This window comes from Borborobacter arsenicus, assembly GCF_003934165.1.
Lineage (GTDB): Bacteria > Pseudomonadota > Alphaproteobacteria > Rhizobiales > Rhizobiaceae > Pseudaminobacter > Pseudaminobacter arsenicus.
In genome coordinates this window covers 1-56,363 of the sequence record NZ_RKST01000020.1, presented here as the reverse complement: position 1 = coordinate 56,363, position 56,363 = coordinate 1, and the positions used below count along the sequence as shown (strand labels likewise).

Genomic DNA, 56,363 nt, shown 5'->3' with positions numbered 1-56,363 from the left:
GCGTCATCATATTTCCGGGCTCCGGCATCACTGGCAATCTCGCCGACAAGGCACACCGTCTCGGCATCCCGGTCTGGCGGTTTGGAGGAGACGGCGCGTGACAGCCTGTGTCAAAAACGCCTGCGACTCTGATCTGAGGCGCAGGCATGAGGGCGCGTTCGGTTCACACCGGTCGCGCCCTTCGACTAGGATCGTGTGGCGCCAGCTATCGCCGAAATCATAGAGATAGCTGAAGGTGGCACCCTGTTCGAAGTCGCGAAGATGAACGTCTCGGAAACTGAAGACGCGAGGATCATCGTCAAAGGCATCTTCGGTCAACAACTCTATATCGCCGTAGCGCAGTCCTCCAATCCGGAACTCGTGAAGATGGTAATTCCACCAATTGAACGCCGCCTGGATGGCAAGGTGCAGTTGCTCGAGATTCCAGTTCGCCGGCAAAACCAGCCGACGCCAGACCTCCGGCTCAATCTCATCCAGCGAGGCATGAATCTGTACGGCATTGATGGCTTTGAACATTGCCGCATGTGAACAGGATGGGTAGGAAGGGGTCAAGTCACGCCACCCATTCATGGGAGACGCCATGCGGGTTTCCCCGCATGGCGTTTTCACACAACCTGGTGAGCACCGTTTTCCCATAAATCTGGAAGGTATGGATATTATGGAGATCGACAAAGGCGGATCGCCATGCGGCGGTTGCCGAAGCCGGCTGTCGGGCGTTTCTCGCGTGTGCTCAGCGACATCCATGCCGCCGGTCTGCCCGGATGAAATCCAGCCCCCGCAACGCCCGGCGTGGCTTGGGCCACTTGGGGGTTATTCGGAGGATGGCTCGCTTTCCCGCACCAATGCGCGTGTGAACAGATTTCCAACGTTGAAGGCCCTATTAGGGCGTTTCGTGCCCGATGTGGCGTGTTCCTCCCGGATCGTTGTGAGGCCATCCGCCCGCCGCAGGCGGGTCTCGATGCGGACGCCTGGTAGCCATGCAGACAACCGGAACCGTTCGCGCACGACCTGTTGATATCTGCAGCTGCAATGATGGGCAGTGACGCGGAGCGTAGCCTCGCATTCTTACAGTCCAGGCGTTTGGCGGCGATGTGTCCGATCGGGAAGCCTGATGTGTGTCGCCTTCGCTCGCTTCCGGACCAATCCCGTGTCATGTCGCCTTTGTAGAGGACCGCCTGCCTTATGCGGTCAACCCCGTTTGGGGTACACTCGACAAAAATTCAGGAAGATTCGATTTATGTTTCCAATTGCGGGTCAGACACTTTCCTTCCCGCAAGCGGGGCCCTGGAAAGTGCGGCCCGCTTGTTTCGGCAAATAGAATTTTCCAGAATTTGTGTCGAGTGACCGCAGCAGGACGGCCCTCTCCTTCGCCGACATCGGGAATGGTCCCGATGCAACCGAAGGAGAAGTATCATGGCCACCACGATCGCAAACCTTACCGCCAAGGCCGACGGCTCAATGGAAGGCGTGTTTGCCACGCTGCGGGTCAACGCTCCGATCACTCTTCTTCCGAACGCCAACAAGTCCCACGAGGACGCCCCCGACTACCGCATCGTGAACAAGCGCACCGGCTTCGAGATCGGCGCGGGCTGGTGGCGGACCTCGCAGCGCACTGGCAAGGAGACGCTCTCGGTCAAGCTCGAAGCCCCCGAGATAGGCGTGATCTTTGGTAACCTCGCTCCCGCACCTGGTGGCGAAGAGAACAGGAAGGTGATCCTCTGGAACAACCCGGATTGAACCACGATGGGCCGGCCCTGCGAGGGGTCGGCCCTCTTTCTGTCCTACACTATCGGCAGGCTTTCATGAGCTGCTATGCCATCATCGTCACAATCGCAGGCCCGCAAGACGCCACAATCGACTTCGATCCGCCGCTTCGCCCAAATTCGTACAAAACATTTCCCGACGAAAGCGGCGACGATCTTGCTTTATGGCTCTACGGTTAACGATGTGAAACGCTTGACGAACCGCATGCGACAGCCCTCGCCAAGCGTTAGGACTTCAGGTTGCTGCCCAAAAGGGTTGCTGCGCGGTTTGCCAATGACAAAGCGAAGGAGGGCAACAGCGCCGCATGACGCCCTGCTTGGCGCTGTTCTGCGATATCTGTAGTCCTGAGTAGCCGCATAATCGAGAGACCCCCACCGATCAACGATCCGGCGCACAAGGCAGATGTCGCCAAACAGGCTTGGCGTTGCCGACACGTGATTCTCGCTAAGCGGAGAGGTTAGGTCCAACGAGTTCTATGAATCGATCCGGCCCAATTGATTCAATGCGCTGATCGGTTGGTCAGAGCGGCACGCGGTTCGGCGTTGAGTGGGTCTGCTATTCAAAGCAGGAAGCTCAGGCAGGATGGCAATATTTCACCGGCTGTGACGACCCCGACCGCCCCTTGGGACGAACGCAGCGTCAGCCCCGACGCTTCTTATCTGTCTGCTTGGGCCCGTCCTCGGCGCCGCGATTCGGCGACAAACCCTCGACAAGCATAAGAAGGTTTTCTGCCGTTGACGCTGGCAAGTTCAGCATTCGCATCACCAGCTTGAACTTGACCTCGGCCTCCTGCTCGCTCTCACCGAAAAACTTCGGAGCCGCCGCATAGATTGCTTCGATCGGGGAGAAATCCAGCAGTTCGGCGAGATGGAGCAGCCGGGTCACCCTGAGCTTGGCTCCGGCTCGCTCATGCCGTGCATAAATCTCGTGATGAAGCCCGACCATCATGCCGACCTGCTCGCGATTCAGGTTCTGCGCATCGCGTCGTTCGCGCAGGTAGCGACTCAACTCTTCCTCTATGGCCAACAGGCTGCGAACGCCGTCAAAACCCGGCCTGCGATAGATCGGCTTCTCGACTTCGGAATCGTCGGTTTGGACAAGGCCGTGCTTGTCGATGTATGAGTGGATGTCCTTGATGGCCATCTGGATGACGCAGCCTGGTTTCCGTTGCCCGATTTGGTCAAAGTGACGTCGAAAATCCCACCGAGCTGGAGCCGACGCAAATATTTTGCTCCAAATCTATAGTGTTCCTAGCAGGGATTCGGCCCCAAGTTCAACTCGCTCTCGATCGCCGCGTTTGCGGTTCTCTCAATGGCCATTCGCGTCAAGATACCGCCGGATTGCCTTTTCCATGATGGCCTGCATGGACGTGTCCATGTTGAAGGAAGCCAGCTTCAGCCGCTGCTTGGTGTCGCGGTCGAGATTGACGTTCACGTAATGGCTCGCCCCTTTCATCCGCGCTCTCTTCATTTGCCGTAGTGCCTTGCCCGCGTCGCTGGATTTCCCAGCCTTTTCCTGAACGTCCGGCGTCACAGGTTCCAACACGACGCCGGTTGAGACAGTGCATTCAACCTGAACATTTGCCGGACTTTCGACCGCCTCCTTGTGCTGCTTTCGCGAGGCTAAGGCGAATTCGTCGAGCGACAGAATCTCTTTTCCACTCATTCCGCACGACCCTTCAGTGCCTTGCCGGTGAGCAGTTCATCGACTTCCTCTACCAACGCCTGCGTTTCGCGCCGCGCCTTGGTGATTGCCTCTGTCAATTCCTGCATCTGGAGCGTTCCGATCCCGTTGTGGATGTCTTTGTAGACATTTCGTTCGAACACCTCGGTGCGAAACAGATAGGTCCCGACCTTGTCCTCAACGATCGGCCGGATCTTCCGATACAACTCCGTATGCCGAACGGGGACAGTGATCCGGGTCCGTAGCACCCCATGCCGACAGTGCCGACCCAGGGCCCCGTTGACGCGTACCACATTCTCGAAACTGTCGATGGCCCCGAGCACTTCGCGTTTGGAAGGTTGGATCGGCGAGATCACAAGATCGGCCCACGCAATTACGGGATCGACGATTGAAGTGTCTTCGCCGGGCGTATCGATCAGCACGTGATCGTATGCGCGAGCGTTTTCCTCCATCCATCGTTCCAGTCCCTTTGTGGTCTTGTGGCTGTAGACCTCGATGCCTTCAGCTTCGGCGTCCTTCGCGTGGCAGTCCGTCCACCACGTCGTGAGATTGTTGCGGGCGTCCATGTCGATCATGGCGACGCTCTTGCCACGGAGGGCGTATTCGCCGGCGATGTTCATCAGCGCGGTGGTTTTGCCCGCGCCTCCCTTTCCGTTGATGGCAGCAATCACGACGGTCATCGGCTATCTCCAGGAAAATGTGCCTCTCCTCAGAGGTGAATCCATTTCCGTGTGGACATGGACTCACATCGATATAGAAACACACGAATTTAGAAAAGCACAATCATATTAACATTATTAAATACGCATAATGCGGATTAATTGCTAAAATCAAAATCATATATGTTGGCAGGATACGGAAAAATGTGATACATTTTTCCTGACGATCGAGGGAGAGGCCCTCGATCTGCGGCTCGGGCCGCAGCCACTCTGATCGAGGCAGAACCTCGATGGCTCGCAGCCATTCACAAACGTTGAAGATGAGAAACAGGGTGGTGCATATCCGCTTGTCACCTACTGAATTCGATGCCCTGAAAGAGGCTGCGAGAGCAGCCGGCATGACGGTTTCTGCTTTCGTGCGCTCGCTTTCCATGGAAGGGGCCGGCGTGCGGCCCTTCCTTGGGGAGGGAGATCGTGCCGTGCTCGGGCTGCTAGCCGACGGCATGCGCGCGATCGGCCGAAATCTTAATCAGATCGCTCGAGCCGTTAACACTGGGAAAGTACCGGCTGAGGCCCAGTTCGCGGGGAATATCAAGGATGCACATTCCGTCGCAATCACGGTGGCTTCGGAGCTGGCAGAGATGGCAAGGCGATCAGCTGCGCTGCGACGTGGGGAGGGCATCTGATGGAATTTCTACCGGGCGCGTTCGAGCGGGAGTGGGAGCGCCAGCGCGCCATGATGGCGCATGAGATGCAGATGGGCCAGCTCGAGAAGATCGACTGGGATGAGCCGCGAAGGGGAGGGGTGTCGCGACTGCCGGATCAGGGTCCCGATAGCTTTGGCCGCGTGCGCCGGTGGCATGGTGGGAGCCGCGAGTGCTGGCCGCGTTATGGGGCAGGTTTTACTGGCCGCTCGATGCGTATGCGGTTCACGGCACTGGCGCGAGGAAGTCAACCGGCCGTCGTCAAGCTTGCTTCCTATGGTGGTGGCGCGCGAGCGACAGCGATGATGAACTACACGTCGCGGGGCGGGGAACTGGCCGTCGAGAACGAGCGCGGTGAACGGGTGGTTGGCAGGAATGCACTCTCCGAGCAACGGTCGGAGTGGGAACATCTTTTCGACAATCGCACCGCCAGCCGGGATGTCGGCGTATTCCATGTCTCACTCGACACGGCCGCGATACGCAGGGGCGTCGACCGGGGTGGCCGGCTACGTGAGATCTTGCGGTCGGGACTCGGCGATCGACGGTTCGTCTACGTTGCTCGGGAGCGAGCACAGGGTGAGCTTTATGTGAGCGGTATCGTCGTTCTGCGCGATGGGGACGGAGAGCGGCTTACCGGCGACTGGAAAGCTGCGGAGATTGTTCAGCAGCGCTATGACGGTACCGACATCGGCCGGGACGTCGAGGCGCGCTTCCGATTCCATGGCTATGGAAATGGCGTGGAGTGGGCTACAGCGCGAGTCAGGGATCTGGTCGCGAGCGCCGACGGCGAGGTCTACGACGAGACCGGCAGGCCGATCCGTGGCGCCGGGGCGGCTGGCGATCTTGTCCAGAAGGAATGGCGTAAGGAACTGCACAGCCGCAAGGGCAGAGACGTCATGCACCTTATCGTCTCGGCGCGGGCCGGCACCGATGCACCGGCCTTTGAAAGAGCTGTCCGTGAATTCCTGGGCCAGCAGTTCGCGGGGCATCGCTATGTGTTTGCCGTACATGATCCGGCGCTCGATCCAAAGGAGATGGCCGAAGGTGGCAAGCGGCCGCATGTGCACGCTCATGCCATTGTCACCGTGCGCTCAGAGACGGGTGAGCGCATCGTCACCAGCCCGCGACTGTTCCGGGCATGGCGCTCCGCGATGGCAGAAAAGGCGCGCGAGCAGGGCATCGACATGGAGTTGACCGATCGTCGTGAGTTCGCCAGCGCACCGGCCTACACCCGTAGCCAGGTACGCCCCATCAGCTATCGCGGCCGGACCAAGCATGAAGGCACGAGCCATGCCGCACACAATCGATATCAGGCAAAGCGGTCGAACGAAGCGAACCTCACCATATCGGATCGCAGCAGGCAGTACACCGCGAGGGCGGCACAAGCCTGGAGCGATCTCGCCAATGAGGAGCCTGGCACGCGGGAAGGCGCGTTTGCGATGCTGCAAAGGGCACGTCTTGAAGCCGCCACGAATATCGTTCAAAAGGATCTTTTTTTAACTGAAAATAGCCAATTATCTGTCAAAAATACCATTAATATGGTAGACTTGGCAAAGTCCGTGAGCGGTGAGGATGGACAGATGCGAGAGATGACGCGTCCGGAGTTCGAGGCATATGAAAAGCGCGTGGAAGCCGTTCTTGCCTCCGTGGAGCAGACGATCAATGCATCAGAGCGGATAGAGTTCAACGAGGTCGCGGCTGTAGTGCGCGAGGTGGTGGATATTCGCAGAGGATATCTCGATTTCACCGAGCGCCGGGCGGATCTTGAAGCTGGGCAGGGGTGGCACGACCGGCAGGACGATCCGCCTCAAAATCCCAATGCCCAGTGGGATGCCGCTGTTGCTCGGTTCGGACTGCAGGCGGTTGAGACAGCGAACGAGGTGCTTGTCGAGGTCAGCCATTATCGCGAGGGCCTTGACCAAATCGAAACGGGTGAACTGCCGCAGTCCTCTGCCGCAAACTCCCGCGCCGATCTTGAACGAGAAATCAACCGGGCGGCAGAAATGGCCGTCGATGGTGACAATCAATACATGCGCGAAATCGCGAAATCGGATCATGAATTGCAGCGAGCAATAGAACAGATTGAACAGTCCCGTGCTAAGGCCCGGCCGGACAACACGGTCGGACGCATACATTGGGAGTCCGATTTGTCGGACTCTCATGCGAGCAGCCAGAATGACGGTGCTCCTGGTGGAAGAGCACAGGGGGTGCCGGAAGCAGAGCGGCATCGTGACGCGGGCTGGGCCGCCCGCTCGATGCCTAGGCAGGAGCGCGGACATCCCGATGAAAGAGCGATCAAGAGGAAGCCGGTCCTGGATGCGGAGCCTACCAGATCCGATCCACCGCAACAGCATGTGCCCCGTCTGCGGCAGATTGAACTGGAGATTAAGGCAAGTCAGAACCGTGATCACCGCGATCGGGAAAGGTGAGGAGTGGTTATGAAGGACGATTGGCGTTTCAATCCGCTTCCTCCGCCGGAAGACTCCGAAAATCGACCCGACGAGCTTTGCTCGGTAGCGATGTTGGGGTTCGTCATCATCGCCCCGCTTATTTACTTTGGTCCCCAGCTTGGGCGCTGTCGAGGCTTGGTTCGTCGATATCTATCTCACGGTTGACGGCTGGGTTTGCGCCGATCAGGAAGCTTTTCTTCGGCGCCGGCGGCGCGTAGCGCCCGAAGAGTTGGTCGGCAGAGTCGCCTCGTGTCACGCGCGCGCACTACGTTTCCAATCTGGGTCGTCAAGCGTTTGGGCACATCGGGAGTTCAACCAAGAGCCCTGCTGCACCGACGGCGATATGAACTTTTCGCAATTTTCTTATAACCCTACATGCGTGCCGAAGCAGGGCTGACGGTACCGGGGAAGTTCACGGGCGACGTGCTCGAGGTGTTGAGGGAGGCCGGAACCTTTCGCCTTCAGGTGTCCTGGCCTTAATTGTCGCCCTCCATATGCTGCGTATCGGGAGGCAGGCTGCCGGTGCCTCACTGCAAGCAGGTGTGCTGATTTCGTGCAATTCGATCTCGCCAGCCTCGAATACAGCCTTCCGCTGGCCTTAGGTAACTTGAGAGAGACCAATCCAAGCGGTGCCGCATCGTTTCGATCCCATACGCGTGACGCAGTACGAGAACGCCGCTCGTCATAAGGTCGAATTCCTGACGCCAAATCGCAGTTCCGACGTTGAGCCAGGCCCGACGTATGAGATGCATAGAGCCTCGAATTAGCCGTGGTAGCCATGAAGTCCGGCAATCGTATAAGCTGCCCCGTCGCACCGGCCAACTACCATATTCTTGTGTTGATCGCTGGAAGGTATTGCAATGCCATCATCCAGAGCAAATACCCCTCTGATTTCGTTCTCGGACCTTCAGCGGCGCGCGACATCGGGGGATCTGACGAGCCGTGAAATAAGCGACTACTTCGTACCGGACGACACCAAGACAAAGCCGTTCGCGCCTGCTTTCAAGCTCACTGATCTGGTTGAGAAGAAAGGCAAGCGGCCAACCACCAAGACCGTGACGAAGCTCTATTTCGCCGCGGAGGCAAGCACTATGCCTTCTTCCGGTAGTTTGTCCGCGTCGAGCGGCCGTGCCCGCTCAACCACCGCCGCCGCTGCGAGGATAAGAGTGCTGGCTGAAGGCGATTCATGGTTTCGTCTTCCAAACCTGTTCTCCTATCCGAACGACCTGGTCGATGTACTTCGCAAAACCTATGAAATACCTGGTGTGGCGATGTGGGGTGCTGAAATTGGCGACATGGTAACGACGCAGAAGAACAACTACCTCGTACCCCTTGGATCGGGTCTATATCACCATTTCATATTCTCGGGTGGAGGAAACGACGTCCTCGCTTCCGTCGGTGAGCATGTCAAACGACGCACTGCACCTGGCACAAATCCCGGCGATGCCAATACCTTCGTCAAGGCATCATTCAATACTGCCATCGGACAAGTTATCGGTCACTATAAAACGCTGAGCGGACATGTCCGCTCAGTTGTTAATCCGAAGGTGACATTATATGTGCACGGGTACGGCCACTCACGCCCTCGCCCGGGCGGAAGATACATCGGATCGAAACTTGAGGCGCTTGGATTCGACCCCGCGAGTCCGCTCGCGCGTAAAATCGTGGCGGCGATGGTCGACCGATTCAACGCTAGCCTCAAATCATTCGCGTCAGCGCAAAACGCGTCACACACCAGCTACAAGATCGTTTATGTCAATCTGCGGCCAGCTCTGACGGGGATGGCGGACTGGAATGATGATGAAATCCATCCAAGCGACGCTGGAGCAGAAAAGGCTGCGGCTATAATCTCCGAGAAGATTGCTGCGAATATACCGAGCGTGTGAGCGGTACTTCTTTTGAGTGCCTCATCAAGGATATACTATTGCTACGCTACACCACACTGATTGAGTAGCTTCGCACCGAACCACAAACATGTGAGATAGGCTTGGCATTTGCAAGGGCATGCCACGATGGCCACGTGCACCGTTTGTGCCGGATACGGCTGGGTCTACGGAAACTATCCGCCATGCTACTCGTGTGGAGGCAGCGGGCACGGAGGCTTTTACCAATATTCCGTGCGCTTCGTGCGGCGGATCCGGGCGTGGCTCGACCAGAGAACAGCTAGTGTGCATCGGCTGTGGCGGCAGTGGCAAAATACCTGGCTCAGAGAGCTCGACATGGACTGCAACGGGCTCGCGCAAAAGCGCGCGTACAGCGCCCGGCTCTCACTCACGGCCCGCACGACCAGCAAGACCCTGGTCTCGGAATGAAATCCTTGCCCTTGTTCCCGCAGCCGGTGTCAGCGCCTGGGGACTTCACGCCTATTTCGGTCTGACTGGTTGGTGGTTAATTGGCGCGGCGATAGTCCCGGCCGTTGTGATTGTGCGAATGTGGAAAGCGGTCATAGCGATCGCCATGGCCACAGCAGCCCTGTGGTTCTACGCTGGATAACTGGCGGATAATCGAGGTGGGGATCTACAAACACGGACTACTGCTTCCGCCGCAGCCGGCCGCCATCTGCTTGGCCGTCAATGTCTTGTGTGAGCTGATGCGCGTTATTGTATCTGCCTGAGCAGAAGGCGTATGGTGCTGTCGGCGCGGTATGAGGGCAATTTCCCTCCCACCTCCGGATTGGCCTGCGATGGCAGAACGGGTCTGATGATGACGTCATGACACGTGCTCAACAAATCGGCGTCGTCATCGGCCTGGTTGTTGTCGCTGCGCTCACTTGGCTGCGGGCCAATGATCCGGAGCCGTTGAAGATCGCCCGCGAGGCGACGTTCGACCAGTATCAGCGCTGGGCGCCGCGGGCGTTCGAGCCGATGCCGGTTCGTGTTGTCGATATCGACGAAGCCTCGCTGCGGCAGTTCGGCCAATGGCCGTGGCCCCGGGATCGTCTGGCGGCCCTTGTGGATGCGCTTGCGCAGATGGGCGCTTCCTCCATCGCCTTCGATATTCTCTTTGCCGAGCCCGATCGCCTGTCGCCGCGCAATGTCGTGCGCAACGTTGCAGGCATCGATCCTGGCCTGCTTCGCCAGCTGCCCGACAATGACGAGCTGTTTGCCGGATCGATAGTCGGAAACCCCGTCGTCTTGGGCTTCGGCCTGTCCAACCAGGGCACCCACAAGCCGCAGGTGAAGGCCGGCTTCGCCTTTACCGGCGAAAGCCCGCTTGCCGCGCCGCCCCATATGCGGGCGGCGACACCACTGCGCCCGCAGCTTGAGGCAAATGCCGCTGGTATCGGGCATATCAGCCTCAATCCGCGCAAGTCCTCGGCGGTGGTGCGTTCGGTTCCGCTATTGGTGAGCGACGGCGAACAGCTTTATCCCAGTCTCGCGCTTGAAGCGCTTCGTGTTGCGCAAGGCGCCTCCACCTATCTGGTGCTCGGGGCGCCGAATACGCCGGGCACCATCACCGCCGTCAAGATCGGCGACTTCGTGGTGCCGACAACGGCGGCGGGCGAATTGTGGCTCTATGTCAGTAGGGACAGGGCAGAAAGATATGTTTCGGCCAGCGATATACTCGCGCCGGGCGGTCCCAGCGCTGCTGTGAAGGCCGCCATCGAGGACAGCATCGTCTTTATCGGAACATCGGCCGCGGGACTTCAGGACATTCGCACAACGGCGCTGGGGCAGAATGTTCCCGGTGTTTCGCTGCATGCCCAGATTGTCGAGCAGATATTGTCGGGCCGGTTTCTCTCTCGCCCCGATTGGGCGGATGGGCTCGAGATATTGTCTGTCGCGATACTGAGCGGCCTGCTGGTGGTGCTGACGATTTTTGTCAGCCCGGCAATCGCGCTCGCAGCCGGCCTGCTGCTTACCGTCTGCGCCCTGGTCGCGTCCTGGCTGGCCTTTTCTGTCGAGGGCCTCCTGTTTGATCCGTTGGCGCCTTTGGCCGCCGGCACGGTCACGCATTTTGCGGCAACATCGTTCCGCTTTCTGGTCACCGATCGGGAACGCCGCGAAATCCGGCGGGCATTCGGTCAATATCTGTCGCCGACGCTCTTGTATCGCATCGAACATACGCGCAACGCCCTGCGCCTGGGAGGAGATGACCGCGAACTCACCGTGATGTTCGTCGACGTGCGAAACTTCACCACGATGAGCGAGCGACTGTCGCCGACGGCCTTGGTCGGTTTCCTCAACACGCTGCTCGATGCGCTCAGCCGCCATGTCATCGCTAATGAAGGCACGCTCGACAAATTCATCGGCGATTCGATCATGGCCTTCTGGAATGCTCCGCTTGATGTCCCGGATCATTGCGCCAAGGCAGTTCGTGCCGCGCTGGCGATGCGGGAAACGCTGGCCGAGCTCAATGCCAGGGATGCTTTCGGCTTTGGGCCCGAGCACAAGATTGCCATCGGCATCGGAATCCATACCGGGCTTGCCTGTGTGGGCAATATGGGCGCCGAGACCCGTTTCAACTATTCGGCTGTCGGCGATACCGTGAATGTTACTGCGCGCATCGAATCTGCCTGCAAGGAGGTAGGTTTCGACATCCTCGTTTCTGCGGATGCCGCCAAGGCGTTGACTGGCCACGCACTGCTCGACGCGGGTGCGCTCGCGCTGCGCGGCAAGAGCGATCGGACGAATGTCTGTGCGGTCATCGGCGACGGGCAGGTTGCGGCGTTCCAGGAGTTTGCCGAGTTGCAGGCCATCCATGCGCGACTTGTCGAGGCCCTGCGGTCACGCTCGGCGGCGAGCCGAAAACTGGCTTCGGCTGCAAAATTCACGGCAGCGCGGCTGCCAGTCCAATTGCACGAATTTTATGACCGGATCTGGCGCAGGTCGGGTCATTTCACCATGGATGAGGCTGGCAATGGTCAGTTGCGCCAGGCGACCGACCCGGGCGGGAGCGAGATGACTTCGTTCTGAATCGCCATCTCTTTTATTTCGAAATCATGATCTAGCGGCTACCGTGATGAGAGTCTCCACCTCCTTGAACCGAACCACCGACATGTTCGCGTCCACTGTTGCCAAAGCCACTCCCGTAGCCCCCTGCGTTACCAAAGCCGCTTCCATTTCCGGGGTTGCCATGGTGGCTCTTGTCGGGCCTGTCGGGCCTGTCGGGCCTATCGGGTCTATCCGGCCTGTCGGGCCTGTCGGGTCTATCGGGTCTATCCGCCCTGTCGGGCCTGTCGGGTCTATCGGGTCTATCCGGCCTGTCGGGTCTATCGGGTCTATCGGGCCTATCCGGCCTATCCGGTTTATCGGGCTTGCTCGGCTTATCCGGCTTGTCAGGTTTATCCGGCTTATCGGGCCTGTCAGGCCTGTCAGGCTTGTCGGGCGGACCCGGACGATCGGGATTGGTTGCCGTGGGGGGCTCAGGGGCCGGGCTGATCCTGTCTTGCCCCCTGTCCCCGACCGACGCCATGGTGAGACCGCAGCCATCGCGGCTCGACTGGAATCCGCCCGAAAGTGTCTGGTTGCCGGAAAGAAACGGCAACGCCCGCCCGCTGCCCAGGGTCCTCAGCACGCTGCGATCGACCCGGCGTGGATCGCTCACGCCGTTCGCCCGCGTCGCGATCACGCAATCGCATCGCCGCGTCAGTTGCTGGCAGCCATTGCTGCCGCAAAATTGGGCCGAACCGTTCAACAGGACAACGGCGGTCGTTCCGTTTGCCGCTATGGAAAAATCGAATGCGGTTCCGCGGACCCCGATCGTTCCGGCAGGCGTCACGATCTCATAGGCTGAGGATGCCGAATTTCCGCTGATCCAGCGGAAGGTCCCCTTGGCGGCCTTGATGGTGAGCTTCTTGACCGATCTGCTATCGTCGTAGACGAACTTGTCGATGACGACGGACGAGCCCCATCCGACCGCAAGCTTGGTTCCGTCCCGGAAGATGAACTGACCAAGCCCGCTATTGGAGGTGCGAATCCGCTCGTCGCGGTGAACCGCCGATCTGACTGCCAGCGGGCCGCTCTCGCCTGTGACAGCGGTTTTGATCAGGACCGCTTCGCCAACCTGCTCGGCTGCCTTTGGCGGCGTTGAATTGAAGAGCGCAACTGTCGCCAGTGCCGCAACTGCGGCACGGTGCAGGGACGACATTCCACCCGTCAGCATGTATGATTTCTACCACGCTGCGGGGCGTGGTGTCTTATCGGCAGCCCTTAAGCACTTTGGATGGGGCATACTCTCTTTTGGATAGGCTCTTGCGATAACGCCATGCGCCACCCTTGAGGCCCGAGCCACTTGGCACTGCTCTGCCCTGGGTCGAGCAAGGCCCCCTGACGGCCGGCATTGCCGAACCAGGCAAGGAACCCACGCAAAACCGCGCATTCCGGTGTCTGCCGAACCGGTGTTTTGCGCTTGTTGACAGTCATGCCGAACTGGTTGATCTTTGAACAGGATGATTAGCGAAGGCGCTCTGCGGCTGATCGGCCCGGTGAGGATGCCGTTCGACAAGACACCATTATTTGAGTGTCCGGCAGAGTTTGAAATACAGAATAAGAGGTGAACTATACGATAAAATAGGGAGGAAATACTATGGCTAAGAAAGCGATCTCGCGTCGCGAGCTTTTGGGTGCGTCCACGCTTGTTGGCGCAACTGCCGCAAGTGCACTTGCAGCCCCGGCCGTTCTGGCCCAGTCACCGGTCACCATAAAGATGCAAACATCATGGCCGGCATCCGACATCTGGATGGATTTCGCCCGTCAATATATCGAACGCGTCGAGAAAATGTCCGGCGGTCGTGTCAAGTTCGAGTTGCTCCCCGCCGGCGCAGTAGTCGGCGCCTTCCAGGTCCTCGATGCCGTCAATGACGGCGTGATCGATGCGGCCCACACAGTCCCCGTCTACTGGTATGGAAAGCACAAGGCAGCCTCGCTGTTCGGAACCGGCCCGGTTTTCGGCGGCAGCGCAACCACCATGCTTGCATGGTTCCACCAGGGCGGCGGCAAGGACCTCTACCGCGAGCTCACCCAAGACATCATGGGTCTCAATCTCTACGGCTTCTACGGCTTTCCGATGCCGGCGCAGCCCTTCGGCTGGTTCAAGAACCCGGTGGCCACGGTCGCCGACGTCAACGGCCTGAAATACCGCACCGTCGGCCTTGCGGCCGATCTCATGCAGAATTTGGGCCTGAGCGTCGCTCAGCTTCCCGGCGGCGAGATCGTGCCGGCAATGGAACGCGGGGTCATCGACGCCTTCGAGTTCAACAATCCCTCATCGGACATACGCTTCGGTTCACAGGACGTCGCCAAGAACTACATATTGTCGTCCTACCATCAGGCGAGCGAATCCTTCGAATTCCTGTTCAACAAGGACATATTCGACGATCTGCCGGAAGATTTGCAGGCAATCCTCGAATATGGCGTGGAGGCGGCGAGCACGGCCAACACCGCGCTTGCCATGGATAATTATTCGAGCGACCTCGCCAAGCTGCAATCCGACCATGGCGTTACCGTCCATCGGACATCGAAGGAAATCCTCGACGCCCAGCTAAAGGCCTGGGACCAGATCATTCCCACGCTGGAGGCCGATCCATTCATGAAGCGCGTCCTCGACAGTCAGCGCGAATGGGTGGAGCGCGTGGTGTTCTACGAACTAATGAATTCCGCCGACCTCGCACTTGCCTATGAACATTACTTCCCCGGAAAGCTGAAGCTTTAAGGGCTCGTTCCATCCGCGCAGGCGTTCCGGCCACCCGTACGGGCCGGAACGCCAATGAGGAAATCACCGGGATGCTCCGATACATCGCATTCGCCGACGACCTGTCAGCGTGGTTTGGCAAGGTGTTCGCATGGGGCGTGCTGATCATGACGCTCGGCGTGAGCTACGAGGTGGTTGTGCGCTATTTCTTCCGCGCACCGACCCCCTGGGCCTTCGACCTCAGCTACATGCTCTATGGCACGCTGTTCATGATGGCGGGTGCCTACACGCTCTCGCGCGACGGTCACGTGCGCGGGGACTTCATCTACCGGCTCTGGCAGCCGCGCACCCAGGCCAGGCTGGAACTGGTGCTCTACCTGGTTTTCTTCTTTCCCGGCGTGACGGCGCTCATCTTTTCGGGCTGGAAATATGCCGAACGGAGTTGGCGCTACATGGAGGTCAGCTCCAACAGCCCCGCCGGCGTGCCGATCTTCCAGTTCAAGGCGGTCATCGTCGCGGCCGGCATCCTGCTTTTCCTGCAGGGCATCGCGCAGGTGTTCCGCTGCATCATCTGCATCAGGACCGGGGAGTGGGTGAAGGCGGCCGAGGATGTCGAGGAACTCGACAAGGTGCTGCTTGAGGCCAAGAGCCTCGACGTTCTGAAGGAAGGGGCGGCCGAACTTCCACCGGGCCTGGCCCAGCCGCATGAAGAGAACAATGGGGAAACCCGATGACGGACGCATATATCGCTGTCGGGATGCTTCTCATCCTGCTGCTTGCCATCTTCCTCGGCTTTCCCGTCGCCTTCACGCTGATGGCGCTCGGCGTGGGGTTCGGATACTACGCCTATTACGACGTCGGCCGCATGTGGCGCAGCTATGACCGCGCAGTCGAGGCCGGCGCCGATACCTTCACGCAAGTTGAAACCTGGCTCGGCGGCTTCTTCAACAACCGCATCTTCGACCTGTTCGTCAACCAGACCTATTCGGTCATCCAGAATGATGTGCTGACTGCCGTCCCTCTGTTCCTGTTCATGGGCTACATCGTGGAAAGAGCGAACATCGTCGACCGGCTGTTCTCCACCCTCTATATCGCCACCAGCCGGGTCCCGGGGTCGATGGCGGTAGCTGCCCTCGTCACTTGCACGCTGTTTGCCACCGCGACCGGTATTGTCGGTGCCGTTGTGACGCTGATGGGCCTGCTTGCCCTGCCGGCAATGCTGAAGGCGAAATACGATATCCGCTACGCAACCGGCGTCATCTGTGCTGGCGGCACGCTTGGCATCCTGATCCCGCCGTCGATCCTGCTCATAGTCTATGCGGCGACGTCCGGCATCTCGGTGGTGCGCATGTATGCAGGCGCGCTATTGCCGGGATTCCTGCTGGCGGGTCTCTATCTCGTTTATGTCGTGACACGGGCTAGCCTACAGCCGCGTCTGGCTCCCCGTCCGACAAAGGAGGACATCGGCGACCATACTGTGCCGCAGGTGGCGTTGATGATGCTCACCTCCTTCGTGCCGCTGGCCGTACTCATCCTGGCCGTTCTGGGCGCCATCCTGTTCGGCTTCGCCACCCCTTCCGAGGCCGCCGCTATCGGCGCGCTCGGCGGCCTGGTCCTGGCGGCTGCCTATCGGGCGCTGACCTGGCAACGGCTGAAGGAATCGATCTACCTCACGGCACGGACGTCGGCCATGGTGTGCTGGCTCTTCGTCGGCTCGGCCACCTTCGCCTCCGTCTTCGCCTATCTCGGCGGACAGCAATTGATCAGCGATTTCGTCACCGGCCTCGATATGTCGCCTCTGATGTTCCTGATCATGGCGCAGATCATCATCTTCATCCTCGGCTGGCCGCTGGAATGGACCGAGATCATCGTCATTTTCATACCGATCTTCATCCCGCTTCTGCCGCATTTCGACATCGACCCGTTGTTCTTCGGCATTCTGGTGGCGGTCAACCTGCAGACGGCATTCCTTTCGCCGCCAATGGCAATGTCCGCCTACTACCTGAAGGGCGTCTCGCCATCCCATGTGCGATTGACGGACATTTTCCTCGGCATGCTGCCCTATATGGCCATCGTCATCCTGTGCATGGTGATCATGTATTTGTTCCCCGACAGCATCGTGTTCTGGCTGCCGAACGCGATCTACGGAGGCTAGGCGATGTTGAGAAAAAAGATTTTCGCCGCATTCGCCTTTCTCACGCTTGCGGCGTTCTGTTTCATTCTGTTGAGATTCGTGCCGCGCCTGGATCTGACGGTCGTTCTGCTGATCGGGCTTGTGCTTGCCGCCTACGACATATGGGACGAGCTTTTTCGCCCTCGCCGGCCGCCTTCGGTCGGCAGATGATAGGCGCTTGGGGTTAGCCGCAGTCGGCTGCCCGCTGGAGCAGGAAGGCTTTTTCGCGCTCGTTACGGGTGAGCCCGGCCGCACGCTCGAACTGGGCTCGCGCTTCGGCCAGGCGGCCTGCCCGGAACAGAAAATCTCCCTTGGCAGCCGGCAGCGGGGCGTAGTCGCGCAAGGTTTCAGGTTGCGCGATTCTGTCGAGGAGCTTCAAGCCGGCTTCGGGGCCAAATGCCATGCTGTAGGCCACCGAACGGTTGAGATCGATCACCGGCGACGGCGTCACGTCCATGAGATTGTCATAGAGCGCCGCGATCCGCTGCCAGTCCGTGTCCTCGGCCTTTCGGGCCCTTGCATGACATGCGGCGAGCGCGGCCTGCAGCGCGTAAGGACCGGAGGTGGCGGTCGGGGCTCCGGCGCGTTCCAGCGCTGCAAGGCCACGGCGGATCAGGAGCTGATCCCATCGTGCGCGGTTCTGCTCGGTTAACGGAACCGGTGAGCCGTCCGGCCCCTGGCGGGCGGCCAGGCGCGAGGCCTGGATCTCCATCAGCGCCAGCAGGCCGAAGACCTCCGGCTCGTCGGGCATGAGACCAGCGAGAATGCGGCCCAGCCGCTGCGCCTCCGCGCACAAAGCGGGGCGAACCAGGTCTTCGCCGGCAGTGGCCACATAACCCTCGTTGAAAATCAGGTAGATGACCTCCAGCACCGAGGCGAGACGTTCCCCCCGTTCCTTGCCACGCGGTACTTCGAAGGTCAGACCGGCATTGCCAAGCGTTTTCTTGGCGCGCACGATGCGCTGGGCAATGGTCGCCTCATTGGAGAGGAAGGCGCGCGCAATCTCCCCGGTGGTGAGCCCGCCGATGAGGCGCAGGGTCAAGGCCGCACGCGCCTCACGCGACAAGAGAGGATGGCAGGCCGTGAAAATCAGGCTCAACAGTTCATCGCCAATATCGTCGTCCATGGCCGCTCCGATGTCTTCGATACTGGCTTTGCGCTCCTCCTCCAGATCGCGGGTGATCTCGGCGTGCTTGCGCTCAAGCATCCTGTTGCGGCGCAACCCGTCGATGCCACGCCGCTTGGCCGCCGCCATCAGCCAGGCGCCGGGATTTTTCGGAATTCCACTCTCAGGCCATTTGGACAGCGCAACCACCAGCGCGTCCTGTGCCAGTTCCTCGGCCAGGCCAACGTCGCGCACCAACTGCGCCAGGCCCGCCACGAGCTTGGCCCATTCGATCCGGAAAACTGCCTCGATGGCTTGATGCGTGTCGGCGGCCGTCATGGCCGCAGATCACATCATTTCTGCCAGGACGGGGCAAGCGCCTCCAAGAAAACCGTCCCTGCCCGAAAAATACTCAATTCTTCGCAGCGAGCTTCTCGCCCACCTTACGATGGATTTCGAGTGCTTCGCTTTCGCCGAAGTCCTCCAGTTCGTAGACCGGACGGATCTCAATCTCGCTGGGGCCAGGCATCGGATTGGGGCAGCGCTTCACCCACTCGACCGCGTCGGCCATATCCTTGACCTCCCACATCCAGTAGCCAGCGACCAGTTCGCGGGTCTCGGCAAACGGCCCGTCGATAACGGTGCGGTTCGGGCCGTCGAAGGCCACGCGCTTGCCGTTCGACGAAGGCTTGAGGCCGTCGCCAGCCAGCATGACGCCGGCATTGACCAATTCCTCATTGTATTTGCCCATGGCCTCGAGGAGTTCGACCGAGGGGTTCATCCCCGCCTCGCTGTCTTCGGTAGCCTTAACCATAACCATAACGCGCATCGTATTTTCTCCTTTGATCCAAGAAAGGCCAAATCCGCCTTTCTGCCCCTACGACGAACAAGCGCCCGCAGGATCGACATCGTTCCAGATATTTTTTGCGGAAAGATGATGCGGCGATCACCCTCGTATGTGTTCAGATGGGATATTCGGCTCGCGTCCCATTTGGCGGTCATGTGTTCAGGTGCTGCGCTTCGAGCTGATGATAAAACGCGGTCTGTGTGAAGCACCACGAGATCAGAAAGGAAGCGCAGCATGGAGCATTTTGCCGGATTGGACGTTTCTGTGAAAGAGACCTCCATATGCATTGTGGACGAAACGGGTAAGATTTGCCGTGAGATGAAGGTCATCAGCCATCCTGACGATCTTGCAGAGATTCTGACCGATCCTTCCTGGAATTGCGTACGGGTCGGGCTTGAGGCAGGACCGTGTTGTTCAGTGGCCTTGCGGAAGCCGGGTTACTGGCGATCTGCATCGAACACGGCACGCGAAGAAGACGGATCGAAACGACGCTCGCGGCATAGCGCAAATGATGCGCGTCAATCTCTTTCGACCGTCTATGTCAAAGCGCTGGCAAGCCAGAAGCGGCGCGTCTTACTGACCGCGCGCAAACTGCTTCAGGAGAAGGCCATCGCTATCAAGAACGATATCCGTGGCCTGTTGCGCAACTTTTGAACATGAAAAAGCTCTCCTCACATGGAGGAGCCTTCATACTCCAGATGATCTTGACGGAAAATTTGTGACGGAACCGTCGAGGTCGGTGCCGATCAGGTTGTTCACCGGAAGGGCGGTTTTGTACTTCACCTGCTTGAGTGCAAAGCTGGAGCGGATATTGATCACACCGCGCGTGGTCGACAGCTTGCCGACGATGAAATGCTGCAGGGCTACGGTATCGGGGACAACGACCCGCAGCAGGTAGTCGGCATCTCCCGTCATCAAGTAACATTCCATGACTTCAGGAAGGCTCGCCATCGCCGCCTCGAACACCTCGAGCAGCGCTTCGGTCTGTCGTTCGAGCGTCACCTGGATGAATACACTGACATTGGCGCCAAGCCGGATCGGGTTAAGCAGCGTGACACGGCGCAGGATGACGCCCTCTTCCTCGAGCGCACGTACGCGCGCAAGACACGGGGACGGCGATAGGCCGACGCGTTCGGCCAGCTCGACATTGGACAGGCTACCGTCTTCCTGCAGCTCATTAAGGATGCGCAGGTCTATTGCATCAAGCACCACACGAGAATTTTTATGCTGCATTTTCTTCTTCATACAGCAGAGAATATTGAAATTATCCATTCAGGCAACACCTTCGGCAGGAAATGCCAACACCATCTTGGTATTGTCCGGCTATCGGAGACCTATGGAAGCGAATGATCCCATGCTTGCGACAAACCACTCATCTGCTTTGCAGAATATCGTGCCAACCGACGCGGACCCCACCGAGACCTCCGACTGGTTGGCGTCGCTTGACTCACTTTTCCGCCGCTCTGGCGGCGAGCGTGCTGAGTTCATCCTTTTGGCGCTGGATCGGATGGCGAAGGATCTTGGTATCGTTTCGGATGCTTTGCCTTTCTCGCCCTACCGCAACACCATCCCGCTCGAGAATCAGTCGCCTTTCCCGGGTGACATCGACATGGAGACGCGGATCACCGCGATCATCCGCTGGAACGCGCTGGCCATGGTCGTGCGCGCCAATAAAGCCTATGGCGAGCTGGGAGGTCATGTCGCCAGCTATGCCTCTGCAGCGGAAATCTTTGAGATTGGGTTCAACCACTTCTTCCATGCCCCTGACGGGGAGCACGGCGGCGATGTCGTGTTCTTCCAACCCCATTCGGCGCCCGGCGTTTATGCGCGCGCATTCCTCGAAGGCCGGCTCTCAGAAGAACAGCTCGCGCACTACCGGCAGGAAATCGGGGGCAACGGACTCTGCTCCTATCCGCACCCCTGGCTGATGCCCGAATTCTGGCAGGTGCCGACGGGTTCCATGGGCATCGGTCCTATCACCGCCGTCTATCAGGCGCGCTTCATGCGCTATCTGAGCCACCGTGGCCTTGCCGAAACCGACGGACTCCATGTCTGGGGTGTCTTCGGCGATGGGGAGATGGATGAGCCCGAGGCGATCGCTGGGCTGTCTCTGGCTTCCCGTGAGAAGCTTGACAATCTGACCTTCATCATCAACTGCAATCTGCAGCGCCTTGACGGGCCCGTGCGCGGCAACGGACAGATCATCCAGGAACTGGAGATGACCTTCCGCGGCGCTGGCTGGAACGTCATCAAGGTTCTGTGGGGTTCGGAGTGGGATGCGCTGTTTGCGCGCGACACCAACCACGCCTTGTTGCGCCGCTTCGCCGCGACGGTGGATGGCAAGTACCAGACACTGGGGGCCAAGGACGGGGCCTACAACCTTAAGCATTTCTTCGAGGAGGATCCGGAGGTGCGCGCGCTCGTCGCCCACATGTCGGATCACGACATCGACGCGCTCAAGCGCGGTGGCCACGACTTCCGCAAGCTTTTCGCGGCGTTTGAGGCGGCGAGGGCGACGAAGGGGCGGCCGACCGTTATCCTCGCCAAGACCAAGAAGGGCTTTGGCATGGGTGGCGCCGGCGAGTCTCGCATGACGGCGCACCAGGCTAAGAAGCTCGACATCGGTGCGCTGCTGGCCTTCCGCGATCGCTTCGCCCTGCCGCTCAACAATGAGCAGGTCGAGAACCTCGAATTCTACCGCCCGGCGGAAGGCAGCGCCGAGATGGCTTACCTGCACGCTCGGCGCTCGGCGCTGGGCGGCTACTTGCCGGCGCGCCGGCGCCACGCTCTCAAGGTCGCGATTCCCGCGATTGAGAGCTACGCCGACTTTGCGCTCAAGGCTGACGGCAAAGAGATGTCGACAACCATGGTGGTCGTTCGCCTATTCAGTAACCTGCTGAAAGACAAAGTGCTCGGCCCGCGCATCGTACCGATTGTCGCCGACGAGGCGCGGACCTTCGGCATGGCCAACCTGTTCCGCCAGGTCGGCATCTATTCGCCGGCAGGCCAGCTCTACGAGCCGGAAGATGCCGGTTCGATGCTCTACTACAAGGAGGCCAAGGACGGTCAGTTACTTGAGGAGGGCATCACCGAGGCCGGCGCAATCTCGTCCTGGGTCGCGGCGGCCACCTCCTACAGCGTGCACAATCTGGCTATGCTGCCCTTCTATATCTACTATTCGATGTTTGGCTTCCAGCGCATCGGCGACCTTATCTGGGCAGCAGCGGACCAGCGGGCGCGCGGCTTTCTGATCGGGGCGACGGCTGGACGTACCACACTCGGCGGCGAGGGCCTGCAGCATCAGGACGGGTCGAGCTTGCTGATGGCTTCCACCATTCCGAACTGCCGGGCATACGATCCGACCTACGCTTACGAAATGGCGGTCATCCTTGACCGTGGCGCGCGCTCGATGATGGAAGAGGGCAAGGATGAGTTCTACTACATCACCGCAATGAACGAGAACTACGCCCAGCCGTCCATGCCGGCTGGTGCCGAGGAAGGTATCATCAAGGGCCTCTATCGCATCGCCTCGCACAAGCCGAAGAAGGGCAGCGACCCCGTTCGCCTGCTCAGCTCCGGAGCGATCCTGCCCGAGGTTGTCGAGGCGGCGAAGATGCTGGAGAGTGAGTGGGGCATCGCTTCGGAGGTGTGGAGCGCAACCAGCTATTCCGAACTCGCCCGCGACGCTCGCGAGGTCGAGCGCCACAATCGCATGAACCCGCATGCGGAACGCGCCATCAGCCACGTCGCGTCCTGCCTGCCCGGGAAGGCCCCGATCGTGGCTGCCTCCGACTATGTCCGCGCCTATTCGCAATTGATCGCGTCATACGTAGACGCACGTTTCATTGCGCTCGGCACGGACGGTTTCGGACGCAGCGACACACGGCAGGCGCTCCGCTCCTTCTTCGAAGTCGACCGTCGCCACGTAGTTGTTGCGGCCTTGGCCGCGCTTGCTGACGAAAGCGCTGTCGCCCGTCGGAAGGTAGCCGAGGCGATCACCCGCTATGGCATCGATCGCGACGCCTCCGCGCCGTGGACCATTTGACCAGACAAGTACCGAAAGACATCCGAATGAGTGAGACAATCACCATAACGCTGCCCGACATCGGCGACTACAAGGACGTTCCGGTTGTCGAGATCCTGGTCAAGCAGGGCGACAGCGTATCTGTCGATGACCCGTTGCTGACGGTCGAGTCCGATAAGGCGACGATGGAGGTTCCTGCGCCCGCCGCCGGCGCGGTGAAGGAGATCAAGGTTGCCGTCGGCACCAAGGTATCGCAAGGCTCGCTGTTGATGCTATTGGAGGCGGCTTCGGTCGCCGCCCAGCCATCCGCCGCAGAATCAGCATCGGCGTCTGCCCTGGCCAAGGCCGTGCCGGCCGCTCCTCCACCGGTCGCGCTGCCCCGGTTCACAACCTTGGCCGGCGGCGTCGACATAGCTCCTCATGCTCACGCGACGCCTTCCGTCCGCGCCTTCGCCCGCGAACTGGGCGTCAACCTCGCCGTGGTGAAGCCTTCCGGCCCCAAAGGGCGCATCCTGCGTGAGGATGTGTCGAACCATGTCAAGGCAACGCTCGCCGGAGGCGCGTCTTGCGCTGGCCCGGGGCTTGGAAACGGTCTGCCTGCATGGCCGGCAATCGACTACGCGAAGTTCGGGCCTGTCGAGCGCCAGTCACTCTCGCGCATCCAGAAGATCTCAGGCGGCAACCTCGCCCGCAATTGGCTGACCATCCCGCACGTCACTAACTTCGACAAGGCCGACGTAACCGGTCTCGAAGAGTTCCGTGTGACGCTCAACGCGGAGAAACGCAACCCGGACGTGAAGGTCACGATGGTGGCCTTCCTCATCAAGGCGTCGGCGCTGGCGCTCAAGGCGTTTCCGCGCTTCAACACGTCGCTCGACGGCGACGAACTGGTGATGAAGAAGTATGTCCATGTGGGCTTCGCAGCTGATACGCCAGCGGGCCTGATGGTGCCGGTGATCCGGGATTGCGATCGCAAGGGCGTCCTGGAAATCGCCGCCGAGATGCGTGCACTGGCTGACAAGGCGCGCAACGGCTCGCTGGCTGCCACCGATATGCAAGGCGGATGCTTTTCCGTCTCCTCACTCGGCGGCATAGGCGGCGCGGGCTTCACGCCGATCATCAACGCGCCTGAGGTGGCGATCCTCGGAGCAGGCCGTTCCGCCCATGAGGCGGTGTGGGACGGTAAAGCCTTCCGGCCGCGTCTCATCATGCCGATCAGCCTGTCTTGGGACCATCGTGTCGTGGATGGTGTCGCAGCGGCACGGTTCCTTGGCCATATCGCCGCGCTGCTCGGCGACTTCCGCCGCGCGATGCTTTGAGGTGGGCCATGAACAGCATCGTTGAAATTCATGTCCCGGATATTGGTGACTTCGCCGATGTTGCGGTCATCGAGATCGCCGTAAAACCAGGTGATGAAGTAAACGTCGATCAGGCGCTGATTACACTGGAATCGGACAAGGCTGCGCTTGACGTGCCGTCGCCGCTCGCCGGGCACATCCTCTCGCTGACGGTGGCGATCGGCGATCGCGTCTCGAAGGGCACGCTCATAGCTATGATCGAAACGTCAGAGGCTGTCGCAACTGTACAGCCGCACGCGGTATCCACGGCCACACGGAGCCCTGCCATATCGTCTCTCAAGATGCTCGCGCCGACGGCTGGTGGCTACGATTGCGACGTCGCCGTCATTGGCGGGGGCCCCGGCGGCTACTCGGCGGCGTTCCGTGCTGCCGACCTTGGTATGCAGGTGGTCCTTATCGAGCGCTATGATGCACTGGGCGGCGTCTGTCTCAATGTTGGCTGCATACCTTCCAAGACACTGCTGCATGTTGCCGCGATCAAGGAAGAAGCCGAGCAACTGGCTGACCACGGCGTCTCCTTCGGTGCGCCACAGATTGACCTCGACAAGCTGCGGCAGTTTAAGTCCGCCGTCGTTGGCAGGCTGACGGATGGCCTGAAGGGCATGGCACGCATGCGCAAGGTGGAGGTACTGCACGGAACGGCCTCCTTCGCATCACCCCACAGCCTAACCGTAACCCAGGCCGATGGCGGTAGACACAAGGTTTCGTTTGCCAACTGCATCATCGCCGCCGGCTCCTCGCCGGTGGCCCTGCCGTTCCTGCCTGACAGCCCGCGCATTGTGAATTCCACCGGCGCGCTGGAGCTTCCTTTCACGCCAGCGCGCATGCTGATCATAGGCGGTGGCATCATAGGTCTGGAGATGGCTACCGTTTACGGCGCGCTCGGCGCCAAGATTGATATCGTCGAAATGCTCGACGGCCTGTTGCCTGGGGTTGACCGCGACGCGGTCGAGATCTGGCGCAAGCGCAATGCGGGCCGCTTCGGTGAGGTGATGCTCGGCACCAGGGTTGATAAGGCAGTCGCGGACGCAGATGGCGTGACTGTCACGACGGCCGACGGCGTGACGGGCGAGCGGCGGTACGATCTCGTCCTGCAGTCGGCAGGCCGCCGCCCCAATGGCGCCAGCCTCGGGCTCGAAGCCGCTGGCCTTGTGGCCGACGCACGCGGCTTCATCGCGGTCGACCGTCAGATGCGTACGGCGCTGCCACACATCCTCGCTATCGGCGACATCGTTGGCAATCCGATGCTGGCACATAAGGCTGTGCACGAAGGTCATGTCGCTGCCGAGGCTGCCGCCGGGATGAAAAGCTCAATGGATGCGAGGATCATCCCATCGGTCGCATACACCGATCCGGAAATCGCCTGGGTTGGGGTCACAGAGGATGGCGCCAAGGCGGAGGGGCGGGCGGTCACGGTCACCAAGTTCCCGTGGGCGGCTTCCGGCCGTGCCGTCGCCAACGGCGCCGGCTACGGCGTGACGAAGCTCGTCTTCGACCCCGCAACCCGGCGCATCATCGGCGGCGCGATCGTCGGGCCAAATGCGGGTGATATGATCGGCGAGATCTGCCTTGCCATCGAAATGGGTGCCGATGCGATCGACATCGGCAAGACTATTCATCCGCACCCCACGCTGGGCGAGACGATCGGTATGGCTGCCGAACTGTTCGAAGGCGTTTGCACTGACTTGCCGCCGGAACAGCCTGCAAGACCCGAACCGAGGTAGCAGGCACCGGACGAGATGGAAAGGCTGACAACTAAACGATCCAGCGATCGAAGGCTTTGGCCTAGAAATCCCGCTCGACAAGTTGACGACCCTGGCGCGCAGTCTCGCCACCTCGGCCTCCCTACTGGCCTGCATGTCCGATGCCTTGACGGTGAATGAGGTTGCTGAGCGTTATGGGCTGAGGCCGAATCACCTGTCTTGGTGGCACACGATTCCAAAGGTCACAGGTTTGAATCCTGTCGGGTGCGCCACTTCCGAATAAAACTGGGCACTCCAGCTGGAGTTGCCCCATTCCCCCTCACAAGCCGTTCCAGAACATCGCGCCACCCGTGGATGCAGATTTCAGTGTCAAAGTCTCCCCCTGGCTGTCAAACGCTTAAGCTTGTTTCATGCCCAATAAGACTTTAGCCGCATTTTAACGAATGAGGATCATCGTTTCGGCATTGGTGTTCTACATACAGGGGTAGTGGAATGACTGATATCGATGACGATGAAATTCCAAAATCAACTCTACTTCAGCGCTGCAAAGCAGTAGTATGTCCGATGCTACTATTTGCTTCACCTATCGTTTCGATGGGTTGCGCGGTGATGGTCGGTTACTTTACCTATCTGACTATCAACAGGCCGCCGCCGGCAGATGTGTCGACACTGGCAATCTCGATACTGCGATCCGACAACGTCTCTCCCGAAATGCAAGACTGGGCAACGGGTGCGCTCGGGTTACATCCCTATATGCCACTTCACCAACGGGTGACCAACTAACCTAGAGCAATAGGCATCCAGATGGATGCGCAATGCATGCCACCCATGACAGTAGTCGACACTGTACGGTGGGTGTGCATGCAGCCTTTGGGACGTCCGATCGTTTCCGAAGTATAAGGCATGATGCAGAGGTCTTCGCACGTGGCGGTCAAGGGACCGGGCTTTAGGTTGCGCGCCATCATGTCCTGCCACGTGGTACAACGCGGATCGTCGATAATGACACCCGACCGGACGGGGTCAGGGACGTTGTCTCTCCGTGCTAGTTATGTGGCAACGGAAAGGCCAGTTCGTCGGTCCTCTTCGTACCCTGGATGTAGGCCGGGTTCGGATCGGCAACACCCAGGCTCGCAATGGTAACACGGCCGCCGCCAAGCTCGTCGATCAAATCGATCGATGAGGCATGCTCGCAAAGGCGATCCGCGTTAGTGTGGTGCCAATGATCAAGTTGAGATTTTTCACCATGCGGGACGATGCCGATCAGCGGCCAGGTCACATCCACAGAAAAAGTGGCTAATGCTTTTGTTGGTAGTCACTAGGGTGACGTGGCTATCAACCATTTGTAATCAGTAGAAATTTTGCTCTTTGGCTCCTGCTATGGTCAGCACTCCGTCAACGATGATCACGCCGATTCATTCTGCACCGAACCATGATTGCACCGAAACACAAGTGAAGCCGGTTGACAGAACAGCAGGCAATCGTCCAGCCTAGCAACCTCACCAGGGGAGCCCCGGCAAGGGGCTGAGATACTGCTGGCTTACGCAGCGCAGTGACCCGTTGAACCTGATCCAGTTCATACTGGCGTAGGGACGGTGCGAGGCTTTCGCGGGTCGGTCCAACCGGCTTCGGCACTCGGGCAAACGCCCGAGCCAGCGCGGCGAATTGCCTCTTCCTCCTCTCGGCACGAACTGGGTCTCCGTTGCACATCGAGCAAAGGAGGCTCGCCATGAATGCTCTTACTCCGACCGTTACCGTCGGCGAACTGCCCGCCTCGCGCAAGATCCACAAATCCGGGCATATCCACGACGATATTCACGTGCCGATGCGCGAGATTTCTCTGCATCCGAGCGCCGGCGAACCGCCCGTCACGGTCTACGATTCCTCAGGCCCCTACACCGACACCAATGTCCGAATCAATATCGAGGCCGGCTTGGCGCGACTGCGCGAAAACTGGATCCTGGCTCGCGGTGACGTCGAATGGTACGAAGGCCGCAGGGTTAAGCCGGAAGATAACGGTTTTGCCGCAGGGGAGCGCTTAACGCCGCGGTTTCCGATCGGCAATCGCCCACTGCGGGCAACCGGTGGTCGCGCTGTAACCCAGCTCGCCTATGCACGCGCTGGCATTATCACGCCGGAGATGGAGTTCGTCGCCATACGCGAGAACCTCGGCCGCGAGCAGCTGCGCGACAAGGCGATCCGTGACGGCGAGAGCTTCGGCGCAGCTATCCCAGATTTCGTGACGCCGGAGTTCGTCCGCGACGAGATTGCGCGCGGTCGGGCCATCATCCCGGCTAACATCAATCATTCCGAAAGCGAGCCGATGATCATCGGTCGTAATTTCCTGGTGAAGATCAACGCCAATATCGGCAATTCCGCCGTCACCTCATCGATGGCCGAAGAGGTCGAAAAGATGGTGTGGGCAATCAGGTGGGGCGCCGACACGGTGATGGATCTCTCCACCGGCCGCAACATCCACAACATCCGCGAGTGGATCATCCGCAACGCACCGGTTCCGATCGGCACGGTGCCTATCTACCAGGCACTGGAAAAAGTGGGAGGCGTCGCTGAAGCGCTCACCTGGGAAGTCTTCCGTGACACGCTGATCGAACAGGCCGAACAGGGCGTCGATTATTTTACCATCCATGCCGGCGTGCGGCTGCCTTACATCCCCCTGACGGTCGACCGTGTCACCGGCATCGTCAGCAGGGGCGGCTCCATCATGGCCAAGTGGTGCCTGCATCACCACAAGGAAAGCTTCCTCTACGAGCATTTCGAAGAGATCTGCGATATCTGCCGGGCCTATGACGTCTCCTTCTCGCTTGGCGACGGCCTGCGCCCCGGTTCGATCGCCGACGCCAATGACCGGGCACAATTCGCCGAACTGGAAACGCTCGGCGAGTTGACGAAGATCGCCTGGGCGAAAGACTGCCAGGTAATGATCGAAGGCCCCGGCCATGTGCCGATGCACAAGATCAAGGAGAACATGGACAAGCAACTCGCCGTCTGCGGCGAGGCGCCCTTCTACACGCTCGGGCCCCTGACGACGGATATTGCGCCGGGCTACGATCACATCACGTCCGCCATCGGCGCTGCCATGATTGGCTGGTTCGGCACTGCAATGCTCTGTTACGTGACGCCGAAAGAGCATCTCGGCCTTCCCGACCGCGACGACGTCAAGACGGGCGTGATCACCTACAAGCTTGCCGCCCACGCAGCCGACCTGGCTAAGGGACACCCGGCAGCAAAGGCAAGGGACGACGCGCTGTCGCGCGCACGCTTCGAGTTCCGCTGGGAAGACCAGTTCAACCTCTCGCTCGATCCGGAGACGGCACGCTCATTCCATGACGAGACATTGCCGAAGGAGGCGCACAAGGTGGCGCATTTCTGCTCCATGTGTGGGCCGAAATTCTGCTCCATGCGCATTTCCCATGACATCCGCGACGCCGCCCGCCAGCAAGGCGAGAGCGACAAGGGAATGGCGGCCATGGCGGCACGATACCGCGAGGGCGGCGACCTCTATATGCCCGTCCAGGCCACCGGCGCGGGTTCGAACGAGACGGGTTCACGATGAACGTGCTGATCAGGGGAGCCGGCGTCGCCGGCCTGACTCTTGCCCACGAACTTGCAGGGCGTGGCATGCGCATCACGGTGACCGATCCGCGCCAGAGCGTGGCAGAAGCCGCATCCTGGTTTGCCGGCGGCATGCTGGCACCCTATTGCGAACGGGAAAGTGCCGAGCAATCCGTACAGGACCTAGGGCTCGCCGCGGCAGACTGGTGGGACAAGGCTCTACCAGGCTTGGTCGTCCGCGCCGGCACGCTTGTCGTCGCCGCCTCGCGCGATCACGGCGAACTGAACCGTTTTGCCGCGCGAACGACAGGATTTGTCAGCCTTGGCCCGGATGACATTTCAGCTCTGGAACCGGATCTTGGCGGCCGTTTTCGCCGCGCGCTTCACTTCGATCGCGAAGCCCATCTCGACCCGCGGATAGCATTGCAGCGGCTCGAACTCAAATTGACCGGCATGGGCGTTATCTTCGAAAACGGCGCCGGCGGTGAGTGCTCGGCGGCCCACGATGTCAGCGTTGATTGCACCGGGATCGCGGGGGCAGCCACCGATTCGAATCTCCGCGGCGTGCGCGGCGAAATGCTGATCCTGCGGACGCGTGACATCTCGCTGTCCCGTCCCGTGCGGCTGCTTCATCCTCGCTTTCCGCTCTATGTTGTTCCACGTGCCGACCATCAGTTCATGATCGGTGCCACCATGGTGGAGACCGATGCCAACGGGCCGATGACGGCACGCTCGATGATGGAATTGCTGAACGCTGCTTACAGCCTTCATCCGGCATTCGCAGAAGCAGAACTGGTGGAAACCGGCGTTGGCGTCCGGCCCGCATATCCGGATAACCTCCCGCGCATTGAAAGAGACGGTCCGACGATCCGTATCAACGGTCTCTATCGCCACGGATTTCTGCTGGCGCCCGCAATGGCACAGCAGGCAGCTGGTTTCATCCTCAACCCCCATCCGACCAGGCAGCTTCATCATGAAACTCACCATTAACGGCACAATACGCGACGCTTTCGCTTCCACATTGGAGGAACTCCTGTCTGAGCTTGAGTATGAAGGCGACTGGCTGGCCACCGCGCTTAACGGCGAGCTTGTGCACAGGGGGGACCGCCCACAGTGTCAACTGGCAGAAGGCGATCGCATAGAAATCCTTTCCCCGATGAAGGGAGGCTGACCGATGCTCAGTCTCTATGGCACACAACTTCCTTCGCGCCTGCTGCTGGGGACAGCGCAATATCCGTCGCTCGCGATTCTCGCAGATGCGGTGAAAGCTTCGGCTGCGTCGGTGGCAACGGTATCGCTACGCCGTGAAGCGGCAGGAGGCAGGGCAGGCGGGCAATTCTGGTCCCTCATCCGCTCGCTCGGCATCATGGTCCTGCCCAACACGGCAGGCTGTCATTCGGTAAAGGAAGCCGTCACGACAGCCCGGATGGCGCGGGAGGTCTTTGGTACGAACTGGATAAAGCTCGAAATCATTGGCAATCACGACACGTTGCAGCCGGATGTCTTCGGCCTGGTCGACGCCGCGCGCATTCTTTGCGAGGAGGGCTTCGCGGTATTTCCCTACACGACCGAGGATCTCATTGTTGCACAACGCCTGATCGAGGCGGGATGCCAGGTGCTGATGCCGTGGTGTGCCCCCATCGGTTCGGCGAAAGGGCCTCGCAATCTCGACGCGCTGCGTTCCCTGAGGGGGCACTTTCCAGAAATTCCGCTCATCGTCGACGCCGGGCTCGGCCGCCCATCCCATGCAGCGGCGGTGATGGAACTCGGCTTCGACGCCGTGCTGCTCAACACGGCAGTGGCCAAGGCGGCCGACCCTACCACAATGGCGGTTGCCTTTGCCAAGGCAGTTGAGGCCGGCCGCGAAGCCTTCCTTGCCGGGTTGCTGGAACCGCGCGACATGGCCGTGCCCTCTACACCGGTGATCGGCAAGGGGGTGTTTGCATGAAGCTCGATCCGTTCTACCTCATTGTCGACAGCGCCGCCTGGATCGAGCGGCTGGTGCCGCTTGGCGTCAAGCTCGTCCAACTCCGCATCAAGGAAAAGAACCAAGCGGCACTGCGCAGCGATATTCGTGCTGCAAAAGCCATTTGCGCGCGCTACGGCTGCGAGCTCGTTATCAATGATTATTGGCAAATAGCCATCGACGAAGGCTGTAGCTTCGTTCATCTCGGCCAGGAAGACCTTGTTGCAGCCGATCTCGCCGTGATCAGGCAAGCCGGCATCAAGCTCGGTCTCAGCACCCATGATGAAACCGAGCTCCACACGGCGCTCGCAGCCGGACCTGACTACGTGGCGCTCGGCCCCGTCTATCCGACCGTCCTGAAAACCATGAAATGGGCGCCGCAAGGGCTTTATCGCATCACCGAATGGAAAGCACGAGTTGCGCCATTGCCGCTCGTCGCCATCGGCGGTCTCAATCCGGATCGTCTTGCCGGCGTTTTCAACAAGGGCGCGGACTGCGCCGCCGTGGTGACTGACATCACGCGAAATGACGACCCCGAGGTGCGTACGCGCCAATGGATCGTGGCAACGCAACCGTGGCGGTGAATGCCGATCCGCATGTCCTTGTGGTTGCAGGCTCGGACTCGTCAGGCGGCGCAGGCATTGCCCGAGACGTGGAAACGCTAGCCGCTTTCGGCGTGCGTGCCTGTCTTGCCGTGACCGCCGTGACGGTCCAGACACATGTTGCTGTTGATCATGTCGAAATGATGCCACCCCGTCTCATCGCCGAGCAGATGCTCGCGGCGCTCACCGCCAACCACATCTCGGCAGTTAAGATCGGCATGCTCGGCAGCGAGGATGCGATCGGCGCCGTTGCCGCCGTGCTGAAACAGTATCCAAACGTGCCAACGGTGTTCGATCCCGTTATGGCTGCCTCCTCAGGTCGAGCCCTGTTGCCTGATGGCGCTATCGGAGTGATGCGGAACGATCTCATACCGCTTTGCACGCTGGTGACACCGAATTTGATCGAGTTGGCAATTCTGACCGGCGATGAACAGGCACAGGGCGAATTAACAGCCCGGCGACAGGGCACCGTGCTCCTTGATGATGCTTGCGATGCCGTGCTGGTCAAAGGCGGCCATGGGTCCAACTCACGGTCAGTCGATATTCTACTCCGTCGGGGGCAGGTGCCTATCCGCTTCGATGCGCCTCGCCTGCTGGGGACGATGCGGGGTACGGGTTGCATGTTGGCCAGTGCGGCAGCGGCCTGGCTGGCCCTTGGCGCACCGATTGAAGAGAGCGTACGAAAGGCGAAACAGCTCGTCCATCGCAGATTACGTGATGGGCATGCACCATGATAGCCGGTCTCGCGAGAGAGCAGCGGTGGCTGATCTCTCGCGACACAAGACCACAAACTGGAGGCAGACTGCTTGGATCGCCTCACCATTGTGGCCCCTACGGCCGTGCTTTCGACAATTCCTTTGAAAATGAACGTACAGGTGCATCGATAGGCAGCGTGACGATCAGAGAATCGACATTTGCGAGAGCTTGCTCAGCGCCCATCGACGAAAGAGCCGCACTTTCCGAAGTTTCACGCGCTGCGGCGCCATGACGATATGATAGCCAAGGGACGATTGCAGGCGGATAGAAAATGGCTCGACCAAGCGCCCGGCAATGAGATCGCTCTTGACAACCGCGCTGCGCCCCATCGCGATGCCCAGGCCTTCGATCGCAGCCTGGTATGAGGGATAGAGCAGATCGCAATTGATCTCGCCGGCAAAAGTGGTCCCTGCTATTCCGGCCCGTTCCAGCCACAGCGGCCAATCGTCCCGCAGGATCAGCGGTGAGGCCGTGCGGATCACGGTATGGTTGCGCAGGTCAGCAGGGTTCTGAAGCGCACCGCCTGCCAGAAGCGCCGGGCTGCAAACCGGAAAGAGTTCTTCCTCCGCGATCTTGTCGGCTTCCAGGTCGGGCCAGTCGTTTTTTACGCCATATTGGATGGCAACGTCGTAATCCTGCACGGATATTGCGTCCAGCGCATAGGGAACGATTGTGCGGATGCGCAGCCCGATATCGGGATGTTTCTTCATGAAGTCGCTGAGATTGGGAAACAGTGCCTTCAAGGCGAAGGTGCCCAGACAGGCTATGGTCAGGATGTCACCGCGCTGCCGGTCGATGGCCCTATCGGTCGCGATCTGGATTTCCGTCAGGGCTGCACGTGCGGAAGCAAGATAGTCGGTGCCTGCCTCGGTCAGGGTGATCTCGTTGTGGTCGCGGGCGAAGAGCGGCGTACCGACCAGTTCTTCCAGTTTCTTGATCTGATGGCTAATGGCACTTTGCGTCAGGTTCAATTCGGTCGCCGCGCGGGTGAAACTGAGATGTCGAGCTGTTGCTTCGAACGCTCTCAGGCTGCGCATGGAAGGCATGTGGCGAGGCATGGCTGCAGCGTCTCCTCCGATGTGCCGCGATCCGATGAATCCACAATGTCTTGATCCCCGTGGCAGGAGGCATCGTCAAGGGTCATTACGAAACGTAATGGCCCCCTGAAAATGTTTCGTTTGCTTTCACGCCCCTGTTTGACCGAGTTAGAGCTCGCGCATTGCTGGGAGGCAGTGCCCCTAAGAAAAGCCCACCAGCGCTCAAGCCATTGATTTTTCAGCCTGGCGCGACAGAAGGGACAATTGCAGGCGTCGATGGGAAGTGCACCTACCAACCAAATCTTGATGAAGGATGGAACCCCGATCAACTTTAGTATGATCGGGATGGGACCAGCTAGAATTGTGCTCTGCCACTCATTGGCGATGGACCACCGGTTCTGGCTACCAGTGGCACGGCAGCTTGGCGACGAGGCGGCCGTTCTCGTCTGGGATTGCCGCGGACATGGCGCATCGGGCAAGCCAAAAGGTCCTTACACAGTTGAGCTTTTTGCCGATGATCTCGCCGCCGTAATGGACGCCGTGGAGTGGCCAAGGGCGATCATTGGCGGCGCTTCCATGGGCGGGTGCGTGACCCTTGCCTTCGCCGGGCGGCATCGCCAGCGTGTCCAGGGGCTCGGCCTGTTCGACACGACTGCTTGGTACGGAGAGGACGCGCCTCAGGCTTGGTCGCAGCGTGCCGAAAAGGCCGTCGCCAACGGTTTGCCCGCATTGATCGATTTTCAACTCTCGCGCTGGTTCACCGACGCGTTCCGCCAGACGCAGCCGCAAATAGTCGAGGAATGTGTTTCGGTGTTTCTCGCCAATGATGTTGCCGCCTATGCCGAAAGCTGCCGCATGCTGAGCCGTGCGGACCTGCGCGACGTGCTGCCGACAATCGGCGCGCCGGTCGAGATCGTTGTGGGCGAGGAGGACTACGCCACGCCACCCAGCATGGCGCGTGCACTCGAGGCACGGATTGCAGGCGCCCGCCTGGATGTCATCGAGGGGGCTCGCCATCTGACACCGCTCGAACACCCCGATCGCATTGCCGCCCATCTACGGCGCCTCATCGAAAGACGAGCCTCATGAAATTCAGTGGTCAATTCACCGTGCCGGCCAATCGTCCGGCTGTCTTTGAACGCCTGCTCGATCCGTTGACACTTGGCAACTGCGTGGACGGCGTCCGCGACATCGAAACCATAGACGATCGCAATTACCGGGCGATCCTGGAAACGAAGCTCGCCTATATCCGCTTCCGGTTTGCCATCGATGTGGAACTGACCGAAATCGATGATCCCTCCCGCGTCGTCGTGCGTGCCGTCGGCAACCCACTCGGCGTCGTCGGTCGCATCGTCGCAGAAGCTGAAACCAGACTGGAGGAAAGGGAAGACGGGACCGTGGTTTCCTATGATCTCGACATGTCGGTTGCTGGCAAGCTCGGCAGCATCGGCCAACCAATTTTCCGGTCCAAGGCGAGGGAAATGGAAAACGCCTTCGCACGGAAGTTCAGCGAGACGTTCCGGCGAGATCAACTTCAGGAGGCCAGCGATGCGCGGTTTTGAACTGGTCCGTCCCGCTACGCTTGAGGAAGCAATCCGCCTGCTCGATACGGACGATCCGACCGTGCGGCCGCTTTCCGGCGGCACCGCCATCATGCAGATGATGAAAACCGGCATATTCAAGCCAAGCCGACTTGTCAGCCTGTCATCGCTGGCAGGTGACCATTCCGCCATCACACTCGACGACAAGGGCTTTCTTTCAATCGGTGCCATGACGACACTGGCTGCCGTCGAGCATTCGCAGGTCGTTTTGCAGCATGCTCCGCTGCTTCCCAAGGTGATGAAGCGCCTTGCCAATGTGCGGGTGCGCAATGCCGCAACCGTAGGCGGAGCCCTGGCACACGGCGACCCACATATGGATCTGCCTCCGGTTCTGGCCGCGCTCGATGCCGAAGTTATTGCCCAGGGTCCAGGCGGGCAGCGGCGAATCCCGGTGGCAGACCTTTATGCCGGATATTTCGAAACCGTCCTGCAGCGCGGCGAGATCATTGCATCAGTGTCCGTGCCCCCACGAAACGGGTGCAACAGCGTCTATCGCAAAACAACGACACGCACTGCGGATGACTGGCCGGCGCTCGGTGTCGCCACCTCGCTCGGGCGGGGGGAGGGCGTGCTGCAGCATGTGCGTCTCTTCGCATCCGCTGCAACGGAAAGGATGACAAGGCTTGGGAGTGCCGAGGCGCATCTGCGCGGCAACCGGCCCGAGGCCAAACTCTTGGAAGAGGCCGGCCGCATCGCGGCACAAGAGGTTGAAGTCATCGACGATGCCCATGGTTCGGCTGCCTATAAGGTCGCGCTCGTGGCCGTCCAGGTGCGGCGGGCATTGCACGAAGCCTTGCAGCAGGGGAGCGAGCAGTGAACATCAGACCCGAACTGACAAACCACCAGATCGGTCGCTCGGTACCGCGTCTGGAGGGCCCCGAAAAAGTCTCCGGACGGGCCTCCTATGTGCACAACCTCAAGCTGCCGGGCATGCTCTATGCCAAGATATTCCGCAGCACTGTGGCGCATGGCCGGATTTTATCGATCGACGTCTCTGCGGCGCGCATGATGGAAGGCGTTGAGCATGTCTTCACCGGTGAAGACGTCAAGACCATCGTTCCCAACCCCTATTTCGGACCGGCCTTCCATGACCAGCCCGTGCTTGCCATCGACAAGGTGCATTTCGTCGGCGAGCCGGTTGCCGTTGTGCTGGCACGCGATCCCTATGTCGCCGCCGAAGCCGCACAGCTGATCACTGCGGAATACGAGGAACTGCCCGCCGTGTTCGACGAGGTCGAGGCAATGCATTCCAAGGCGGTGGTTCACGAAGAACTGAAACCCGCCGGCACATTTCCCGATCTCAAGCATCTCGCCGGCCGTAAGGACACGAATATCGCGCTCGACTATCACCTGCGGCGCGGCGATCCCGTTGCCGGTTTTGCGCAAGCGGTGCATGTCTTCGAGCACGAATTCCGCACCCAGCAGGTCATGCATGTCCCGCTTGAGCCCATGGTCACGCTGGCCGAACCGCACCACAACACGATTATCATCCACACCGCCTCGCAGAGCCCGTCCTTCGTGCGCATCGAGATCGCCCGTCTTCTCGGCTGGCCGGAAAACCGGGTCCAGGTGAAGGTACCGCATCTCGGCGGCGGTTTCGGTGCCAAGCTTTACATCAAGTTGGAGGCGCTTGCCGCCTGCGCAGCACTGCTCGCCGGGGCTCCGGTCAAGGTCATGCTCCCGATGGAGGAGCAGTTCTACACCATCACCAAGCATGCCAGCACCTTTCGCATCAAAAGCGGGGTCGATCATGAAGGGCGGCTCCTGGCGCGGCACTGCGAGGTCTATTGGAACGGCGGCGCCTTTGCCGATATTGGACCGCGTGTTACCCAGAAATCCGGCTTCACTGCGCCTGGCCCTTACGACATCGACAATGTTTCGATCGACTCCTACGCGCTTTACACGAACCGGCCACCGGCGGGCGCGCTCCGCGGGTTCGGTATTCCGCAGCTTGTCTGGGCATATGAAAGCCACACCGACATCATCGCCCACGAACTCGGTATCGATCCGATCGAATTTCGCCGCCGCAACATCCTGAGGGACGACCGCCCGCAGGCGACGGGAACGCCGATGACGGACGCCGCGGTCGATGCGGTGCTCGAAAAGATCGCCGAGTGCATGCAGTGGGAAAGCGGCTCCAGACGCAAGAGCGATGATCCAACCAAGCGCTTCGGGCGTGGCATGGCGATCGGCTTCAAGGCATCGATCTCGCCGACAACGTCGGTAGCGGTCGTGAATGTTGCGGCCGATGGCAGCGTGGTGCTGCAGCTTTCCACCGTCGATATGGGCCAGGGCTCTGACACGGCGATGGCGCAGATCGTTGCCGAAATCCTGGAGGTCGCCGCCGAGGACGTGCGCATCGTTCATCCTGACACCGATGTCACGCCATACGATATGGCAACACTGGGCTCACGTTCGACTTTTCATATGGGACATGCCGTCAGGCTCGCCGCAGAGGACGCCAAGCGCAAGCTCGAGGAACTCGCGCACGCGATGGGCTTTACCGATCATGCGGTCTGGCAGCCGCGCGATCTTTTCCGTCGCAAATACGGCATGCAGGCGGGCAACGTCATCGGGGTGGGCACCTTCATTCCCGAATATCGCTCGCCCGATCCCGAAAACGGCCAGTCGGACAAGGTCACCCCTTTCTGGATGATCGGTGGAACCGGCGTGGAACTGGAGGTTGATGTCGAGACCGGGCATTTCCGGATACTGCGCATGATCAACGTCGCCGATCTCGGCACGCCGCTCAATCCGCGCATCGTCGAGACGCAACTTTCCGGTGCCTCGATGATGCAGCTTGGCTTCACCATGTTCGAGGAGATGCGCCTGGATGCCGGACAGGTCACCAACGCATCGCTTGCCGACTACAAGATCCCCGGCATCCAGGATGTTCCGGACGCCATTGAAAACGAGATCGTAGCCGCCCATCAGAGCAATGGCCCGTTCGGGGCGAAAGGTGTCGGTGAAACCGCGACCTTCGGTGTGTCTCCGGCGATTGCCAATGCCTTGTTCGATGCGGTCGGTGTTCGATTGACGCAACTGCCTTTGACGCCCGAGGCCGTGTTCATGGCCATGCGGGCCAAGGAGGGCGCTGCAAGTGGTGTGTAACGACATGAACGACAAGGCAGCGGTTGTGCGCCGTATCCGCTTCAGGCTGAATGGGCGACAGCGGGAGGCGCAGGTGGCCTCGCACGAGAATCTCGTCGATCTCCTGGTGCGGCTGGACCTGTTCGGCGCGCGCGAAAGCTGCGGGCAAGGCCTATGCGGCTGCTGCACGGTGCTTGTCGACGATATTGCCGTATCCGGCTGCCTTACGCTTGCCCAACTAGTCGATGGGTGCGAGGTCCATACGGTGGAGGGGCTTGCCGAAAAAGGAAAATTGGACTTCGTCCAACAGGCGTTCATTGACGAGGGTGCCTTCCAGTGCGGCTTTTGCACGCCGGGTTTCGTGATGATGACGCATGAACTGCTGAAGCGCATCCCGGAGCCGAGCGAGCCGGAAATCCGCGAGTATCTCTCGGGCAATCTTTGCCGTTGCGCAGCCTATCCCGAGATCATCCGTGCGGTTCAGACGGCCGCGCGCAACCGGCCGGACCCTGCTGGGGTGGCTGGCGAACACGCATGAAGTAACTCGATCAAGGTTCATGAAAGGGAGGACAAATCATGAAAATGAATCGCAGACAGTTTGGGTTTGGTGCCGGCGCCCTCGGGCTCAGTTCGGCGCTCGGGGGCAAACTGCTTGGTGTCGGCGCCGCCCGTGCAGCAGACGCCAAGTTTCAGGCGGCAAGCGGCATGCCGGTCAAATCCATCAGCTATGTGGCCCAGGAAGTCGCGGTTGCCAAAGGGTTCCTTGCCGAAGAACGGATGGAACTGGAAATCATCAACGCCGGCGGCGGTTCCAATCTGCGTGATCTCGTCGGGTCGGGGCAGATCGCATTCGGTGTCGCCGATTCCGCCCATCCCTTGCTGCTGACGAACCGTAACCGGCCGGCCAAGATCCTGCTTTCGCTGGATAGCCGGTCTCCGCTCGTCAGCATCGTTATCCGTCAGGAGCTTTACGACCAGGGGATCGATTCGATCCAGAAGCTGGCTGCGTGGCGGCGCAAGGACGGCAGCCAGCCGAACTTCGGCGTGACCTCGCTCGGGGGCGGCCAGCACGTCTACATCTCTTATCTGGCGGAGAAGCAGGGCGTGGCCGATCAATTCACATGGCTTGCCGGTGGCGGCGAGTCGACGATCCTCGGCGGCCTGTCGACCGGGCAGTTCGATGCGATTGCGGCGATGCCGAACCTCTCATTCATGGCGACAGAGCGCAAATGGGGGCAGGTTGTCTTCAATGTGGGCGACGACAAGCAATGGAACGCTGCTTTCGGCGGGCCGGTGCCCTCGACGGTCGCGTTCTGCCTCCAGCAAACCATCGACGCCAAGCCGGAAATGGTCCAGGCCTATGTCAATGGCCTGTACCGCGCGCTGCGGTGGCTCGATAAATCCTCAGTGGATGAAATCTACGAAGTCGTGGCGCCCCTTTATGCGGGAGACTTCGACGAAGAGACTATACGCCGCGAGATTGAATTCCTCGAGCCGATCCATAGTAAGGATGGTTCGGTAAAGGAGGACCAGTTTGCCAATCTCGCACCCGTCCTCTTCCGGGAGATGACCGCGATGAAGGAAGTGAGCTACCAGGACGCCGTAGATACGAGTTTCCTCGACAAGGCTCAGAAGGAATACGGCGAATGACATTCGCCCAACGCGATCTGGCGGTGGCGCCGGCCTCAGTGCCGGCAAACACCGGTCCGGTGCGGATTCGTGCGCGCGGTTTGTCGAAGGAATTTGAAATTGCCGGCAAACGACTGACTGCGGTCGACCGGGTCGATCTTGATATCCGCAAGGGCGAATTCGTTTCTCTCCTCGGACCATCGGGATGCGGCAAGAGCACCGTTCTCAACATGATTGCGGGGCTCATTCCTGCTTCCAGTGGCACCATCGAACTAGACGGCAAGCCTCTCGGCGCCGGTCATTTCAGCTCCAAGCTCGGCTATGTTTTCCAGCGTGACACAACCATACCCTGGCGCACGGTGAAGAAGAATGTCGGATTCGGCCTAGAACTTGCCGGTGTCGACCGTGCCTCGCGCGACAGGAGGGTGAACGAAGCGATCCAGCAGGCGCGGCTCAATGGCTTCGAGAATGCCTTCCCTGGCATGCTTTCCGGCGGCATGCGCCAGCGCGTCTCGCTGATGCGTGCACTGGTGATGGAGCCGGATATCCTGCTGATGGATGAGCCCTTCGGTGCTCTTGACGCTCACACCAAGACGGACATGCACCGCCTGCTTCTTGAGATATGGGAGCGCCAGCATCAGACCGTTATCTTCGTGACGCACGATCTCGCCGAGGCTCTTACGCTCTCCGACCGCATTATCCTTCTTTCGGCGCGTCCGGGACGGTTGAAGGAAGAGTTCGTCGTCGATTTCAAGCGCCCGCGCGATGCCGTCTCGCTGCGCGAGACACCCGAATATGCCGAATTGTTCTCGCGCGTCTGGCGTTCCCTGGGTGAAGAGATGAGCAAGGTGGGTGCATGATGGGCAGCCGAGCAACAGTTGTAGCCGCCCAGCTAGCGATCATCCTGTTGACGCTGGCTGTCTGGCAATGGGCCTTCGACCTGAAGCCGTACGCCGACTGGCTGGTGCCGGGGCTTCTCGATCCCTACTTCATTTCCAAGCCGTCCGAGATCTGGACCCAGCTTCTGCGCCTTGCCTGCCTGACAAACCCGACAGGCGACTGGCTGCTTGGGCAGGATGGGGCGGTGATGGCCTGTCTCGCGCAGAACGACAACAATCTTTGGATCGCCACGCTGGTGACCTTGACCAATACGCTCTGGGGGTTCGCGATCGGCGTCGCTTCCGGTTATATCGTGGGCCTGCTGCTTGGCCAGTCGACATTTCTGTCACGGGTTTTCGAGCCGTTCTTGGTGGCGCTCAACTCGATCCCGCGTATCGCTCTGGTGCCCATCGTCGTCATGATGTTCGGCATCGGCGATACCTCCAAGATCGTCACCGCATGGCTGCTGGTCTTCTTCCTGGTCTTCTTCAATACCTTCGAGGGCGCGCGTCAGGTCGACCAGACGCTGGTTTCGATGTCGCGGCTGCTGCAGGCGAAGGACTGGCAGGTGACATCGAAAATCATCATCCCGTCAACGCTCACCTGGGTCTTTGCCTCGCTGACGCCGGCAATCTCCTTTGCGCTGATCGGCGTGATCGTCGGCGAGTTCATCGGCGCTCGCCAAGGCCTCGGCCGCATCATGATGGAAGCGCAGGCGCGAGGTCAGTCCTCGGTGATGATGGCAACCGTCATCGTCCTGATGACCATCGGCGTGATTTTGGCTCTGGGCGTGAAAAGCATGCAGACCTATCTGCTGCGCTGGCAAAACACCGGGCACTGATAGCAGCAGCGATCGCAATCGTTCGGAAGGCGCGGCATCTGTGCAGTGCCTCGGCTTCTGCCGATAGTGCTCTCGTCGGTCAGCCCATGCCGGTAACGATTTTACAGCGGACAGTGCCTGCTATCGCAGCGCAGGCCATGCGAACGCCTTGCGCTGAGCCGCTTCATGCGCGCACATAGGCCGAATGGCATTCACGATCCGGCAGCTTCAATATTTCATCGCCGTCGCCGAGCAGGGCACTGTCTCTGGCGCGGCGCAGGCGCTATCTATTTCCCAGTCGGCCATCACCGAGGCAGTCAAGGAACTGGAGGCGGACCTTGGCGTCGCGCTGTTCGACCGCCATCCGCGCGGGCTGAGCATCACCCACAAGGGACACCAGTTTCTGCGCCACGCCACCAAGATCCTCGCGGACGTCACCGACGCACGCCGCGCCTTTTCGCATGAGACCGACGGCCCGCCGCAACGACTGCAGCTTGGCGTAACCTCACTGGTTGCCGGCTACGTCCTTTCCGATCTACTTGCCCGCTATCGTCGCGCCTTTCCGGAAGTCGAGGTCAGCGCCGTAGAGGACAATGGCGACTACCTCGAGCACCTGTTAATCGGTGGTGAACTCGATGTCGCGGTCATGGTGACATCTAATCTGCGCGACCGCATGGCACTTCAGGCCGAAATCATCGAACTCTCCGCCTACCGCCTGTGGCTGCCAATGGGACATCGCTTGGCGAGTGAGGAGATCATTGCGCTTGAAGATCTCCAGCCAGAGCCAATGATCATGCTGACCATAGACGAGATAGAGGAAAACACTGGCAAAATCCTGACTGTGCTCGGCAAGCGTCCGTATGTCGCCTTCCGCACCCGCTCGGTCGAGGCGGTGCGCAGCCTGGTTGCCACCGGCGCAGGCGTGGCACTGCTGCCAGACCTTGTTTACCGACCCTGGTCACTGGAAGGCGATCGTATCGAATCGCGTGACATTTCGGGTAGCCTGCCGGTAGTCCAGGTCGGCATGGTCTGGCGGCGCGGCTCCAGCCTCCCGCAGGCGGCGCGCGACTTCATTGGCATCGCCCAGTCGCAACGCACCGTGCGCCAGCGAGCCTAACCTTACGATATCGGAAAAGTCGATATCGGCTTTCTGATAAATGAATTTGTGAAACCGGCAATTTTCACGACACTTTCCCGCAGGGTTCGATGCCGCTGGAGGAGAAGGCGGCCCCAAGACGGGAGGAGATGATGAAGTCGTTCCTGAAATCGTGCACGGCGCTGACGGTGGCGTTGGCTTTCGCAGGTCAGGCCGCTGCCCAGGAGCCGTTGAAGGAGATCGGCCAGGGCGAAGGGGCGCTGTCGATTGTCGCCTGGCCGGGCTATGTCGAGCGCGGCGAGACCGACAAGGCCTATGACTGGGTGAGCGCTTTCGAGAAGGAAACCGGCTGCAAGGTTGCGGTCAAGACCGCCGCCACCTCTGACGAGATGGTGGCGTTGATGAACGAGGGCGGCTTCGACCTTGTCACCGCCTCTGGCGATGCTTCGCTGCGCCTGGTCGCGGGAAAGCGCGTGCAGCCGGTCAATATCGATCTCATACCGAGCTGGAAGACGGTGGACGAGCGTCTGCTGAACGCGCCCTGGTACACCGTCGATGGCGTGCACTACGGCGTCCCCTACCAGTGGGGACCGAACGTCCTGATGTACAACACCGACGTCTTCAAGGAAGCACCCAAGAGCTGGAGCGTTGTGTTCGAAGAACAGACATTGCCCGACGGCAAGTCGAACAAAGGCCGGGTGCAGGCCTACGACGGACCGATCTACATCGCCGACGCCGCCAACTATCTGATGGCGCACAAGCCGGAACTGGGCATCAAGGATCCCTATGAACTGAACGAGGACCAGTACAAGGCAGCCCTTGAACTGCTGCGCACCCAGCGCACGCTGGTCGGCCGCTACTGGCACGACGCCGCCATTCAGGTCGACGACTTCCAGAACGAGGGCGTCGTCGCTTCTAGCTCGTGGCCGTACCAGGTCAACACGCTGGTCGCCGCCAAGCAGCCGATCTCCTCGACCGTTCCGGAGGAAGGGGCCACCGGCTGGGCCGACACCACCATGCTGCATGTCGACGCCGAGCATCCCAACTGCGCCTATATGTGGATGGAGCATTCGCTGCAGCCGAAGGTGCAGGGCGACCTCGCCGCCTGGTTCGGGTCGGTGCCGGTCGTGCCGGCCGCCTGCAAGAACAATGAGTTGCTTACCGAAGATGGCTGCGCCATCAACGGCTTCGACAATTTCGAGAAGATCAAGTTCTGGAAGACGCCGGTGTCCAAGTGCGCCACCCAGAATGACCAGTGTGTGCCCTACTACCGCTGGGTGTCCGACTATATCGGCGTCATCGGCGGACGGTGAGGTTCTGTTGAGCAAGCGGTGTCGGCACGATATTGCCGGCGCCGCCCTTTGACCAGCACCCCTTATCCGATCCCGGATCGAGTCCGGGTCGGCCACCTTCTCCCAAGGGGAGAAGGAAAATTTGCACTAGCCTCGCCGTTAATTGCAAACGCACGAGGTGGGCCATGACAGCAACGCCACCCCTCCTTTCTGCCCCTGTGGGAGAAGGTGGCCGCGCACAGCGAGGTCCGTTGAGGGGTGCTGAAAAAGACGTGGTATCGCGATCATGAATCGAGACCTGACCCATGACCCCAGCCGTCTCTTTCCAGAAAGTCTCGCGCCATTTCGGCGCCGTGAAGGCCGTTGATACTGTCGATCTTGACATCGCGCCGGGTGAATTCTTCGCCATGCTGGGACCTTCCGGCTCTGGCAAGACGACCTGCCTGCGGTTGATCGCCGGCTTCGAGCAGCCGACGGCAGGCTTGATCGCAATCTTCGGGGAGCGCGCCGAAGGAGTGCCGCCCTATCGGCGCAACGTCAACACGGTGTTCCAGGATTATGCGCTGTTTCCGCACCTAAACATTCTGGACAACGTCGCTTACGGCCTGATGGTCAAGGGCATCGGCAAGGCCGAGCGCCATAAGGCGGCCGAAGAGGCGCTCTCGCTGGTACGCCTTCCCGGCTATGGCGAACGGCGTCCCAGCCAGCTTTCGGGCGGCCAGCGGCAACGGGTGGCACTGGCGCGCGCGCTAGTCAACCGGCCGAAGGTACTCCTGCTCGACGAGCCGCTCGGCGCGCTCGACCTCAAGCTGCGCGAAAACATGCAGGACGAATTGAAGTCGTTGCAGAAGGTTCTCGGCATCACCTTCGTCTTCGTCACGCACGACCAGGGCGAGGCGCTGTCGATGGCCGACCACGTCGCCGTATTCAACGATGGCAGGATCATGCAGGTCGGTACGCCGCGGGACATCTACGAGCGGCCCCGCACCCGTTTCGTCGCAGATTTCGTCGGCTCTTCCAACGTGCTGCCGCCGGATTTCGTCCAGCGCTATTCCGGCCAGCGCCGCTGGGGCAGCCTGCGGCCGGAGGCGATCCGCGTTGTCAAGTCGACCCGCGACGACGGCCTATCCGCGCGCCTGGTTTCGGCCAACTATCTCGGTGCGACGACACGGCTGGCGCTCGATGCCGACGGCCTGAGGCTGCACGCCGTGGTGCCCGCCGGCACCAGTCTGCCGGAAGAAGGCGAAGCGCTGGTTTTGACCTTCAACCGCGACCAACTTCATCTGATGGACGAGCCCGCATGAGTGTGTCGACCGTCAGCCAGTACAGCGCCGCGCCGGCCATCCTCCCGGCTGCGAGCGGCATGCGCGGCGTGCTGTCGGACGCCTTCTGGCGCCGGCCGAAGCTGCTGCTCCTGCTCATGCTCCTGCCGCCGGTGCTGTGGCTGGGTATCATCTATATCGGTTCGCTATTCGCGCTGCTTTTGCAGAGCTTCTTTTCGATCGACGAGTTCTCCGGCCTGATTAACCGCGAATTCACGCTGAAAACCTATGGCGACCTGTTCCAGGCCGCCAACCTCGACATCATCTTGCGCACCGTCACCATGGCGGCGACGGTGACACTGGCTTCCGCCGTCATTGCCTTTCCCATCGCCTACTATGCCGCCCGCTATGCGCGCGGCCGCTGGAAGGCCCTGTTCTATCTTGCCGTGATGCTGCCCTTGTGGTCGAGCTACCTGGTCAAAATCTATGCCTGGAAGCTGATCCTTGCCAAGGAAGGCATCCTGACCTGGCTGTTCGCCAAACTGAACCTTCTGTGGCTGCTCGATGCTTGGCTTTCGCTGCCGGTCGTGGGCGGCAATTCACTATCGGTGTCTTTCACCGGCACCTTCATCGTCTTTGTCTATGTCTGGCTGCCCTTCATGATCCTGCCCATGCAGGCCGCGCTCGAACGCGTGCCCGGCAATCTGATCGAAGCCTCTGCCGACCTCGGCGCCTCGCCCGGCCAGACCTTCCGCAACGTGCTTTTGCCGCTGGCGCTTCCTGGCATCGTTGCCGGCTCGATCTTCACTTTCTCGCTGACGCTCGGCGACTACATCATCCCGCAGGTCATTGGCACCTCGCGGCTGTTCATCGGCCAGGCCGTCTATACACAACAGGGCACCGCCGGCAACATCCCGCTTGCCGCGGCCTTTGCCGTCGTGCCAATCGTCATAATGGGCCTCTATCTGTGGATGGCCAAGCGCATGGGGGCTTTCGATGCGCTCTGATCACGGCCAGATCGCACCCCTCGGCTTGAAGATCGCCGCCAGTTTCGGCCTCCTGTTCCTGCATGCGCCGATCCTGCTCATCTTCGTCTATGCGTTCACCACCGAGGAGAAGAGCTACCAGTGGCCGCCGCCGGGACTAACCGCGCAGTGGTTCGCCGTGACCTGGAACCGGCCGGACGTGTGGGAGGCGCTGTCGCTGTCGGTGCGGGTTGCGGCCATCTCCACCGCCGTCGCGCTGGTGCTGGGCACGCTGTGCGCGGCGGCTGTGTCGCGCTCGAAGTTCTTCGGCCGTGAGACGATCTCGCTACTGGTTATCCTGCCGATCGCACTGCCCGGCATCATCACCGGCATCGCACTGCGCTCCGCCTTCGCATTGACCGATATCCCGTTCTCGTTCTGGACGATCGTGCTCGGCCACGCCACCTTCTGCGTCGTGGTGGTCTACAACAACGCGGTTGCCCGTTTCCGCCGCACTTCCGGCTCGATGATCGAGGCGTCGATGGATCTCGGCGCCGACGGTGTCCAGACCTTCCGCTATGTCGTGCTGCCCAACATCGCCACGGCACTGCTTGCCGGCGGCATGCTGGCCTTCGCGCTGTCGTTCGACGAGGTCATCGTCACCACCTTTACCGCCGGCCAGCAGCAGACGCTGCCGATCTGGATGCTGGAGGAACTGATCCGCCCGCGCCAGCGCCCGGTCACCAATGTGGTGGCCATGGTGGTGGTGCTGGTGACGCTGCTGCCCATCCTCTTTGCCTACTACCTCACCCGCGACGGCGACCAGATCGCCGGATCGGGTAAATGATCAAAGGAGAGTTCCATGCACACCGAGATGCTGATCGGCGCGAAATTCCAGAAAGGCACCGAAGCCGAGGAGCCGATTCTGAACCCGAGGACCGGCGAAACAATTTTCAACCTTCCTGAAGCCAGCGCCGCACAGATCGACGCGGCCGTCGCGGCCGCCGAAAATGCATTTGCCTTCTGGTCGCGCACCACACCGGGCCAGCGCGCCGGATACCTCTTGCAGATCGCCGACCGCATCGAAGCTGAAGCCGAGGCGTTTGCGAAACTTGAGGCATTGAACTGCGGCAAGCCTATCAATGCCGTCCTCAACGACGAGATCCCCGCAATCGTCGACTGCTACCGGTTCTTTGCCGGCGCGGTGCGCACCATGCCCGGCCAAGTGGCCGGCGAATACCTGCCCGGCCATACCTCAATGGTCCGGCGCGACCCCATCGGCATCGTTGCTTCCATCGCACCGTGGAACTATCCCCTGATGATGATGGCCTGGAAGCTAGCGCCGGCCATCGCCGGTGGCAACACGGTGGTGTTCAAGCCGTCCGAACAGACGCCGCTGACAGCGCTGAAACTGGCACGCATCCTGACCGAGATCCTGCCGGAAGGTGTGGTCAATGTCGTCCTCGGACGTGGCGAAAGCGTCGGCAGTCCTCTGATCAACCACCCCAAGATCAACATGATCTCGATCACCGGCGACGTCGCCACCGGCAAGAAGGTGTTGCAGGCCGCCGCCAAATCGGTGAAGCGCACGCATCTGGAACTCGGCGGCAAGGCGCCGGTCATCGTGTTTGACGATGCCGACCTTGCTGCGGTCGTGAGCGGCCTGCGCGCCTTCGGCTACTACAATGCCGGTCAGGACTGCACGGCGGCCTGCCGCATCTATGCCGGCAGGAAAATCTACGACAAGCTGGTCGCGGACCTGTCGTCTGCCGTGTCAACCATAAGATACAACCGGCCCGACGATACCGAAAACGAAATCGGCCCGCTGATCTCGCGCCGCCAGCGCGACCGCGTTGCCTCCTTCGTGGAGCGCGCGGCCGAACTGAAGCACATCGAGATCACGACAGGCGGCAAGCCAGGCGAAGGGTCTGGCTTCTTCTACCAGCCCACGGTCGTCGCCGGTGCGCTGCAGGATGACGAGATCGTGCGCCGCGAAGTTTTTGGCCCGGTGGTTTCCGTCACTTGCTTCTCCGATGTTGACGAGGCGGTGAACTGGGCCAACGACAGTGACTACGGCCTCGCCTCCTCGGTTTGGACCAAGGATGTCTCGCGAGCCATGTCCACTGCCGCCCGTCTGCAATATGGATGCACCTGGATCAACACGCACTTCATGCTGGTGAACGAGATGCCGCATGGCGGCCTCAAGCAGTCGGGTTACGGCAAGGACATGTCGCTCTATGCGCTGGAAGATTATACGACCGTTCGCCACGTGATGATCGCGCACGGGTAAGAGGAGGGAAAACGATCCAACGCGCCAATCTCTTTTGTCGCTGCTGCCGCGAGCGTTGCTGTGGCGTCAGACTACGTTCGCTATGGCGATTGGGTATTGTCAAGCTGGCGGGGTCGGCGCTGGCGGGCGTGCAGTTCAGGATCGAAGAGTTGATTGTTGTAATGGCAGAGATCGCGGGCAATCCGCGACCCATAGATCACTGTTTGGGCAAGAGACGGACCGCCTGAGATTTTCCCTTCGGTGGCGTCCGCCATCTCAGGAACGGGACACTCCAGCGGAAAGGTGATGCATCATTGTCTCATCGTCACCTGGAGGTGACACGTGCCCTGATCGTCTTGGGGGCGGCTGCAAGGCTGCATCTGACTCAGCTGACGGTAACTCATCTCATCCGGATGTGGGGGAACGGCTGGGCTTTGTGCTGTTCACCAGACAGTTGGGACGGCTATCGCCGACCAGGACGGCGAAACGGCTTCGTCATCATCCGCGCGGTGCGTTACCCTTTGCCTGATATACGGTTGGCATGGGCGTACGCCTCACAGAAAGCCTGACTTGCAGATATTCTCCCTAATAGTCTTTAAGGACGGCACCGCGATAGCCGTCTGTCGCGATTGAGCTGCACAGATCATACCACTGGCAGCCGACGCATGCGTTACGCACCTTGCCGGCTGAAAACGCTTCACGAATCCGCCAGAGAAAAGCTGCGTCGAGCACCATTTTTTGCCCGTCCCCAACTGGAACGGCCAGCAGCGCGCTCACATCCCGAACCGCGAGGCGATCGCGTTCGGTGACGCTTTCGCATACGCAATGCGGGTCGGCGTCATTGAGAAGCGGTGCGCAAATATCGTCGGGACCGGACACGATCAGAATGTCCTCGCCGCGGGCTACTCGCTCCGCGATCACATCGTAATTGGCTGTGAACGCGGGGCTATAGCCCTTGCCCACATAGGTCAGCAGGCAAAGCAAATGGTGCGGCCGGAGACGAATCGTCATTCAGTCGGGTGCATCTTGCCGCGCGAGAGAAGCCTGAGCACGGCCGCGCCAAGCGCTGACTTGAGGACCCCGCCGACGATGAAGGGCATTACACCGTGCACGATCGCCTGTTCGGCCCCGATCATGGCCGCCAGCCAGGCGGCGCCGAGGGCCAGGCAAAGGGCGTTGCTCATGAGCATGCCGAGGAAGGCCAGAACCACCCGGTTTCCGTTCCAGCCGCGCTCGGCCAACCAGCCCATGAGTGCACCCGCAACAGGGAATGCGAACAGATAGCCGCCGGTCGGACCGGCGAAGTGGTGTGCGCCCGCCGCCCCTCCAGCCAGCACGGGCATACCAAGAGCGCCTTCAATGAGCCAGGCAGTTATCGTGATGCCGCCCAGCCGCCAGCCATAGAGCGCACCGACCATCGTGACGGCGAAGGTCTGCATGGTGATGGGCACCGGCACCATCGGCACTTGGATGTAGGAGGACAGGGCGAGAAATAAGGTGCCGAGAACGACAGCGCCAACCTGCCACGTCAGCGGCCGGCCGCGAAGATCGAGAGGACTGAAAACGGGTTCAATGGTTGAACTGGTGGCAGTGGGCATGCAAATCTCCCGGAAATATTATTGATAATTTCAAGATTCTATCGCTAAATAATTCCCACAGGACAACGCAGTTGGCAAGAGGCATTGGCGAATGTGCCCCTTCCGCGAATCTCATTGCGCCGCAAAAGGCCGAATTACCGGGGTTTTTGGCCGATCCACTGGACATGCCTGAACAGCACCGAGGCGGCAGCCTCCACTTGCCCGGCGCGCAGCGCGGCAAGGATCGCCCGATGGTCACGGTCAGTCGGCGCTTCCCATTCCGCACGCCATCCCGAGAACAGGAAACGGGCGCTTGCCGTGTGCAGATCGTCGATGGCCTTGAGCAGGCGCGGCATGGCGCAGGGGGCAAGAATGAGGCGATGGAACTGACGGTTGGTTTCTTCCCAGGCCTCAACTTCGCCTGCCCTGTCTCCCGCCCTGGTGGCATCCTCTGCCTGGTCAAGAATGGCTTTGGTCAGATGGGGTGCAGCGTTGCGCAGCGCCAGCACTTCAAGTGCTGCGCGCATCTCGGCCACTTCCTTGACTTCTTCGACGCTGAACCCCGCAACACGCACCCCCTGGCGTGGTTCGCTGACGACAAGCCCTTGCGATTCCAGTCGCCGGAATGCTTCTCGCACCGGTACGTGGCTCGCGCCGAACTCCTTGGCAATATGATCTTGTCGCAGCTTCGCGCCAGCCTCGATCGCACCGGAGATGATCCGTTCGGCAAGCATTTTGCTGATCTGGACGGCGATCGTATCGGCTTTGGCTGTGGTCATGATTTTATAGATAATCGAGTCAGGCTTCACGGTCGAGAGCTCGCAGACCATCATACAAGCTTTCGACCGATAGCGTGGAGGACGTCGGTGGATCAGTTCGTTCAGGGCGTCGCGATTGAAGACAATACGATCTCCTCGCGTAAGTGGACCAGAAGCTCGTGACCGTCGGCGCGCTTCCCGCTCGGGCGTGGTCGACATCCCGATCACGCAGGAACGCTGGGGCGAGGGGCCAGGCGCCCGCATTGAAAGAACTGCAGGAACAGCCTCCGGTCGTAATGCCCAGTTTCATAGATGCGCCGGCGCGCTGCTGGATCGGTAGCCATTAAAGCTAGCCATTTCATCCTGATCCGATTCCGAATTGCCGTTGGGCTGCAGGGCTCGTCGCAACTGCTGGCGGCCGGTGGTACAAGTCAAAATGGAAACTTCTAAGAAATCAGAAGTGAGGGTGTCATGACAGTTCGCTTTGGCCTGCTTGGCGCCGGCCGTATCGGCAAGGTGCACGCCCAAGCCGTAGGGTCCAATACACAAGGGCGTCTGGTCGCCGTCGCCGACACCTTTGAAAAGGCTGCGAAGGAGATTTCAGCCGCCTATGGTGCCGAGGTCCGGACGATTGAGGCCATGGAAAGGGCCTCCGACATCGACGCCGTGGTCATTTGCACGCCGACGGATACGCACGCCGACCTAATTGAGCGCTTCGCGAGGGCAGGAAAGGCGATTTTTTGCGAGAAGCCCATCGATCTTGACGTGAAGCGCGTCGAAAAGTGCCTTGCCGTGGTCGACAAGACCAGGGCCGCGTTGATGGTCGGCTTCAACCGCCGCTTCGACCCGCATTTCGCCGCCGTGCGCAAGGCGATCGACGAGGGTGCCATCGGCGCGGTTGAAATGGTTACGATTACGTCCCGTGACCCTGGTGCGCCGCCGCTCGATTACGTCGCTCGTTCCGGCGGTATCTTCCGCGACATGACCATCCACGACTTCGACATGGCGCGCTTCCTGCTTGGTGAGGAACTGGTCGCGGTCAGCGCACATGCTTCCGTTCTCGTCGATAAGAAAATCGGGGAGGCCGGCGATTTCGACAGCGCCAGCGTCATCCTCGAGACAGCGACGGGCAAGCAGTGCGTGATCTCCAATTCGCGTCGCGCAACATACGGTTACGACCAGCGCATCGAAGTCCATGGCTCCAAGGGCATGATCGCGGCGGAAAACCAGCGGCCGGTGTCGATCGAACTCGCTAACGAGAAAGGCTACACCCGACCGCCTCTTCACGACTTCTTCATGACCCGCTACATTGATGCCTATGCCAACGAGATCGTCGCCTTCATTGCCGCGGTGACGGCCGGCACGAAGACCAGCCCGAGCGGCCAGGATGGACTTGCCGCACTCAAACTGGCCGATGCCGCACTGAAATCGGTGAAGCAACGCAAGGCCATCCGCCTCGACACGGCAGCTGAACGGAACCTGGGGCCAATGTCGTGAGCGGAATGGACAATCGGAATTCCGAGACGCGTGCCATCGTAACCGGAGGCGCGCAAGGCATTGGTTTCGCAGTTGCCGAAGCCCTGGCGGATGAAGGCTGCAAGGCCTTGGCGCTGGTCGGGCGGTCGCAAGAAAAGGGCGAGCGTGCAGCGGCGGTGTTGAAGAAGAAAGGCATCGACGTCATCTTCATCGCCGCCGATGTCGCCAAGGTGGCTGATTGCAGGCGCGCAGTCGACACGGCGCTCAGGCATTTCGGTACCATCAATGGGCTGGTGAACTCGGCAGCCACATCGGCACGCGGATCCTTGATCGAAACCAGCGAAGATCTGTTTGACCAGATTTTTGCGACCAATGTGCGCGGTCCGTTTTTCCTGATGCAGGGCGTTGTCGCGCATCTTCTCGGACGCAAGGCACCGGGCTCCATTGTCAATGTGCTGTCGATGTCGGCGCATGCCGGCCAGTCGTTCCTGACGCCGTATTCGACCAGCAAAGGTGCCCTGATGACGCTGACCAAGAATGTCGCCAATTCCTATCGGGCAAACCGTATCCGCTGCAATGCGGTGCTGCCAGGCTGGATGGACACCGAAGGTGAGGCGATCGTGCAGGCGACATTCCACAATGCGCCAGCCGACTGGCTGGAACGAGCTGAAGCCGCGCAGCCGATGGGACAGCTTGTGAAGCCGGCGCAACTGGCACGGCTGATCACCTACATGTTGAGCCCGCAGTCCGGCGTCATGACTGGCTCGCTCGTCGATTACGACCAGAACATTGCGGGTGTGATCGGAGAGTAGCGGGCGTCTAATCCCGCAGTGAACAGAGCGGAGAGCCACCTCACCGTCCGTGTCCTCGTCGCCGAGCGCATATTGCGCCAAATTCGCCAGTGGCCTGGGAGTCTTCCTCCCCTTCAACTGAAGCCGCCAAGCTGATAAAATGGAGGTTGCATCGAGCCTCAGTGCACCTGCGGGAGATGTGGGTTGTGGCGACTCACAAACTGCCCGCGGTATTGATGTTTTGGCGGTCCAAGTGGTCTTCTGCGCCGTTCGCACACCCCCTTCAAACGTCGCCGACTGCGACGAAGTGCTCGCGCGCTTCGTGAACGGCCGGACTTTGTGCACGCGGCTCTGGCACCGGTCCCGGCTGCTGGCGCGCCAATGAGGCAGTCGTGGATCAGGGAGGGGGGAGGGAGAACTATGATGATTTACAAACTTCTTTTCTCTGTCGCCTTCGCGCTGTCGTCACTGGTTGTGGCGAACGCCTGGGCCGATATAGCCGTGCTCGTTCCGTCAGGAAGCGAGGGAGATGGCCTCAGGGCCGCCGCGGCCGACTATGCGAAGCTGAAGGGCACCAAGGTCGAGATCGTCCAGGCGCCCTATAGCAACGTCTTCGAGCAGGCAGCCAACGCCGGTCAGACCAAATCAGGCGCCTTCGACATCGTACTCATGGACGATCCGTGGATTCCGTTCTTTGCGGAAAACGCGCACCTTGAGGATTTGACCCCATACTTCAAGAACGCCGGGCTGGAAGGGCCGGACGATGACTTCCTGTCGAAGTCACTGGCCATCTGTCGCAATCCCTATGACACCGGGCCCTATGTGTGCTTGCCCTATGTTGGAAACGCGCAGATGTTCTTCTATGACGCCGCCAAATTCAAGGAAGCCGGCGTCGATGCACCGAAAACGTGGGACGACGTGCTGAAAGCAGCCAAGGCGCTCTCCGAAGAGGGCGGCGGCCGCTATTTCGGTTACGTTTTCCGGGGCGGCCAGGGAAACCCGGTCGTCGCTGATTTCATGCCAATCTTCTGGTCCTATGGAGCGGACATGTTCAACGCGGACCGGACGAAAGTGACGATCGACACGCCCGAGGGCGCTGCGGCAATGAAGACTTTCATGGCCTTGCGCGATGTCTCGCCAAAGGGAGTTGAGAGCTACAACGCCAACGAGGTCGGTCAAGCCATGGCGGCAGGCACCGCAGCCTCCTCGATCAACTGGCCGAACTGGGTTGCGACTTTCGAAGATCCGAGCCAGTCGAAGATGGTCGGCATGATCTCCTACTCGCCGATCCCTGCCGGCACAAAGCCGGGCAGCTCGGAAATCGGCCACTGGACAATGGGCATCATGGCCGCCGCCAAGAACAAGCAGGAAGCTTTCGATTTCATGCTGTGGGCGACCTCAGCCGAGCAGATCAAGATCTCGGCCGAGCGCGGCAACCCACCCGTGCGTAAGTCGGTCTTCACCGATACCGGGCTGACCAGCCAGGAAAAGTTCCGGCACTATCCGGTGCTCATGGAAGCGATCGAGGCCTCGACGCCGCGGCCGCGTCATCCGAAATGGCCAGAGATCGAGAATGCGTTCGGGATAGAGCTTTCCAAGGCTGTCGCCGGAACGGAGTCGCCGGAAGAAGCACTCAAGAAGTCCCAGGCCGCGGTCGAGGAGATAACCGGCATCAAATAGCCCAATCGGCTGCTTTAGAGCCTTTCAGGTTTTGACAGAAGCATATCCTGCGTTTTGGATGTAGTTTGTGCATTCTGGGGGTTCGATGGTTGAGACGAGGTGGCCGATGTGTCGCCACGTCTCTTCGATGGTTCGCTTTTGAGCGATGCGCATCCAGTGTTTGATTTTGGCGAAGGTCTGCTCGATGGGGTTGAGATCGGGCGAATAAGGCGGCAGGAACCAGAGCCTTGCGCCAGCGGCCGTTATCATCTTGCGGACGTCGGCCGATTTATGCGAGCCGAGATTGTCCATGACGACGATGTCGCCCGGTTCGAGCACGGGCACGAGTTGCTGCTCGACCCAGGCACGGAAGCACTGGCCGTTGATCGGGCCATCGAAGACGCAAGGGGCTGTCAGCCGGTCCCAGCGCAGCGCGCCGAGGAAGGTGAGCGTCTTCCAATGGCCATGGGGGGCGAAGCCGCGCAGACGCTTGCCCTTCGGACCCCATCCGCGCAGCGGAGCCATGCTGGTTTTGATCCAGGTCTCGTCGACGAACACCAGCCGGCGCGGATCGAGGCCGGATTGGAAGGAACGCCAGCGCTGTCGTCGGCGGGCAATGTCGGCTCGGGCCTGCTCAAGAGCGAACAGCGTTTTTTTGAACCGCAGACCCTCGCGACGCAGGAACTGCCACACCGTGTCGTGGGACACTTTCACCCCGCGCGCGGCCAGTTCATCCTTCAGCCCATGCAGCGTCAGATGCGGCACCTGGTTGATCCGCTCCACGATGAACGCCCGATGCGGCGCCAGAATACGCTTGCGATGCCCGCCCATCTTGCCGGGTGCCACAGATCCGCCCGAACGGTAGCGTTGAGACCACTTCACCGCCGACGACACAGCGACACCGAACCGGGCTGCGACCGAGCGGCAGCTCTCGCCGGAAAGAACTGCCGCCACCACCCGCTCGCGTAGATCATTGGAAAGAGGTGCTGTCATAAGATGCTGGCCTCCACTCCAGCCAGCATCTTGAATCACAAAACACCCAAAAACGGAATCTGGAGGCTTCTGTGAGGTCCGCGGGCAGGACGGAGCGGCCGAGTTGGCTGTCGGACCTCATTGCAAGCCGGATTGAACGGGGCCGCGGGCAGGACTGGCGCTATGGGGATTGT

Annotated in this window: 52 protein-coding genes, 2 pseudogenes and 1 riboswitch (1 of these 55 running past the window's edge); of the genes and pseudogenes, 39 read left to right on the top strand and 15 right to left on the bottom strand. The window is 60.4% G+C overall.

Annotation, left to right across the window (positions count from 1 at the left end; translation table 11 throughout):
* A protein-coding gene (locus tag EET67_RS20215; protein WP_128628019.1) for a DUF2493 domain-containing protein crosses the window boundary here: on the top strand, positions 1–101 show its 3' portion. Its footprint begins 841 nt before the window's first position; 101 of the gene's 942 nt are visible here — the last part of the coding sequence; its start codon lies off the left edge, out of view; the stop codon is at positions 99–101.
* Here the strand turns inward: EET67_RS20215 and EET67_RS20210 are convergent.
* Positions 28–516 (bottom strand): plasmid pRiA4b ORF-3 family protein, encoded by a 489-nt coding sequence (locus tag EET67_RS20210; protein WP_128628018.1) that lies wholly within the window; start codon positions 514–516, stop codon positions 28–30. The genes EET67_RS20215 and EET67_RS20210 overlap by 74 nt on opposite strands.
* Before the next feature lie 897 nt (positions 517–1,413).
* Between EET67_RS20210 and EET67_RS20205 the strand changes: the two genes are divergently transcribed.
* The gene (locus EET67_RS20205) at positions 1,414–1,737 is read left to right on the top strand and encodes a DUF736 domain-containing protein (protein ID WP_128628017.1); all 324 of its coding nucleotides are present in this window, start codon (positions 1,414–1,416) and stop codon (positions 1,735–1,737) included.
* Between the two features lie 65 nt (positions 1,738–1,802).
* On the top strand, positions 1,803–1,943 hold the full coding sequence (locus EET67_RS25685; protein ID WP_165899975.1) for a hypothetical protein: 141 nt from the start codon (positions 1,803–1,805) through the stop codon (positions 1,941–1,943).
* A gap of 460 nt (positions 1,944–2,403) precedes the next feature.
* On the opposite strand, the gene EET67_RS20200 is transcribed toward EET67_RS25685, so the two are convergent.
* From EET67_RS20200 to EET67_RS20190, 3 genes are all read right to left on the bottom strand, one after another.
* Positions 2,404–2,907: a helix-turn-helix domain-containing protein gene (locus EET67_RS20200; protein WP_128628016.1), complete on the bottom strand. Its 504-nt coding sequence runs from the start codon at positions 2,905–2,907 to the stop codon at positions 2,404–2,406.
* A gap of 165 nt (positions 2,908–3,072) precedes the next feature.
* Complete coding sequence (locus tag EET67_RS26125) at positions 3,073–3,219, bottom strand: hypothetical protein (RefSeq protein WP_245451082.1); 147 nt, start codon at positions 3,217–3,219, stop codon at positions 3,073–3,075.
* A 206-nt stretch (positions 3,220–3,425) separates the two neighbouring features.
* Positions 3,426–4,127, bottom strand: coding sequence for a ParA family protein (locus EET67_RS20190; RefSeq protein ID WP_128628014.1), 702 nt, complete (start codon positions 4,125–4,127; stop codon positions 3,426–3,428).
* Between the two features lie 269 nt (positions 4,128–4,396).
* On the opposite strand from EET67_RS20190, the gene EET67_RS20185 reads away from it, so the two are divergent.
* From EET67_RS20185 to EET67_RS20170, 4 genes are all read left to right on the top strand, one after another.
* Positions 4,397–4,792, top strand: a complete 396-nt coding sequence (locus EET67_RS20185) for a plasmid mobilization protein (protein ID WP_128628013.1) — start codon at positions 4,397–4,399, stop codon at positions 4,790–4,792.
* Positions 4,792–7,239, top strand: coding sequence for a relaxase/mobilization nuclease domain-containing protein (locus EET67_RS20180; protein WP_128628012.1), 2,448 nt, complete (start codon positions 4,792–4,794; stop codon positions 7,237–7,239). Before EET67_RS20185 ends, EET67_RS20180 begins: the two co-directional genes overlap by 1 nt.
* Positions 7,240–8,120: 881 nt before the next feature.
* Positions 8,121–9,146 (top strand): SGNH/GDSL hydrolase family protein, encoded by a 1,026-nt coding sequence (locus EET67_RS20175; protein WP_128628011.1) that lies wholly within the window; start codon positions 8,121–8,123, stop codon positions 9,144–9,146.
* Positions 9,147–9,971: 825 nt separating this feature from the next.
* Positions 9,972–12,176, top strand: coding sequence for a CHASE2 domain-containing protein (locus EET67_RS20170; protein ID WP_128628010.1), 2,205 nt, complete (start codon positions 9,972–9,974; stop codon positions 12,174–12,176).
* Between the two features lie 31 nt (positions 12,177–12,207).
* Here the strand turns inward: EET67_RS20170 and EET67_RS20165 are convergent, their stop codons facing one another.
* Complete coding sequence (locus tag EET67_RS20165; protein WP_245451080.1) at positions 12,208–13,365, bottom strand: FecR family protein; 1,158 nt, start codon at positions 13,363–13,365, stop codon at positions 12,208–12,210.
* A 423-nt stretch (positions 13,366–13,788) separates the two neighbouring features.
* On the opposite strand from EET67_RS20165, the gene EET67_RS20160 reads away from it, so the two are divergent.
* From EET67_RS20160 to EET67_RS20145, 4 genes are all read left to right on the top strand, one after another.
* The gene (locus EET67_RS20160) at positions 13,789–14,913 is read left to right on the top strand and encodes a TRAP transporter substrate-binding protein (RefSeq protein WP_128628009.1); all 1,125 of its coding nucleotides are present in this window, start codon (positions 13,789–13,791) and stop codon (positions 14,911–14,913) included.
* A 71-nt stretch (positions 14,914–14,984) separates the two neighbouring features.
* Positions 14,985–15,626 (top strand): TRAP transporter small permease subunit, encoded by a 642-nt coding sequence (locus tag EET67_RS20155; RefSeq protein WP_128628008.1) that lies wholly within the window; start codon positions 14,985–14,987, stop codon positions 15,624–15,626.
* Complete coding sequence (locus EET67_RS20150) at positions 15,623–17,047, top strand: TRAP transporter large permease (RefSeq protein ID WP_128628007.1); 1,425 nt, start codon at positions 15,623–15,625, stop codon at positions 17,045–17,047. Before EET67_RS20155 ends, EET67_RS20150 begins: the two co-directional genes overlap by 4 nt.
* A 3-nt stretch (positions 17,048–17,050) precedes the next feature.
* Positions 17,051–17,236, top strand: coding sequence for a hypothetical protein (locus EET67_RS20145; protein WP_128628006.1), 186 nt, complete (start codon positions 17,051–17,053; stop codon positions 17,234–17,236).
* 13 nt (positions 17,237–17,249) lie between these two features.
* Here the strand turns inward: EET67_RS20145 and EET67_RS20140 are convergent, their stop codons facing one another.
* Positions 17,250–18,509, bottom strand: coding sequence for an RNA polymerase sigma factor (locus EET67_RS20140; RefSeq protein WP_128628005.1), 1,260 nt, complete (start codon positions 18,507–18,509; stop codon positions 17,250–17,252).
* 73 nt (positions 18,510–18,582) lie between these two features.
* Positions 18,583–18,999 carry a YciI family protein gene (locus EET67_RS20135; protein ID WP_128628004.1) on the bottom strand — a complete coding sequence of 139 codons (417 nt, stop codon included), beginning with the start codon at positions 18,997–18,999 and terminating at the stop codon, positions 18,583–18,585.
* A gap of 252 nt (positions 19,000–19,251) precedes the next feature.
* Here EET67_RS20135 and EET67_RS20130 point away from each other — a divergent pair.
* A pseudogene (locus EET67_RS20130) lies at positions 19,252–19,668 on the top strand (IS110 family transposase); the annotation flags it as partial.
* 36 nt (positions 19,669–19,704) lie between these two features.
* On the opposite strand, the gene EET67_RS20125 reads toward EET67_RS20130, so the two are convergent.
* Positions 19,705–20,289 (bottom strand): Lrp/AsnC family transcriptional regulator, encoded by a 585-nt coding sequence (locus EET67_RS20125; protein WP_281011157.1) that lies wholly within the window; start codon positions 20,287–20,289, stop codon positions 19,705–19,707.
* 82 nt (positions 20,290–20,371) lie between these two features.
* On the opposite strand from EET67_RS20125, the gene mdeB reads away from it, so the two are divergent.
* From mdeB to EET67_RS20105, 4 genes are all read left to right on the top strand, one after another.
* Complete coding sequence (gene mdeB, locus EET67_RS20120) at positions 20,372–23,062, top strand: alpha-ketoglutarate dehydrogenase (RefSeq protein ID WP_128628003.1); 2,691 nt, start codon at positions 20,372–20,374, stop codon at positions 23,060–23,062.
* Between the two features lie 26 nt (positions 23,063–23,088).
* Positions 23,089–24,360: a dihydrolipoyllysine-residue acetyltransferase gene (gene aceF / locus EET67_RS20115; protein ID WP_128628002.1), complete on the top strand. Its 1,272-nt coding sequence runs from the start codon at positions 23,089–23,091 to the stop codon at positions 24,358–24,360.
* Positions 24,361–24,368: 8 nt separating this feature from the next.
* Positions 24,369–26,123, top strand: coding sequence for a dihydrolipoyl dehydrogenase (gene lpdA, locus EET67_RS20110; RefSeq protein WP_128628001.1), 1,755 nt, complete (start codon positions 24,369–24,371; stop codon positions 26,121–26,123).
* A gap of 471 nt (positions 26,124–26,594) precedes the next feature.
* Positions 26,595–26,885, top strand: coding sequence for a hypothetical protein (locus EET67_RS20105; RefSeq protein ID WP_128628000.1), 291 nt, complete (start codon positions 26,595–26,597; stop codon positions 26,883–26,885).
* Here the strand turns inward: EET67_RS20105 and EET67_RS26650 are convergent.
* Both EET67_RS26650 and EET67_RS20095 read right to left on the bottom strand, forming a co-directional pair.
* A pseudogene (locus EET67_RS26650) lies at positions 26,882–27,106 on the bottom strand (AMP-binding protein); the annotation flags it as partial. The gene EET67_RS20105 and the pseudogene EET67_RS26650 overlap by 4 nt on opposite strands.
* A gap of 38 nt (positions 27,107–27,144) precedes the next feature.
* Positions 27,145–27,384, bottom strand: coding sequence for a hypothetical protein (locus EET67_RS20095; RefSeq protein ID WP_128627999.1), 240 nt, complete (start codon positions 27,382–27,384; stop codon positions 27,145–27,147).
* A 209-nt stretch (positions 27,385–27,593) separates the two neighbouring features.
* A riboswitch (TPP riboswitch) is annotated at positions 27,594–27,710 on the top strand.
* Positions 27,711–27,828: 118 nt separating this feature from the next.
* Here EET67_RS20095 and thiC point away from each other — a divergent pair.
* The 6 genes from thiC to EET67_RS20065 are packed head-to-tail and all read left to right on the top strand — an operon-like array spanning position 27,829 to position 32,974.
* Positions 27,829–29,673: a phosphomethylpyrimidine synthase ThiC gene (gene thiC, locus EET67_RS20090; RefSeq protein WP_128627998.1), complete on the top strand. Its 1,845-nt coding sequence runs from the start codon at positions 27,829–27,831 to the stop codon at positions 29,671–29,673.
* On the top strand, positions 29,670–30,662 hold the full coding sequence (thiO, locus tag EET67_RS20085) for a glycine oxidase ThiO (RefSeq protein ID WP_128627997.1): 993 nt from the start codon (positions 29,670–29,672) through the stop codon (positions 30,660–30,662). Before thiC ends, thiO begins: the two co-directional genes overlap by 4 nt.
* Positions 30,646–30,843 carry a sulfur carrier protein ThiS gene (gene thiS, locus EET67_RS20080; protein ID WP_128627996.1) on the top strand — a complete coding sequence of 66 codons (198 nt, stop codon included), beginning with the start codon at positions 30,646–30,648 and terminating at the stop codon, positions 30,841–30,843. The genes thiO and thiS overlap by 17 nt, the downstream gene beginning before the upstream one ends.
* A gap of 3 nt (positions 30,844–30,846) precedes the next feature.
* Positions 30,847–31,620, top strand: a complete 774-nt coding sequence (locus EET67_RS20075; RefSeq protein WP_128627995.1) for a thiazole synthase — start codon at positions 30,847–30,849, stop codon at positions 31,618–31,620.
* Complete coding sequence (locus tag EET67_RS20070) at positions 31,617–32,222, top strand: thiamine phosphate synthase (RefSeq protein ID WP_128627994.1); 606 nt, start codon at positions 31,617–31,619, stop codon at positions 32,220–32,222. Before EET67_RS20075 ends, EET67_RS20070 begins: the two co-directional genes overlap by 4 nt.
* Positions 32,213–32,974 (top strand): hydroxymethylpyrimidine/phosphomethylpyrimidine kinase, encoded by a 762-nt coding sequence (locus EET67_RS20065; RefSeq protein ID WP_128627993.1) that lies wholly within the window; start codon positions 32,213–32,215, stop codon positions 32,972–32,974. Before EET67_RS20070 ends, EET67_RS20065 begins: the two co-directional genes overlap by 10 nt.
* 165 nt (positions 32,975–33,139) lie before the next feature.
* Here the strand turns inward: EET67_RS20065 and gcvA are convergent, their stop codons facing one another.
* The gene (gene gcvA / locus EET67_RS20060) at positions 33,140–34,054 is read right to left on the bottom strand and encodes a transcriptional regulator GcvA (RefSeq protein ID WP_128627992.1); all 915 of its coding nucleotides are present in this window, start codon (positions 34,052–34,054) and stop codon (positions 33,140–33,142) included.
* A 255-nt stretch (positions 34,055–34,309) separates the two neighbouring features.
* Between gcvA and EET67_RS20055 the strand changes: the two genes are divergently transcribed.
* The 14 genes from EET67_RS20055 to EET67_RS19990 all read left to right on the top strand — a co-directional run bounded on the left by EET67_RS20055 (position 34,310) and on the right by EET67_RS19990 (position 48,957).
* A complete protein-coding gene (locus EET67_RS20055) occupies positions 34,310–35,122 on the top strand; it encodes an alpha/beta fold hydrolase (RefSeq protein WP_128627991.1) in 813 nt (270 codons plus the stop codon).
* A complete protein-coding gene (locus tag EET67_RS20050; RefSeq protein WP_128627990.1) occupies positions 35,119–35,595 on the top strand; it encodes an SRPBCC family protein in 477 nt (158 codons plus the stop codon). The genes EET67_RS20055 and EET67_RS20050 overlap by 4 nt, the downstream gene beginning before the upstream one ends.
* Complete coding sequence (locus EET67_RS20045) at positions 35,582–36,451, top strand: FAD binding domain-containing protein (RefSeq protein ID WP_128627989.1); 870 nt, start codon at positions 35,582–35,584, stop codon at positions 36,449–36,451. Before EET67_RS20050 ends, EET67_RS20045 begins: the two co-directional genes overlap by 14 nt.
* Complete coding sequence (locus EET67_RS20040) at positions 36,448–38,745, top strand: xanthine dehydrogenase family protein molybdopterin-binding subunit (protein WP_128627988.1); 2,298 nt, start codon at positions 36,448–36,450, stop codon at positions 38,743–38,745. Before EET67_RS20045 ends, EET67_RS20040 begins: the two co-directional genes overlap by 4 nt.
* A gap of 4 nt (positions 38,746–38,749) precedes the next feature.
* Positions 38,750–39,262, top strand: a complete 513-nt coding sequence (locus EET67_RS20035; RefSeq protein ID WP_128627987.1) for a (2Fe-2S)-binding protein — start codon at positions 38,750–38,752, stop codon at positions 39,260–39,262.
* Between the two features lie 38 nt (positions 39,263–39,300).
* A complete protein-coding gene (locus tag EET67_RS20030) occupies positions 39,301–40,374 on the top strand; it encodes an ABC transporter substrate-binding protein (RefSeq protein ID WP_128627986.1) in 1,074 nt (357 codons plus the stop codon).
* Entirely contained in the window at positions 40,371–41,213 is an 843-nt protein-coding gene (locus EET67_RS20025; RefSeq protein WP_128627985.1) for an ABC transporter ATP-binding protein, read from the top strand. Before EET67_RS20030 ends, EET67_RS20025 begins: the two co-directional genes overlap by 4 nt.
* Positions 41,210–42,073 carry an ABC transporter permease gene (locus EET67_RS20020; protein WP_128627984.1) on the top strand — a complete coding sequence of 288 codons (864 nt, stop codon included), beginning with the start codon at positions 41,210–41,212 and terminating at the stop codon, positions 42,071–42,073. The genes EET67_RS20025 and EET67_RS20020 overlap by 4 nt, the downstream gene beginning before the upstream one ends.
* A 184-nt stretch (positions 42,074–42,257) precedes the next feature.
* Positions 42,258–43,169: a LysR family transcriptional regulator gene (locus EET67_RS20015; RefSeq protein WP_128627983.1), complete on the top strand. Its 912-nt coding sequence runs from the start codon at positions 42,258–42,260 to the stop codon at positions 43,167–43,169.
* 131 nt (positions 43,170–43,300) lie between these two features.
* On the top strand, positions 43,301–44,461 hold the full coding sequence (locus EET67_RS20010) for an ABC transporter substrate-binding protein (protein ID WP_128628061.1): 1,161 nt from the start codon (positions 43,301–43,303) through the stop codon (positions 44,459–44,461).
* A 284-nt stretch (positions 44,462–44,745) separates the two neighbouring features.
* Positions 44,746–45,744, top strand: coding sequence for an ABC transporter ATP-binding protein (locus EET67_RS20005; protein WP_128627982.1), 999 nt, complete (start codon positions 44,746–44,748; stop codon positions 45,742–45,744).
* Positions 45,745–45,803: 59 nt separating this feature from the next.
* Positions 45,804–46,709, top strand: coding sequence for an ABC transporter permease (locus EET67_RS20000; RefSeq protein WP_170313240.1), 906 nt, complete (start codon positions 45,804–45,806; stop codon positions 46,707–46,709).
* A complete protein-coding gene (locus EET67_RS19995) occupies positions 46,699–47,514 on the top strand; it encodes an ABC transporter permease (protein WP_128627980.1) in 816 nt (271 codons plus the stop codon). The genes EET67_RS20000 and EET67_RS19995 overlap by 11 nt, the downstream gene beginning before the upstream one ends.
* A 15-nt stretch (positions 47,515–47,529) precedes the next feature.
* Positions 47,530–48,957, top strand: a complete 1,428-nt coding sequence (locus tag EET67_RS19990; RefSeq protein ID WP_128627979.1) for a gamma-aminobutyraldehyde dehydrogenase — start codon at positions 47,530–47,532, stop codon at positions 48,955–48,957.
* A 564-nt stretch (positions 48,958–49,521) separates the two neighbouring features.
* Here the strand turns inward: EET67_RS19990 and EET67_RS19985 are convergent.
* The 3 genes from EET67_RS19985 to EET67_RS19975 form a co-directional block, all read right to left on the bottom strand.
* A complete protein-coding gene (locus tag EET67_RS19985; protein WP_128627978.1) occupies positions 49,522–49,947 on the bottom strand; it encodes a DUF1284 domain-containing protein in 426 nt (141 codons plus the stop codon).
* On the bottom strand, positions 49,944–50,534 hold the full coding sequence (locus tag EET67_RS19980; RefSeq protein ID WP_128627977.1) for a biotin transporter BioY: 591 nt from the start codon (positions 50,532–50,534) through the stop codon (positions 49,944–49,946). The genes EET67_RS19985 and EET67_RS19980 overlap by 4 nt, the downstream gene beginning before the upstream one ends.
* 134 nt (positions 50,535–50,668) lie before the next feature.
* A complete protein-coding gene (locus EET67_RS19975) occupies positions 50,669–51,292 on the bottom strand; it encodes a GntR family transcriptional regulator (RefSeq protein ID WP_128628060.1) in 624 nt (207 codons plus the stop codon).
* A 450-nt stretch (positions 51,293–51,742) separates the two neighbouring features.
* Between EET67_RS19975 and iolG the strand changes: the two genes are divergently transcribed.
* The 3 genes from iolG (at position 51,743) to EET67_RS19960 (ending at position 55,218) form a co-directional block, all read left to right on the top strand.
* Positions 51,743–52,768: an inositol 2-dehydrogenase gene (gene iolG / locus EET67_RS19970; protein WP_128627976.1), complete on the top strand. Its 1,026-nt coding sequence runs from the start codon at positions 51,743–51,745 to the stop codon at positions 52,766–52,768.
* Between the two features lie 5 nt (positions 52,769–52,773).
* Positions 52,774–53,559, top strand: coding sequence for an SDR family oxidoreductase (locus EET67_RS19965; protein WP_425359537.1), 786 nt, complete (start codon positions 52,774–52,776; stop codon positions 53,557–53,559).
* Between the two features lie 402 nt (positions 53,560–53,961).
* Positions 53,962–55,218, top strand: a complete 1,257-nt coding sequence (locus tag EET67_RS19960) for an ABC transporter substrate-binding protein (RefSeq protein ID WP_128627974.1) — start codon at positions 53,962–53,964, stop codon at positions 55,216–55,218.
* A 24-nt stretch (positions 55,219–55,242) separates the two neighbouring features.
* On the opposite strand, the gene EET67_RS19955 is transcribed toward EET67_RS19960, so the two are convergent.
* Positions 55,243–56,226: an IS630 family transposase gene (locus EET67_RS19955; RefSeq protein ID WP_281011161.1), complete on the bottom strand. Its 984-nt coding sequence runs from the start codon at positions 56,224–56,226 to the stop codon at positions 55,243–55,245.
* Positions 56,227–56,363 lie beyond the last annotated feature (137 nt).

What these genes read in the sequence shown, in the direction of transcription:
- EET67_RS20210 (WP_128628018.1), bottom strand. Translation starts at nt 516, where the DNA reads ATGTTCAAAGCCATCAATGCCGTACAGATTCATGCCTCGCTGGATGAG.
- EET67_RS20205 (WP_128628017.1), top strand. Translation starts at nt 1,414, where the DNA reads ATGGCCACCACGATCGCAAACCTTACCGCCAAGGCCGACGGCTCAATG.
- EET67_RS25685 (WP_165899975.1), top strand. Translation starts at nt 1,803, where the DNA reads ATGAGCTGCTATGCCATCATCGTCACAATCGCAGGCCCGCAAGACGCC.
- EET67_RS20200 (WP_128628016.1), bottom strand. Translation starts at nt 2,907, where the DNA reads ATGGCCATCAAGGACATCCACTCATACATCGACAAGCACGGCCTTGTC.
- EET67_RS26125 (WP_245451082.1), bottom strand. Translation starts at nt 3,219, where the DNA reads ATGAAAGGGGCGAGCCATTACGTGAACGTCAATCTCGACCGCGACACC.
- EET67_RS20190 (WP_128628014.1), bottom strand. Translation starts at nt 4,127, where the DNA reads ATGACCGTCGTGATTGCTGCCATCAACGGAAAGGGAGGCGCGGGCAAA.
- EET67_RS20185 (WP_128628013.1), top strand. Translation starts at nt 4,397, where the DNA reads ATGGCTCGCAGCCATTCACAAACGTTGAAGATGAGAAACAGGGTGGTG.
- EET67_RS20180 (WP_128628012.1), top strand. Translation starts at nt 4,792, where the DNA reads ATGGAATTTCTACCGGGCGCGTTCGAGCGGGAGTGGGAGCGCCAGCGC.
- EET67_RS20175 (WP_128628011.1), top strand. Translation starts at nt 8,121, where the DNA reads ATGCCATCATCCAGAGCAAATACCCCTCTGATTTCGTTCTCGGACCTT.
- EET67_RS20170 (WP_128628010.1), top strand. Translation starts at nt 9,972, where the DNA reads ATGACACGTGCTCAACAAATCGGCGTCGTCATCGGCCTGGTTGTTGTC.
- EET67_RS20165 (WP_245451080.1), bottom strand. Translation starts at nt 13,365, where the DNA reads ATGCTGACGGGTGGAATGTCGTCCCTGCACCGTGCCGCAGTTGCGGCA.
- EET67_RS20160 (WP_128628009.1), top strand. Translation starts at nt 13,789, where the DNA reads ATGGCTAAGAAAGCGATCTCGCGTCGCGAGCTTTTGGGTGCGTCCACG.
- EET67_RS20155 (WP_128628008.1), top strand. Translation starts at nt 14,985, where the DNA reads ATGCTCCGATACATCGCATTCGCCGACGACCTGTCAGCGTGGTTTGGC.
- EET67_RS20150 (WP_128628007.1), top strand. Translation starts at nt 15,623, where the DNA reads ATGACGGACGCATATATCGCTGTCGGGATGCTTCTCATCCTGCTGCTT.
- EET67_RS20145 (WP_128628006.1), top strand. Translation starts at nt 17,051, where the DNA reads ATGTTGAGAAAAAAGATTTTCGCCGCATTCGCCTTTCTCACGCTTGCG.
- EET67_RS20140 (WP_128628005.1), bottom strand. Translation starts at nt 18,509, where the DNA reads ATGACGGCCGCCGACACGCATCAAGCCATCGAGGCAGTTTTCCGGATC.
- EET67_RS20135 (WP_128628004.1), bottom strand. Translation starts at nt 18,999, where the DNA reads ATGCGCGTTATGGTTATGGTTAAGGCTACCGAAGACAGCGAGGCGGGG.
- EET67_RS20125 (WP_281011157.1), bottom strand. Translation starts at nt 20,289, where the DNA reads ATGGATAATTTCAATATTCTCTGCTGTATGAAGAAGAAAATGCAGCAT.
- mdeB (WP_128628003.1), top strand. Translation starts at nt 20,372, where the DNA reads ATGCTTGCGACAAACCACTCATCTGCTTTGCAGAATATCGTGCCAACC.
- aceF (WP_128628002.1), top strand. Translation starts at nt 23,089, where the DNA reads ATGAGTGAGACAATCACCATAACGCTGCCCGACATCGGCGACTACAAG.
- lpdA (WP_128628001.1), top strand. Translation starts at nt 24,369, where the DNA reads ATGAACAGCATCGTTGAAATTCATGTCCCGGATATTGGTGACTTCGCC.
- EET67_RS20105 (WP_128628000.1), top strand. Translation starts at nt 26,595, where the DNA reads ATGACTGATATCGATGACGATGAAATTCCAAAATCAACTCTACTTCAG.
- thiC (WP_128627998.1), top strand. Translation starts at nt 27,829, where the DNA reads ATGAATGCTCTTACTCCGACCGTTACCGTCGGCGAACTGCCCGCCTCG.
- thiO (WP_128627997.1), top strand. Translation starts at nt 29,670, where the DNA reads ATGAACGTGCTGATCAGGGGAGCCGGCGTCGCCGGCCTGACTCTTGCC.
- thiS (WP_128627996.1), top strand. Translation starts at nt 30,646, where the DNA reads ATGAAACTCACCATTAACGGCACAATACGCGACGCTTTCGCTTCCACA.
- EET67_RS20075 (WP_128627995.1), top strand. Translation starts at nt 30,847, where the DNA reads ATGCTCAGTCTCTATGGCACACAACTTCCTTCGCGCCTGCTGCTGGGG.
- EET67_RS20070 (WP_128627994.1), top strand. Translation starts at nt 31,617, where the DNA reads ATGAAGCTCGATCCGTTCTACCTCATTGTCGACAGCGCCGCCTGGATC.
- gcvA (WP_128627992.1), bottom strand. Translation starts at nt 34,054, where the DNA reads ATGCCTCGCCACATGCCTTCCATGCGCAGCCTGAGAGCGTTCGAAGCA.
- EET67_RS20055 (WP_128627991.1), top strand. Translation starts at nt 34,310, where the DNA reads ATGGGAAGTGCACCTACCAACCAAATCTTGATGAAGGATGGAACCCCG.
- EET67_RS20050 (WP_128627990.1), top strand. Translation starts at nt 35,119, where the DNA reads ATGAAATTCAGTGGTCAATTCACCGTGCCGGCCAATCGTCCGGCTGTC.
- EET67_RS20045 (WP_128627989.1), top strand. Translation starts at nt 35,582, where the DNA reads ATGCGCGGTTTTGAACTGGTCCGTCCCGCTACGCTTGAGGAAGCAATC.
- EET67_RS20035 (WP_128627987.1), top strand. Translation starts at nt 38,750, where the DNA reads ATGAACGACAAGGCAGCGGTTGTGCGCCGTATCCGCTTCAGGCTGAAT.
- EET67_RS20030 (WP_128627986.1), top strand. Translation starts at nt 39,301, where the DNA reads ATGAAAATGAATCGCAGACAGTTTGGGTTTGGTGCCGGCGCCCTCGGG.
- EET67_RS20025 (WP_128627985.1), top strand. Translation starts at nt 40,371, where the DNA reads ATGACATTCGCCCAACGCGATCTGGCGGTGGCGCCGGCCTCAGTGCCG.
- EET67_RS20020 (WP_128627984.1), top strand. Translation starts at nt 41,210, where the DNA reads ATGATGGGCAGCCGAGCAACAGTTGTAGCCGCCCAGCTAGCGATCATC.
- EET67_RS20015 (WP_128627983.1), top strand. Translation starts at nt 42,258, where the DNA reads ATGGCATTCACGATCCGGCAGCTTCAATATTTCATCGCCGTCGCCGAG.
- EET67_RS20010 (WP_128628061.1), top strand. Translation starts at nt 43,301, where the DNA reads ATGAAGTCGTTCCTGAAATCGTGCACGGCGCTGACGGTGGCGTTGGCT.
- EET67_RS20005 (WP_128627982.1), top strand. Translation starts at nt 44,746, where the DNA reads ATGACCCCAGCCGTCTCTTTCCAGAAAGTCTCGCGCCATTTCGGCGCC.
- EET67_RS20000 (WP_170313240.1), top strand. Translation starts at nt 45,804, where the DNA reads ATGCGCGGCGTGCTGTCGGACGCCTTCTGGCGCCGGCCGAAGCTGCTG.
- EET67_RS19995 (WP_128627980.1), top strand. Translation starts at nt 46,699, where the DNA reads ATGCGCTCTGATCACGGCCAGATCGCACCCCTCGGCTTGAAGATCGCC.
- EET67_RS19990 (WP_128627979.1), top strand. Translation starts at nt 47,530, where the DNA reads ATGCACACCGAGATGCTGATCGGCGCGAAATTCCAGAAAGGCACCGAA.
- EET67_RS19985 (WP_128627978.1), bottom strand. Translation starts at nt 49,947, where the DNA reads ATGACGATTCGTCTCCGGCCGCACCATTTGCTTTGCCTGCTGACCTAT.
- EET67_RS19980 (WP_128627977.1), bottom strand. Translation starts at nt 50,534, where the DNA reads ATGCCCACTGCCACCAGTTCAACCATTGAACCCGTTTTCAGTCCTCTC.
- EET67_RS19975 (WP_128628060.1), bottom strand. Translation starts at nt 51,292, where the DNA reads ATGACCACAGCCAAAGCCGATACGATCGCCGTCCAGATCAGCAAAATG.
- iolG (WP_128627976.1), top strand. Translation starts at nt 51,743, where the DNA reads ATGACAGTTCGCTTTGGCCTGCTTGGCGCCGGCCGTATCGGCAAGGTG.
- EET67_RS19965 (WP_425359537.1), top strand. Translation starts at nt 52,774, where the DNA reads ATGGACAATCGGAATTCCGAGACGCGTGCCATCGTAACCGGAGGCGCG.
- EET67_RS19960 (WP_128627974.1), top strand. Translation starts at nt 53,962, where the DNA reads ATGATTTACAAACTTCTTTTCTCTGTCGCCTTCGCGCTGTCGTCACTG.